Below are 57,671 nucleotides of genomic sequence, written 5' to 3' on the forward strand. Positions count from 1 at the left end.
ATCGGCACCACCACCACCCCGGAAAAAGTCGACGCACTGAAACCGTTTGCCGATGAAGTCGTGGTACTGAAAGGCCACGAATCCGAGAAGGTCGCGGAGGCTGCACAAGGGGCCGACCTGATCGTGGTCACCGTCGCACCCAACGTAAGAAATACCCGCACCCCGGAAGAGCGCCACCAGCACTACCGCCAGGCTTTAGTCGAAACCTGCGCAAGCGCGGCCGCCAGCTGTGAGCGATTGATCTTCCTGTCGTCTTTCTCTGTGTACGGCGACGGTGGTGAAGGCGAAGCCCCCATCTCTGAAGAAACCCCCACCAGCAACCACGAGGAACCCTCCTCCCTGTACTACCAGCAGGCGGAAAAGGAAATTCTTTCCCGCAGCGGGGGCTGTGTATTGCGCTTCCCCGATATGTACGGCGCACCGGGTGACCTGAGCTTCCCCGAGCGGGTAAAGCTGGCGCACTCCTATTTCGGCGGCAAGGCGCTGTTCGGTGCCGATGCCCTGCTCTACGCAATTCACTTCGAAGACGTGGTCAGCGCTGTGGCCCACGCCATTGAGCACGACCTCAGCGGCACCTTCAATGTATGTGACAACGAACGTATCCCCGCCACCAATGCGCGCGTGTTCGATGCCATCTGCGACGCAGAGGGCTTGACCCGGCTGGAATTTCTCAACCAGATCAAGGCACCCAACCGCAGGATCTCGGCAGACAAGATCTACAACACCGGTTACCGCGTTGCCCACGGCGATCCCAATGCCGCTTACCTGCAACAGGGCGAACCCGCCTGACGCACGAACGACAACTCCAACAACAATAACCAACAGTCACCTGAGTGATTAACGAGGCGAGCTATGCATTCTGATACGAAAACCATCGACCAGTTTCTGTCTGAAAACCCCAACGTGGACGTCAGCAAAGCGTGGGAGCGCTGCTGGGGTATTCTCACCGATGTTAAGCAGACCATTGCCAGCCGCTTTACCGGACTGGAACTGGAACCCTCCTGCCACGACCGCGAGTACTACACCTCTCCCAACGGCGAATTTGAAGGCTCCTTCCAGGCCTGGAGCGGCGGTGACTGCGAGTGGCTGGTGAACTCCTGGCTGGGCAATCGCAAGGCCAGCATCCTCGATATGAACGCCACCGCGTACCTGGGCCAGAAGACCGATGTACCGCACTTCGTAATGGTCTTCGGCACCATCCCCAAGCTGTTTTTCTATTTCGACTTTATGCCGCGCCGCAACCTGCTGGTGGACAGTAACTACCTCGACAAGTATTACGCGCCCATCAATGACGAATACCTGGCCCTGCGCGGTCACAAGAACTTCCAGTGGTCCGTGAGCCACGGTCCGTACATGCGCGCACTGATCAACCCGTCCACCCAGAGCCTGATGGGCGACCTGAACGACGAGAATATCGACATCCTCGAAAACTATGCCCGCAGCATGCTCAATCACTGGCTGCGCTGGTACGACGAAGCCGAACCGCTGGCAGAAAGCGAGCGCGCTACCCTGCAGCGCGACGATCACCAACTGCGCCGCCTGTGTTACGAGCGCGACCCGATGAACAAACTGGCAACCAAGGTATTCGGGGAAGAAGGTGTGCAGCAGATGCTGACCCTGCGTATGGGTGAGGGTCAGATGCGCCGCGCGTTAGAAGTGTGAGTTGAAGTATCTGGTGAGAAGTAACTTCAGGCCTGGCTCCCAGGCCTGAGGACCTATCCCGGCTTACTCCTGTAGCGATGGCGCTTGCGCCTCTCCCTGCAGGAGTTTGGCCAGATATTCCGGTGCAATCATGGTGCAGTAGTGGGTACCCATAAAACTGCCCGGTACCGGCATAAAACGGCGGTACTCCACGTGCAGTGACTTGGTGCGCAGCTTCAGGGTTTCATCCTCACTGTAGGCCACCTGATAAAATTCTGGACGCAGCCAGAAAGGCCCGATAAATACGCTTTCCTCCTCGGCCAGGGCAACGCGCTCCCGGGGCAGAGTTGTCGCCCCCTGCTCTTCCAGCGCCCGGTAGACATCATCCAGCATACGCGCCTGCCACTTCTGGCATTCGCGGTCTTCCTCGGCAATGGTAAGTTCACTGGTGGACGCATGGGCGGTGCGGATACGCTCGGCGGTTTTCATTTTGCAGGCCACGGTCACCGGAAATTCGGCACGTTCGCCATCGGCAAACTGGTAGCCAACATACTGGTGCGTGGTCAGCGGTTGCGCCAGCGCCTTGGATTTTTTAAACGTGTTCCAGTAGGTACCTTCCTCGTACAACACATTGTCTACGGCCAGATCGGTACCGGCGATAAACTGCTGAACACGCCCGCAGAAAGCGTCGTCCGTGGACAGCGGATAGGCATCGGTTGCAGCCGATTGCACGGTGGCGGCCATCCCGAACAGTAGCGGGACAAACGCAAGGGTAGGAAATGCTCTCACTCTTTATACTCCCAGGCAGGGGGTTAAATTTATCATGCTTACACGGTACGCATGGTCAGAAGTTCCAGATCATGGATACCCCAACTGCTGATCGCATGAATTGACAATTATCAATCCGCGGCCCCGAGTGGCTCGCTAACCTCAAATCAGAAAGCCATCCCGCATTTTCAGATAACGATACCAGGCAAATCTCCATGTACATGACCCGCTGTCTTTTCGATGCCTTCAAAGTAGATGCCCTGCAGCCTCCTTACGATACAGGCATCGCCAGGATCTACTACCCCGCCCAGTACGGGGACTCCTTTGAAGAGCGCAATACCGGTGCCGTACCCGTGGATGAATCGCTGGCACCCTGCCCGGTACTGATCCTGTTTCACGGTATCAATATCGACCCCGCCGGCTACCGGTGGCTGGCGGAATCCCTGGCGGCCTCCGGCATTGTCACGGTCACCTACCAGCTGGTCGCCGAAGAAATGCCCGGCTACGTAGCCGCTACGCCCGGGATCGAACTGCAATCACTGACCCCAGACCAGTTTGGCAAGCAGCCCTCGGCACTCGCCATGCCCGCCATCCTGACCATGCTGGAACGCCTCAACGGCAGCGGGTTACTGGCCGGCAAGCTCGACTTGGATCGCCTGGCATTTGGCGGCCACAGTGCCGGTGGCACCCTCGCCCTGTTGAATGCCAACCCAAGCTGGTTCCCGGGGTTGCGTGCGGTCTTTTCCTATGGCGCCCACACCGGTGCCTCAACCCTCCTCGGCTGGCCGGAAGAAACCCTGCTGCCTGTGAGCGAAGACATCCCGGTATTGTTGATTGGCGGCGAGCAGGACGGCTGTATCGCCCACAGTGCCCACCGCTATGGATCCAGCAATGCCAGCGCCACCGCCCGCATCGAACAGACTTTTGGCCAGGCGGTTCCCGAAAACGGCGGCAACAATACCCTGCTGCTGCTGAATGATGCCAATCACTTTTCGATCTGTTTCCCCGCAGACGATACCTGCGGGCGCAGCTACATCGACCTTCCCGCGGGATCCGGGCAAGGGCGCGATACTGCCGGCCAGGCCATTGGCAGTTTTCTCAAGGGGTTTCTCTGTGATGATCAGGAGGCCAGAACGGCCTTTCAGGAGCTGAGTGGCGCAAACCACGAGCAGATCAGCAAATTGCTGCGCAAGTAATCGAGGGAATAAGAAAGAATTTCAGAAACTACAGCCGCGGGAGCTGTCCCACTCCCGCGCTGCCTTTCTGGTTTGTTGTTTGCTGTCAAAGCGGTCGGCGGACTTTGCCCGCACATGGGCGCCGCCTTTGCGCAACAGCGGATTTTGCGCGACCGGGTTGCCCGGCGCGCGCCGTTCTTTTGCGGAAATTTTGATAGAAATTTTCCGCTCAGATTTTCTCTTCAATAAACTCTCCTTAAATCCATCTTCAGCCCTTGATACAGATCACCTGTTTCAGAGTGTGTACCACATCCACCAAGTCGCGCTGGTTCTCCATGACCTGATCGATATCTTTATAGGCCGCAGGAATCTCGTCGATCACGCCCTTGTCCTTGCGGCACTGCACACCGCGGGTCTGGGCCTCCAGATCGTCGCGGGTAAAGCGCTTGCGCGCCGCAGTACGGCTCATGCGTCGCCCTGCCCCGTGGGCACAGGAGCAGAAAGATTCCGCATTGCCGAGGCCACGCACGATATAGGAGCGCGCGCCCATGGACCCGGGAATAATACCCAGCTGGTCTTTCTGCGCGCTGATCGCCCCTTTCCGGGTAACGAATACATCGCGACCAAAGTGCTGCTCCCGCACCACATAGTTGTGGTGACAGTTGATCGCCTCGGACTCCAGCGTAAACGGCGGCAGCTCTTGCTGCAGCACACCGACAACCAGCTTCATCATCTCCTGCCGGTTCACCCGCGCGTATTCCTGGGCCCAGTGCACGGCTTCGATATAGTCATCGAAGTGTCCATTGCCTTCACTGAAGTACGCCAGGTCGCGGTCCGGAAGATTATGCATATGCCCTTCCATATCCCGCTTGGCCAACTGGATAAAGTGTTGCCCGATGGCATTGCCGATACCCCGGCTACCGGAGTGCAACATGATCCATACCCGGTTGTTCTCATCGAGACAGATCTCGATAAAGTGGTTGCCCCCGCCCAGGGTACCCAGCTGGGTGACCCAGGTTTCCTGCGGACTGCGCAGCTTTTTCAGCAGCTGCGGGTGCTTCGCGAACAACAGATCCGCCCCGGATGCCAGCTTCCTGGCCGCCGCCTCCCGGGCACTCACCCGCTTGTGACGACCAAACCCCACCGGCACGCGACGCTCGATGGCATCCCGCAGTGGCTTTAGGTTATCCGGCAGCTGATTGGCATGCAGGGAGGTGCGCACCGCATTCATACCACAGCCGATATCGACTCCCACCGCCGCCGGAATAATCGCGCCCACCGTCGGGATAACAGACCCCACGGTGGCACCAATTCCCATATGCACATCCGGCATCGCCGCCACATGGGAGTGAATGATGGGCAGTTGGGCAATGTTTTTAAGTTGTTGCAATGCGGCGTTTTCCACGTCCTGCGTGTAAATCTTTACCGGCACCGTGCCGGCGCTCGCATTGCTGTTGAGTAACATTTTTACAGGCATAACTCGTCCCTGGATTTCTCCACGTAGTTTTTCAATTACCTTTCAGAATAGCCGGGAAGAAAAATAAAAAGCCCCGGCAATAGCCAGGGCTTCAGAGAGATCTGGCTTGAAAGGCGGTATCACCTTTCAAGCGCGAGCACATGAAAGGCCGTTCAGTAAGAACTTGGTTTGTAACTCCGATTTAGCATTTCATGGCTCCTGTTCTGTGTGTGAATGAATTGCTGCAAAGGATATTGTCTTAATTTTCTGTGTCAACTGTTTCTGACTTATTTAAGCAGGGCTTTACCTTGTCCGCCCATTGCGCTACCGGCGCTTTACATTTTCATAAATGTCACACGATCGGCCGTGCGATACCCACGGGCGAGCAGGTAATGCATCGCCAGCTGTCGCTCCATGGGCGCCACCTGATTGATGACCACCTGCATCGGCAAGCGGTGACGGCCATTGCACCACGCCAGAAACCCAATCAGGTTCTCGCGGCTGGGCGCCGGCTGTATCACCTGCAGGATGGAAATCGGGTATTCGCGCATAAAGCGCTTTGCGTTCACATAATTCGTTACAGAAAGGCCCGCACCGTGGTCACGTGCACCGATAATCAAGCGCATAAAGGCACCTCGCTATGTGGTGATCCCGGCCGGGTCTGAACCGGTAACCACAAGCCTCAAACGCCTGCACCCTGGTCCTGTCGAGCTACGGAATCCTATTAAATAAAAAGGCGATTACAGCGTGGAACCGTCGGGGCACTCACTCCGCACCCAGATCGGGACCTGCCTGGCACGCTGCCACCACTAGAGCAGGCAATCCTAATCGCCAGATCCGCGTTGAAGAGACGCGGCCCTCTATCTGGTTGGTGACATAGACATGGCTACCGCCATAAAAAAACCCGGATGGCGGAATTCGCCAACCGGGTTTTCTCACACGCAGTGTTCAAAAGTCCGATTGGCACGCAGCCGACCGGACAGGCCGAACTACGTTTTCATGTACTCACCAAAATTTTCATCTGCATGTATCTGCAGATCCAACGACGGCCAACGCAAGGCGCTCCTCAGCAAGGCACAGGCACCCCGCTCGCACCCAATGCTCTTGGGTGTGCCGATCGCGGCCTTATGGCGGTTGAGGTTTAACATTTCAGTTACCTATCGTTGGTGCCGTAGTGCGGCACAAGTGCTCTCAAAAAATTCAGCGAACTTACTCATCAAATTCTTATTTAAAACTATCACGAAAAACTCTATTTGCAAGATTAAAATTTATATTTTTCCTATATTTTTCAATGACTTACACATATTCCAGGCGATCGATTACCTACCGTGAATTCGGCATAAAAAGCTGGGTATGGAAACCGGTCGCAGCGCAAATTCATACGCTTAGTGCTTTCTCGTATTCAATCTTTTGCTCATCGTCCTTCCTTGTGATCTATCAGAAATGGCCTCGAAATGAAGTCCCACAAACAGTTCCTGGGCACACTCATCAGCCACAATCCGGAGAGACCGGAAATAAAAAACCCCCGGAGGCGAACCTGCGGGGGCTGTTGAAGGCCGTTTCCGAAAGGCTCGCGCCTCCCGGGTCTCAGGAGGCAGTCAGGACAGATTTTTCTCCACATGAACAAACCACGCCCGCGTCCCCTGTGGGGCGGCGCAATCGGTGTGGTTTGAAACACTTGGTAATCTAGTCACGTAGGTCTCCTGAACTATTGATGAATTTTAGACCGCAAAGTGCAGCTTGCAATATTCAATGTTACCACTCAAGGGGCAATTGTGTTGTCCTTGTTACAACTGCCATCCGCACAGGGTGGCGGCTCACAGCGCAGCGTTTCTACGCCGCCACCGATCGGCGAGTAACCTCCGCCGTAGCCACCACCACTGCCGACGCCTCCGCCGTAGTAGTAACTGCTACCACCGCCAGTACTACAGGAACCATACGAAGCCGTCGCCCAGCGCGTCGAGGTACCACCCGGTACAACCTGCCCATTCGCACACTGGCTCTGGTAACTCACCTGGTACTGGAAGCTGTAACTGCCACAGCCAGCACCGGTGGCATCACCCTCTTCACTCGGGTTGAAGTCTCTAAGCGCGGTGATCCGGTACGGGATGTACACCACATCCCCTGCTTCCAGGGTGTCCGGTACTTCGGCGAGGAACTCGAACGCGACGACGTCGTTGCCCGTGGGCAGTTTGTTGCTGACGTTGTCGGCGCGGATCAGGCCGTAGTTGGTGAGGCTCAGTTCTCCGGTAAACACGTCGCCCTTTTGCATGTCGGGCAGGGTGATGCTGAGCGGATCGAGCATCACCACGGCGACCGGAACCTGGGTTTCGAAGGTGGCTTCGAGTTTGATCTCGTAGCGGTCTTGCAGGTTGATCTCGTTCACTTGCCATTCGACGTTGATGATCTGGTTCATCAGGAACACGTCTTCGGCGACGGTGATGCCGGGTTTGACCCACAGGCGGCCGGAGACGCTTTCATGATCGAAGGCGGTAACCCGGTAGCTGTAGCGGCCGGCGGGCAGGTTCGAGCAGGGCTTCGCCGTTGGCGTCGCTGTTGATGGTGCGGGTTTCCGACAGGACCTGTTCGTTCTGCAGTTCGATCTTGGCACCTTGCAGGCCGGGGATGAGCTGGTTGTTTTCTCCCAGGGTGGCGGTGTAGATGTCGCTGATATGGAAGAAGGCGTCGCCCATTTCGGAGGTGACGACGGCGATGTAGACGGGCACGCTGAAGCGGTGGCCGCCGTCGCCGCTGATCTGCAGTTTGAAGCTGTAGTTGCCCTGGGCAACACCGGTGCCCGGGGCGACGCTCAGGCTGAGGTCGCGGCTGTCGCCGATGCCGAGGTCGCCGAGGCTGGTGGTGCCGTTGAGGCTGAGCCAGCCGGGGGCGGGATTGCCTTCGTCGTCGACCAGTTCGAGGCTGGCATTGCGCAGGACGTCGAAGCCGGTGTTGCTGAGGGTGAAGGTCTCTGTGGCGCTGTCACCCAGCAGTACACCGGTGTCGATGAACGACGGCTTGGCGGTGATCACCGGGCGGCTTTCCGAGAGGGTGTACTCGACAGCGATGTTTTCCAGCACCTGTTCGCTACCGTTGACGTCGGCGAGGACCTGGAAGTACAGGAAGCCGTTTTCCGGGGCGAGGTTGTCGCCACTCACGGTGAGGTTGATGACGCCTTTGACCTGGGGAGCCAGGTTGATGACGGCACCGAGATCCAGGTGGATGCCTCCGGGGATCTGTACTTGCTCGTCACCGGGGGCGGCGACGGAGACCAGGCGCACGTTGGCGAGGTCACTGCCATAACCGGCTTTGACGGTGACGGGGACGACCTGGTTGTAGTTGCGCGGTACGCGGATGTTGACCTGGGTCGGGGTCACTGCGGAGGTAAGTACGCTGAACGCGCCCTGGTTGGGTCGCGCGAGGCTGTCCGGGTGGATGACGGAGACGCGCCAGGTACCGCTCTGCCCTTGCGGGTCGAAGGTGTAGCTGAAGCGGCCGTCGCTGCCGGCGATGACGGAGGCCTGGCGTTCGAAGCCGCGCAGTTCCATGACCAGGGTCAGCGGGACATTGCCGGTGGCGGTGTCGCTGTCCCGGTCGATGGCCTGGCCGGTGAAGGTGACGGTGTCTTCGGCGGTGTAGATCTCCGCAGGGGCGACGCTATCCAGGGTGCCGTAGTAGGCGGTCTCCTGCAGGGAGGCCTGGGTGCGGGTGCCGTTGCCGTCGATGATCACTTCGGTGGTTTTGCCGGTGTGATAACGGAAGTGGTCTACCTCCAGGGCGACGGTGACGAGATCCGGGGCCGCTGCCGGTACCGGGACTTCGATCCAGTCGGAGACGAAGCTTTCTCCCGGTTGCAGCCGGGCGACGGTTGCTCCGCTGGCGACGGTGATGACGTCGCCGGTGTACTGCTGCACGTCTTGCAGGGTGAGCAGGTTGCCGTCGGCGTCTTCGAGGCGGATGCGGATCTCATCAGACGCGGTCTTGCCGTTGTTGCGGGCCATCAGTAGTTCAGTCTCAACCAAGGAGGTGTTCTCCAGGGTGAAGCGGAACTTGCCAAGGCCACCGCGATAGACGGTGTCGGACTCCAGCGACAGGCGCAGGGCGGCGTCGCCGACCATGACCTGATCCTGGGCGTGGATGAACACGGTCTCACCGGGCAGCGGCGACTGCTCGAGGCGCAGCTGGATATCGCTGAGGGTATCCAGTTTGGCGTAGCCGCCGATAACGATGGGCACTTCGACGATGCCGCCGGCGGCGACACTGAAGCTGGCGGACTGGTGTTCGCGATTGGTGCCGTTGTCGCTGACGGTGGCGAACAGCTTGAGACCGGCAACATCGGCGCTGCCACGGTTCTGTACGCGGAAGCGCACTTCATTCATAACGCCGCGTTCCAGTACGGACTGGCCGTCGGCCGGTTCGATCACGGCGACGGAGAGTGCGGGCAGCAGCAGGCTGTGGCCGATGCTGGTGGCACCCTGGTCGTCTTCGGCGATGACGGTGTAACGGCGTTCGGCGGTGACGCCCTGGGCACCGGCAGTGAAGCCTTCATCCACGAAGGTGGTGGGGTTGCTGCTGTGGGGGATCAGTGCGCTGGTGATCTCCTGCAGGTTCTCTGCCCCCTCACCCACTTCTCCGGTGCCGCCTACATAGACCCGGTAGCCGGCAATGGCGGCACCGCTGTGCTGCCACTGCAGTTGCGGGCTGCCGTCGGCATTGATGGTGATGCTGAGGTCGCTCACCGGCAGCAGGCCGAAGTTGAGGTAGGCGGTGTCGCTGGGCGCGGACTCGTTGCCGGCTTCGTCCAGTGCGGTAATCGCATAGGCGTGCTGGCTCTCACTGGGGTTGGCATCCAGGGCGATGGGCTCGGGGATACCAGTCTGCAGCGGGATAACGTTCTGCAGTTCTTCCGCGGTGACGTTCACCCCTTCCCCAACACCGAGGCGGTAGAGGTTGTAGGTGAGTGCGGCGCCCTCTTCTGTATTGCCTTCGGCGTCTACGCTGGGTGCACTCCAGGTGGCAACGATGCCGGCACCGTTCAGCTCCAGGGCCAGGTCAGCCGGCGCGGCCGGGGCGATGCTGTCGGCGCTGACCGCGACCGGTGCACTCAGGGCACTGACGGCGATCTGGTCGTTACTGCGGCGCTCACTGGCGATGGCGTAGTAGTACTGGCCATCGCTGGGAAGCTGGTCTGTGGTCTGGGTCTCGGACAGGCGCGCCAGTTCGGTGAACTCGGTGTCACTCTCGGCGCGGCGGTACAGGACGTAACGTGCCTCTTCGACCGGATCCCACTCGAGGGCAACGCCGGCGTTGGGCTGGGCCACCGCCTTGAGGTTCTGCGGGATGTCCAGCGGTGGCAGGTCGCCCTGGTACACCTGGAAGGCATTGCGCACGCGCACTTTGTTGCCGAGGTTATCCAGATCGTCGGCGGCCTGATAGCTGAAGCTGAGGCTTTCCACACTGGGGTTACCCGCGTCGTCCTGGCCGGCGCTGGTGGGTAGCGTGAAGCTGCCCACCCACAGGGGCTCGCCTTCGAGGGACTGGGCATCGCGGGTCAGGCTGATGCCGGTGCTGTACTCGGCGATGGCGATGTTGTCGAGCTGCGGGATCAGCGTGGGCTGGGCGCCGGGCTTCACTTCATCGTTCAGTTTGGCGACCACTTCCACCAGCAACCCATTCTGTTCATCCACCTGCAGGGGTTCACCGGGGTTGAGGGTCAGTGCGATCACTTCCGGTCCCTTGGCGTCGATCAACAGGGTGCCGCCCTGTTCGATGGTGGTGCCGCGGTTGCCGACGTCGTCGTGGGCGGACATCACGGCATACGCGGTGCCCGAGAGCATGCCGGGCTCGATGACGAAGCTGCCGGTATACAGGGTGTCGTCACTGTAGTCTTTGCTCAGCTCTACCGTGAGCGGGACTCCGCCTTCCGGTACCAGGGCAAAGTAGGGTTGGTTGCGCAGGGCTCATCGAACTGCACTTCGAGTTCAACGGTGCCCGGAGCGTGGCGGCCGGTGGCCGTATCCACTATGCCATTGGACTGATAAGTGATGTTCAGGGCGTGGGGGCCTTCGCTGTCAGCAATGGCTTCAACCACGCTGGACAGGGCACTTTCCGTGGCGGCTTCGTTGACGGCGGTAACGGCATAGAAGTAATGCCCGTCTTCCGCCGGCAGGTCGCTGAACCTGGGTTCGCTCAGCAGCTGGCTGTTGAGCTTCTGCGCCTGCTGCGGGTTGCCGAAGGTGGCTACTGCACGATACACGTTGTAGCCAGTAATGGTGTTGTTGGCATCGCTGCTTTCCACCAGATCCCAGGACAGGGAGATCTGTCCCAGCTCCCGCTCGATGGCGGCCAGGTTGGCCGGCGCATCCGGGATCGAGGTGTTGAGCTCGATGGTGCGCGCGGCACTGTGCGGGCCGAAGCCACCACTGCGGTTGGGATACTCCGCCGCGGCGGTGATGCTGTTCGCACCCTCTTCCAGGGTTACCTCGATCTGGAACTTGCCATAGCTGTTCACCAACTGCAGGTCCGCGGCGGGAGTGCCATCGCGATACAGCTGCACCTGGGTGCCCTTCTCCGCATTACCCTGGATCAGAACCAGCGGCTGGTTGCTGATGCTGCCGTCCACCGGGGCGGTGATCTGCGGGGCGGCCGGTGGCGCCAGCAGTACCTCGAAGGTGTACTGGCCGATGGTGCTGTTTTCCCACACATCGAAGACTTTAACCGTGAGGGCGTGATCGCCATCGGTCAGCGTCTGCAATGTGAGGTTGCGACCGAAGGCACCATTGCTGGCGGCGTACTCGGTGCCGAGCAAGGTACCGTCCACGAAGAACTCGACGCGGGCAATGTCCGAGTCATCGCTGGCGGTGATCTCGAAGCGACCGTCCTGGGACAGCTGCGGTGCGGCGGCCAGGTCGAACTGGTCACTACCCTGCTGGTAGTGCGCGGCCTCGATCACCGGACCTTCGGTATCGGCTACCGGGGTAACAGCCACCGGGGTGACCTGCGGATCGCTGCCACCGGAGAGGTTGATCGCCGTTACTGCCACGTAATAGGTGGTGCCGTTCTTCAGGCCGGCCAGGGACCAGGTGTGCTCGCTGTCCGCAGCGCTGCCTTTGCTCTGGACCTTCTTCGCCTGCAGGCCCTCCACCGAACTGAAGTTGGCCTCCTGCACATACACGGCGTAGTTCTTCAGCAGGTTGTAAGGAGCAACGCTGGACCAGGTAATGGCGGCCTGGCTGCTCTTCGGTTCTGCGGTAACGGTGGCCGGGTTCGGCAACAGGGTGGTGCCGGCATCGGTCACACCGTTAGAGGTATTACCGGCGGCATCGTAAGCGTACACGCGGATCGGATACGAGGTGGCCGGGTTGAGACCGGAGACCTGGTACTGTACCACGGCCGCGGGATCGGACAGGGATGCCAGCGGGATATCATCGATACGCCCGTCAGCGTCATCCACGAACGCCACTTTATAACCGGCCAGATCACCATCGCTGTTGGCAGATGGGTTCCAGCGCAGGGACAGGCTATCTGCGCCCGGCTCTACAATCAGGTTGGCGATCTCATCCGGCGCCTGCACATCTACCGGCACCGCAGAGGCAGACACAACCGCGGGGTTAAACAACGCCTGGGTGTCGTAGGCGACCACGGCAAAGTGCGCTTCGGTGGCGCGCGGCAAACCCTCCACACGGAACTGCTTGGTGCCCTGCCCCACTACGGCTACCGGGGTTTTACCCGCGATATCGGTAAAAGCGGACGCACTCTGATAGATACGGTACTCGTCGATATCGTTGCCGTTGGTGAACTCGTCGTAACTACTCCAATCCAGCAACAGGTCCGTACCGCGGCCATTGGGATCGATCGACAGCGCGACCTGCCCCGGCGGGTTGTTATCGTAGCGGATCGAGGCGGAAGTGGGCGCACTCTCGTTACCCGCCGCATCGCGCACCACAAACTCGATGGTGTTATCGCCCTGCAACAGCGCCACCTGTTTACTCCAGGTGGTCGCCGCCGACTCAATCACTTCGAGACTGCCATTAACCAGTACCGCACTGCCGGCTTCTTTAGAACCGCTGAAGGCCTGGGCATTAACAGTAGTAATAGACGGATACTCGCCCAGCACCGTGGGTGCCGGTGGGGTGTAATCCAGTACGAAGTTATAGGTCTTCTGGGTGGACAGGTTGCCGAGCTTGTCCGCGATGCGGGCAACGATCTGGTACTCGCCGTCTAGGAATGGGGCATCCGGGGTGAATTGCACCTGGCCTTCGTAGAGGGCGACGGAGCCGGACAGGGCTACGCCGTTGCGTTTTACGGTCAGGGTGCTGGCTTCGAGGTCTATGCCGCTGCCAGTTTCGGTAACTACCAAGGCGACAACCACCGGCGCTACATTGTATAGGCCGTTCGGATACGCGCTCACAATTTCTGGGGCTGTACTATCAATATCAAAAAGTACGGTAACCGACTCAGATACATTACCACTTAAATCTACAGCGGTAACTGAAATCGAGGAACTCCCCTCTGCCACCCGATAAGTCCCCGACCAACTACCACTGCCAATAGAAATAAATTCAAAACCATCAATCCAAATAGCCGAATTTTCCTCACGCTCACCAGACAATACGACGTCGCGCGAATTAAAAATGTTTACTTCAGGCGACACCAACTGATCAATAACAGGCTCAGCGGGAACCGTTGTATCGACCGTAAAGGTAAAAGTGTATTTATCGTCTATTGGCTCAAGTTCAATACCGTCTTGGTCTTGATCCATACCCAAGCCATTGCTCCCAAAAATATTGGGCCCAATGGTAAATGTATAGGCACCTTCCAATAAAGGCTCTCCCAGAAGGACCTTGAACTGTGAGATGCTGATAGGGTCAATGCCGATAATAGGCACCGAAAAACCTGAACTATCCAGGACCTCAAAATCATCGACGCCTACTGAACTAAAATCGATTCCCGATCCAAACCTGACGCCAAAAGAATCCAGATTACGATTTACATTGGTGCCAATATCCAGCGACCGAACAACTGGCGCCGAAGACAAAATATACACACTGCCATCTTGTCCACCTTTAGCGGAGCTATTAGCGGAACCACCACTAGCGGAAATCAAACCAAGATCAAAGTCCTCATTTACACCGTAATACAGTGCAATGCAACCGCCGCCACCACCATAATAACTAGAACTATTACCGCCATCACCGCCATTCGCAGCGATATATCCTGCTCCAGACAAAGTATTCGTAGTAATCCATATAGAACCACCACTTGGGCCACCATATGAAACTGGAGTTTGCCCGCTAGCAACTATCGCACCATCGATAGCCGCCTCGCCTACAACCAATTTAACAGAGCCACCACCACGTACCGACGCCGAGCGGGAACTGCCAAAATTAGTAGGTTCTTCGATATTTTCATAAATTGGTGGGTTATCCCAACCTCCACCGGCACCACAGTTACTCGCGCCATAGTAGTCGCTAAATGAAGATCCAAAACCGCGACCAGTCACATCAATTTTTGAATCCGCATCTATATTTAACTGGTTAACGATCCAATTAAGCCCTATGAACGGTTCTTCCACATCTTGCTCAACTGGTTCGTGCTGCAACACCCCCCCTTCTACAAGCGATACATTTTCCCAAGCCTCACTAGGCTTAGATTTAGGAGCCGCATAAAAGCTTAATACCCCGCCGACACCATTTCCATCAACAATTAAATTACGCCCAACAGCTTCATCACCGTTATTTAAAGAGGCGACATCCAAAACAGCATCAGCTAGTACAACTTCTAGCGTTGTATTATTTTTAATAGGCCCGCGTAGAAGTGACTTCTCATCATCTTCTGGCGTCCCAAGAATACGAACAATCGACTCCCCTGAAGTGATATCTTTCCAGTAAATAGTACCTGCACCGCCTGTGGGCTTACTTGAACTGTAGGATGCACCGCCTATTGCAGAAACATTATCCAGACTAAACCCGTTATTAGCCGCATAATAGACGGCTATTCGGCCACCGGCGCCACCTTGATAACTGGTGCTTCCACCACTTGCTCCACCCTTTGCCGAAATAACACCAGTACCCGACAAAGTGTTTACAATCAACCAAATGGACCCACCACTGGCACCGCCGTAAGAACTGGGCTTCTGACCATCCGCGATTATTGTCCCATCAATAACAGCCTCTACCGCCTGAATTTTAATCGCGCCGCCACCCCGCACGGTGGCGCGTGACGAACTACCGAGGCTAGTCGGTTCCTCGAAACTACCATAAGTAGAATCACTACTTCTTCCAGCTCCAGCCCCCCCATGGCTAGCACCAAGGTAACTATTAACAGTGGTAGTGAGACCTCGTCCGGTGATATCGATTTTTGAGTTTGCATCTATGCTCAACTGCCCAACAACCCAGTCAAGCCCAATGTAAGGTCCGCTCTCATCTGGGTTTACAACCTCATGCGTCAAGTTTCCACCATTAAATATGGTGACACTTTCCCATGACTCAGCGGGATGTGATAAAGGAGACGGGAAAAGGCTCAAAGTACCAGCATCTATGATGACATTCCGTCCTGTCGCTTCACTGCTATTATCTATAGAAGCCTTATCCAGAGCCACATCGGCCAATACAACCTCTAACGTCGTATTGTTTTTTATGGGGCCGCGCAGAAGCGACTTCTCATCATCTTCTGGCGTCCCGAGAATACGAACAATCGACTCCCCTGAAGTGATATCTTTCCAGTAAATAGTACCTGCACCGCCTGTGGGCTTACTTGAACTGTAGGATGCACCGCCTATTGCAGAAACATTATCCAGACTAAACCCGTTATTAGCCGCATAATAGACGGCTATTCGGCCACCGGCGCCACCTTGATAACTGGTGCTTCCACCACTTGCTCCACCCTTTGCCGAAATAACACCAGTACCTGACAAAGTGTTTACAATCAACCAAATGGACCCGCCACTGGCACCGCCGTATGAACTGGGCTTCTGACCATCCGCGATTATTGTCCCATCAATAACAGCCTCTACCGCCTGAATTTTAATCGCGCCGCCACCCCGCACGGTGGCGCGTGACGAACTACCGAGGCTAGTCGGTTCCTCGAAACTACCATAAGTAGAATCACTACTTCTTCCAGCTCCAGCCCCCCCATGGCTAGCACCAAGGTAACTATTAACAGTGGTAGTGAGACCTCGTCCGGTGATATCGATTTTTGAGTTTGCATCTATGCTCAACTGCCCAACAACCCAGTCAAGCCCAATGTAAGGTCCGCTCTCATCTGGGTTTACAACCTCATGCGTCAAGTTTCCACCATTAAATATGGTGACACTTTCCCATGACTCAGCGGGATGTGATAAAGGAGACGGGAAAAGGCTCAAAGTACCAGCATCTATGATGACATTCCGTCCTGTCGCTTCACTGCTATTATCTATAGAAGCCTTATCCAGAGCCACATCGGCCAATACAACCTCTAACGTCGTATTGTTTTTTATGGGGCCGCGCAGAAGCGACTTCTCATCATCTTCTGGCGTCCCGAGAATACGAACAATCGACTCCCCTGAAGTGATATCTTTCCAGTAAATAGTACCTGCACCGCCTGTGGGCTTACTTGAACTGTAGGATGCACCGCCTATTGCAGCGACATTATCCAGGCTAAACCCGTTATTAGCCGTATAATAGACGGCTATTCGGCCTCCAGCCCCACCGTAATAGCTAGAACTATTACCGCTCGGCCCTCCATTTGCGGACAAAGAGCCAGTGCCCGACAGGGTATTCACCAGTAGCCATATCGAACCACCACTAGCACCACCATATGAAGTCGGCTTCTCACCATTTGCGACAATAGCACCATCGATAACTGCCTCATCCGCTTGCAGCTTAACTACTCCGCCACCTCTCACTGCACTATTAGATGAACGCCCGAAACTGGTCGGCTCTTCGAAACTACCATAGGTAGAGTCAGCCTTTCTCCCACCGCCAGCACCACCGTGACTAGCGCCATAAGAAGTACTACTTGAAGTAGCCAGCCCTCTGCCAGACACATCGATCACCGAGCCGGAAGATAGTCTGAAAAACTCTTCAACATGAAGATCTAACCCGACCTCGGCAGAGTGAGTTACCTTACCTCCATTCACTATCTCCAGTCGCTTGAATTTATGAGTCCCATCCATGGTTACTACAGCACCATCAACGACGATCTCTGCTCCTTCGTACTCCATATCCGATGAAGAAATATGAAAGTCCTCGGAAAAAACTACCGGCTCAGGGGAAGGCCCGGATGCACCTGTAGCGTATTGCGCAGAAAGTTCCTCCGCTGAAAGCACGCGATCATAAATTACGGCATCTGCAAATTGTCCGTTTAGACGACTAACTTCCCAACCTTCAGCGCCCACATTGAAGTTCGTCTCTGACGAGGCAATAAAATGATTGGAATCCTGGTCGATAAGCACCCCGTTCCTATACAGCTTTGCTTCGTTTGCATCTGCGGTAACAGCCAGATAGTTCCAGACACCAGGCACAACGGGTTGATTATCGGAAAGTAGTACGGCACCACTATCACTTAGAAACGTAAAATGATTGGCTTTCTGCTGGGCACCCGATTCAAAACCCTTATCAACACCTGCCACATAAAGACTAAAAGGGGTATCCTCGAGAGCTTCCGCGCCCTGGTGAAAGATAACTTGCCTCCCCCCCAAGGACTCGACTTTCACCCAAATACCAAATGAGAAAACACTTTCAAACGGGTGTACGTCAGAATCAAAATAGAATGAATCATATAGATCATTCGTGGAGGCGGCGTATTTTATATTTAACCCGGTATCAACCCGAACAGTCAGATCATTTTCATATAGGCGCGGAAGGTTACCCATAACCTCCTGATAGCTAGAGGTTTCAGTTGGCCAATACGCAATTGGACCAGAAGAAACTATCAAATCCCGATATGGATCCGACCCTTGAGCAAGAGCAAAGCAACTGACAAACAAACCCAGAGCTGCAAGAACTTCCGATAAACGCCTCGAAAAACTACCCACCACAATCCCTTTTTTAATACAGGCACACTCGAAACTGTACAATCAGCGTCGATCGTGCTCACTTTAAATTCGTAATTTTTCCGATATAAACTTTGCAATGCGAATCACAGCAAGGTCAGGAGCGCCCCACCAGAAGCACTCCTACTGAACAATACCCTACTGCCATGCAAGCTGAATTGCCTCAGCGACCTGAGCCTGCTGCTCTGCATCAAGATTGATCACACCCGCCACTGGAATGCCGATAGACATCAGGGTATTGGCAAGAGCATCTATCTTATCGAATGGCAGAAGCGCACCAGATTCGGTTGAAATCGCTTCAATTCGATTATCGAGCGATTGCCAGTTAACGATTTTTATTGTCTCTGGCCCGGCGAGAAGATAGATATCAAGGTGAGAACCATTTCTAACGATCCAGACATCCTCAGGCGTGATGGCGCCCTCGAGGTATAGGGTGTCGCCCTCACTTGATCCGGAGTCGCGGATAGAATCGGCACCGTCTCCACGGGCAAAGATATAGATATCCGCACCGGCATTTCCGTACAACGTATCAGTGCCTTCACCACCGCGAATGGTGTCGTCGCCAGGAGACCCTAATACCGTATCATTGCCTTTAGCCGCATCAATTTCGGCGATACCCAGGAGCTCTGTGGTAGAGAAGTCCAAGGTGTTGTTCCCCGTCGTGCCTTGAATAATGTCCTGACCACCATTGCCATTGATTCTCTCGACGGTACTGGCACCTGCGTAGGCGGCCAACCGAATGAGATCACTACCAGTGGTGCCAAGCACTTCATCTATACCGTCACCACCTGCATAGCGATCGTACCCGGTATCTCCCGCTGTAATCAGGAATATATCGTCGCCTCCCTCACCATAGAGATTGTCGCTCCCCAGACCGCCCTCGATTGTGTCGCTTACCCCAGTTCCGTAAACGGTATCGTTACCAGACTGGGTAGCAATCAGGGAGATATTTACCAACGAGGTGTTACGGAAATCGAAGGTATTGTTTGCGCTGCTGCCCACAATACGGTTGCTTCCGTCTTTACCATCAATGACTTCAACGGTCGCATTACCGGAGAAAGCACTGAGCCGGAAATCATCGTCTCCATCAGTACCCTGCAGGGTGTCATTACCCTCTCCACCTTCATAGCGGTCGTAACTCGTGTCTCCGGCGGTGTGAATAAAGATATCGTCGCCAGCATTGCCATACAGTTGATCGCTACCTGTACCGCCAACAATCACATCATTACCCGATGTACCTTTTACGGTGTCATTCCCTGCGCCGGCATCTATCTCGGATATATTCAGAATTTCGGCACTGGAGAAGTCCAGTGTGTTATTGGCACTGTTGGACAGGATTCGGTTTACACCCAACTTCCCGTCGATGCGTTCAACGGTCGCTGCGCCGCTAAATGCACTGAACAGCATGTCATCATCACCGTCTGTACCCAGCAGTTGGTCAAAACCTTCACCTCCGCTATAGCGATCACTTCCGGTATCGCCCTCTGTAAACAGGAACGTATCGTCCCCGCTACCGCCGTCTAGATAGTCACTACCTAGCCCGCCAATAATGGTGTCAGCTGCACTGCTACCGTAAACGGTGTCATTGCCCGCACCAGCATCGATAGAGCTGATACCGATCAACTGAGTGCTGGAGAAATCCAGCGTGTTATTGGCCGAGGTCGCGAGAATGATGTCGGTTCCACCATTACCATCCACGATCTCAACGGATGCCTCTCCGGCAAATGCGCTGAAGCGGAATATGTCGTCGCCGGGTGTTCCCCGCAAGGAATCGATGCCAGTGCCGCCACGGTAGCTATCGAAACCGGTATCGCCTTCGGTAAGAAGGAACAGATCATCCCCTGCTTCGCCGTATACGTTGTCACTACCTACTCCGCCCTCGATGACATCCGCCAGGTCAGTGCCGTAGATGGTGTCATTGCCAGCAGCAGCATCAATCAGCGCAATACTTACCAGCTCTGTGCCGCGGAAATCCAGGGTGTTATTGGCACTGTTTGCCCGGAGGGTATTACTCCCCGCACCGCCATCAATTCTCTCAACTCGCGCATTGCCGCTGAACGCAGAGAGCCTCAGTACATCGTCATCTGCCGTAGCCAGTAAGGTGTCAAACCCATCGCCACCTTCGTAGCGGTCATATCCGGAATCACCAGCAGTGGCTACGAACACATCGTCCCCATCATTGCCGTAGAGCTTGTCGGACCCAATACCACCAATAATTCTGTCAGCGCCATCTGTACCGTAAACCGTATCGTTACCAGCCCCCATATCAATCTCAGCGATATTGAGCAGTTGAGTCTCACTGAAATCAAAGGTGTTATTAGCTGTCGACGCAACTATTCGATTGGTGCCAGAACCGCCATCAATAATTTCTACGCGACCATTGCCGCTAAAGACACTGAGACGAATTTCATCATCGCCATCGGTACCGAGCAGGCGATCGATGCCCTCGCCGCCTTGATAATGGTCGAAGCCAGTATCGCCCTCTGTTACGTGGAAGGTATCTGCCCCGCCATTACCATAAATCAGGTCCGAACCCTCTCCACCAATAATGATGTCAGCGGATTCAGAGCCTTTAACGGTATCATTCCCTTTACCGGCATCAATGGAGTCGATGGACACAAGCTGGGTTTCTGAGAAATCCAGGGTGTTGTTAGCACTGTTCGCCAGGATTCGGTTCATGCCGCCGCCACCATCGATCACTTCCACGCGTGCATTACCACTGAACACACTCAACCGGATAGTGTCGTCGGCAGTCGTACCCAAAATCCAGTCGTCACCTGCACCGCCATCGTACCGCTCAAATCCTGTGTCTCCCGGAGTGAGCAGGAATCGATCATCCCCACCCTCACCATAGAGCTTGTCGCTACCCATACCGCCGATAATGGTGTCCGCAGTACTGGAGCCGTAGATCGTATCGTTGCCTGCCGCACCATCAATACGTGAAATATTGATCAGGCTGATGTCACGAAAATCCAGCGTGTTATTGGCGCTATTGGCGAGGATCTGGTTAACACCGGCGCCGCCATCAATCGCCTCGACGCGGGCGTTACCGCTGAAAACACTGAAGCGGAACCAGTCATCTCCGTCACTACCGATCACCTGGTCAAAACCAGTGCCCCCCTCAACCCGGTCGTATCCCGAATCATTCCCCTCAATAATAAAGATATCGTCACCCGCATTGCCGTAAAGCTTGTCACTTCCGGTATTGCCGATGATCTTGTCATTAGAAGAGCTACCGTAAATGGTGTCGTTACCAGCGAGGCCGTCGATAAAATCAATATTGACCAGTTCGGTATTGGAGAAGTCCAGCGTGTTGTGTGCACTGGTGCCGTAGATGGCATTGAAACCCGTACTGCCGTCGATACGCTCCACTGTGGCGGCACCACTGAATACACTCAGGCGAATGGCGTCGTCACCGCCGCCACCAACAATCTGGTCAAAGCCATCACCACCCTCGATACGATCGGCATGCCCATCATTACCTTCGATAACAAAGGTATCGTTACCGGCCTCACCGTACAGCTTATCGGTACCGGCGCCGCCAATAATGACGTCGTCGCCATCGCCGCCGAAGATCGTATCGTTGCCGGACTTACCGTCGATGGTATCGGCACCTTCTGTGCCCTGCAGGGTATTGTGACCGCTATCGCCCTCGACATTGGTAAGGGAATCACCCGACTGAATGCTCCAGGCGAATTTTGCAAAATCCACCGTCTGAGAAGCCGGATGGCGGATTACCAGAGCCTCATTACCCTGCGCGCTCGCACCGGCAGCAATGTTCGCGAAGGCCTGCGTACCACCGCTGATAACACTCGCCGAATAGTTCAGGTCCGGTGAAGGCAGCAGTGTGAGTGTCGCACTGGCATCTACCAGGCCCACTCCGGTGTTATTCAAGGTCACCAGATAATGTGAATCCACGTCTGTTCCCCCGGCTACAGGCACATCCTGTTCCAGGGCGTATTGACAGATAAACAGCGTCTGTCCGGCCACTTCACTATCCGCATTGACCAACTCAATGCTATCCAGCAGGTATCCGCTATAAGCAGAGTCATCACTCTGAGCCGGCTGAAAAACCAGGTTAAACGGGCGGTTGCCATCCACTTCACAATCATCGACACCTTGCAACTGAACGGTCTGCGGAGTGTTCCAGTTGTCCGCGGTAAACTGCAGATAGTTCTCACCTAAAAGGCGGGCTTCACTGGTGTCAGATACCGACACATTCAGAGTCAGGCTGGTGCCAGCCTGCAGCGGCTGGTCCAGCACCACGTCTACCGCTGCGATTACCGTGCCCGCCTCATCGGTCAGGAGGTCGGTTGTCGGCGTCGCAGTAATGCGTTTGGTCTGTGACGGCACCACGATATTGCAGCAGCCGTCGGCCACCACCGTGCTTTCGCCATCGGTAATTTCCAGCTGCAGGCTGTAATTGCCGGGCAACAGGCCGGATGCATCCCAGAGATACTGGTCTCCGGCACCATCTGCGTCTTCGGCGATATCCTCTGCGATCAGGGTGCGTCCGCTACCTTCGTAGAGGTAGTAAATAGATACACTCGCGCTACTATCCGGGTCTGCGTCCTGCCACTGAATGAGGATTTCCGGCTCAGCCAATGTGATTTCACTGTCTGGCAGGACCAGGGAAATGGTCGGCGCATCATTAATGCCGTTTTCGTTGACCGCGAACGTATTGACGTCAGTCCAGTCGCTAACGCCACCATTGCCGTCTTCCGCACTCGCGCGCCAGTAATAATGGGTGTTGTCATCGAAGTCGAAACCCGGCGTCCACTGGGTGCCCGCCTGCAACTGGCTGGCCACCAGCAAAGTTAGTGCGGCATCGGAGTAAACCTCAAACCGGTACTGCACCGTATCGCCGTCCGGGTCAATCACGGGGTTAACTTCAAACAGTGGACGCAGCGTCTCGACCACGGCACTGTCGCCGGGGTTTTGCAGGCTGGGGGTCGGCGGCGCGGCGTTGCCAGCATTCACGCTGAAACTGGCGGTTACCCAATCGCTATCCACAGCACCGTCACTCACCTTGGCGCGCCAGTAATAGGTGGTGTCTTCCTGCAGCCCTTCCACCGTCCAAGCAGTTTCCTGCGCGGTTTCCGCAACCGGACCGGATGACAGCTTGCCAGCACTGTCGAAACTCGACAGGGTGTCCACTTCAAAGTGATAAGTGAGTGGTTGTTGCTCGGGGTCAATGCCATTGCGTACCCGCAAGGCCACACCGTTGTTCGGCAACCACCCCTGCAGGGCACCGCTTGGAGCGACGACAGTTGGCGCTACCGGTTTGTTATTCTGGGTACTGACCAGGAAGGTACCAATAGCGCTATCGGTTCGCGCGCCGTGCGCATCCTGCACCCAGGCGTTCCACACATAGGCATTGTCTTCTTGTAGCGGATTGGGGACCTGCCATTTGGTCTGGAAGTTACCACCGGGCAACAGGCCGGATACCTGGGCGATGGGGTTTTCCAGATCCGACTCGTGGAACAGGTCAAAACCATAGGAGAGCGTATCGCGGTCCAGATCCACTGCGTGGGCGACCACCAGTGTGGGGCGCAGGTCCGCGACGATGGCGTTGACCGCCGGCGCTACAATGGCCGCGGCACCGGGTGCATCGTTGGCAGTGTTGACAAAGAAGCGACTCGCCTGCCATTCCGAGGCAACCGGCACGTCTCCGCTGCCCTCTACCACCTGGGTGATGGCCCGAGCACGCCAGTAATAGAGAGTGTTATCGGCAAAGGCCTTGCCCGATAGCAGGTCTGTATTGGCCACCGTCCAGCTGGTCGTCGCCGAGCCCTCGGCCTGAGTTGATTCGGCCACCTTGTCGAGCATCGCCTCGTCCGCGTAAACCTCGAACTGGTAGGCAACGATCATTTCCGGTGCGTGTTCGCCGTTAGTAATGGTGAGGGTCGGCAGCAAACTGCTGGCGCCGTTAAGCACTTCACCGTCGTATACCGGGCTGGCAATTTGCGGTGCACCCGGAGCCACCTCCGGCACCGTGGGATCACTGCCGACTTCTTCTTCCTGGGCATCGGTACGGCCATCCTCGTCGTAGTCGCCGGTACCGTCCCGGTCCAGGTTGCCGAAGTGTTCCATCTCCCAGGCGTCACTCAGACCATCGCCATCGGTATCATCCGCCGGGTTGACCGCGATATTGACGGCACGCTGGCTCGAGAGTTCGCCGTCCGTTGCGGTAAAGCTGACAACATAATTGCCCGCCTGACCGATGGCTGGCTGCCAGCGGAAGATGCCGGTGCCATCTCCGCCGTCGTTAAAAGTGGCACCCGCAGGAAGACTGGTTGCACTGAGTTGCGGCACGGTGCCGTTGGGATCTGATGACTGCACCAGAAAGCCGACCTGGCTGCCCTCGTGGGTGCTGCGGTCCAGAATCGCCTGGATCACCGGGGCCTGGGGCACCGCGCTGGCATCCACGAAATACAGGGTGTAACTGCCGGTACTACCGAAGTCGAACACATTGAGATAGTGATTGAAGTCGACCTTGTTTTCCGCACGCTCTTTCGAGGTCCAATAATTGGCAGCATCCAGCTGTTTACCATCATCACGCACGACTTTGTGCAGCACCTTGGCTCCGCCATAAGGATCCGCCACTTTCACAAAACCGAAGCCCGCCTCCGCTGCGCCGAACAACACTCGAGTACCGCCACTCTCGCTACCCAGGCTGTAGCTGAGCGCCAAAACCTCGGCGCAGCTTTTGCACAGCGCCAGATCGGCACCGGTATTCTGGCTTTCGTACACGTAATAATTACCGTCAGTGCCGTAGGCCAGGAAGTCTGGTACGGCGTCACGCCCGGCGAGGTCTACTTTTACATCCCGCACCAGCAGGTGGGCATTGGTGGCTTCAATCAGGGAGGTCAATTCACCGCCGAGTTCATCGGCGTGAGTAAAGCTGGCATTAAACGAGGTAAATTTACCGGAGAGCGTGGACTCCATGATCCAGCGGCCGGCTTTCATGCCATTGGGATCGATTTCACCAAAGTCGATCAGCAGGCTGGGCTGTGCGGCCTGGTTTTCGACGAAGCTTTTGGTAATGGTAAAGTCGATTGCCAGGCCCTGCTCGTTATCGACAATTCTGGGCTGGGCCGACTCGATTTTGACCTTGTTGGCGGCGCCGTAGCCGCTGTTATCGATACGGACACCCAGGGTATAGGGTTCCGGGGGTTCAATTTCAGTCGTAAACGCATCGTCACCGACGACCTCTTCGGTGAGGAAGTAATCCAGAGTCAGCAGTGGCTGGGGTTTTACCACAATGGAATCCGGGGCTACTTCCACTACCTCCTCCTTACCACCGTAGCTGTAGGAGAGTGTGGCGCCTACGAAGTACAGCTCGCCGTTATCTGTCTCACCGGCGGCGTTGGCGGTGGGGACAATCAACCAGCGGAACTCGCCCACGTTGCCGGCATTGATCACCGCATCGGTCACCTCGCCGTTATCTCCGGTCACCAGGGAATTAACGCTCTGGGTATCGTCGATACGGATAAAGAAGGCCGCATCACTGGCGGAGGTGTCCGAGGTAGCGGTCACGCTATTGCCATCGGCATCTGCGAAATTCACCGAGATGGCGATATCCTCAATGGAATAGGTATCCAGGCTATTGGTAATGCGCATGATCGCCTCAAAGCCCTGACGCTCCAGCGTCAGTTCCTGAAGAATCTCGATACGCACCTCAGCGCAGAGCGCCTCTTCCTGAGCTGTGGCGACAGCCGGCACACCCAGTGTGCAGATCCAAAACGCCGCCAGAATCCCCCAACGCTGCAACATGATTCCTATTCCTAATGGTCGTAATGCTTTCATTTAATTATTTATTCGCCCGGCTGCCGTAGCCGTCCGACGTCAATCTATTTCCATTCGCGGCCGTCCGGGCCGGCGATGCTCAACTCGGAGCCCTATCCTGCGCTCGATCTCATCGACAAACCGGCTATTACCAGTCAGTTGGTTGCGAGACCAGGCCTCACTCAAGAAAGCCAGCTCGTCCGACGACACGCAGGCTTTTACAAATTCTTTATACGCTGCCACCCGCTCTGCACCACTGCGCCCGAGTCGCTGCAGCTCTGTGTGGCTGTCGAGTACAAAATTCAAATCAGCCCCAACCCGCTCGCGATAGCTGGACCACTTGTATTGTCGTGGCCCGCGCACCATACCGGCGCGCACCGGGTTCAGCTCGATATACCGGCAACAAGCCAGAAAATACGACTCGGCCTGAACCACGCTCGCCTTGAAGCGCCCTTCCCACAGGGAACCTCGGCGACCTTCCAGCTTGTTTACATAAGCCGCCTGCCGACCGGCAACCCGCTTCATCAACAATGAAATCGATTCCGCCCGATCCCCCGGCTCCACCAGCAGGTGGACATGGTTGGTCATCAAACACCAGGCATACAACTTGATCCCCAACTTATCCTTCCACTCGAACAAGTTGTCCCGGTAATACTGATAATCTTCATCCGCAAGAAACACCGCCTCGCGATTGTGCCCACGCTGCACAACATGATGTGGCATATTCGCCACCAATATTCGCGCCTTCCTTGGCATAGCTCTTCACAATCCTTCCAGACGTCACTCCCTGCCTTGTTTATTTGGGCGTCTTAAATAGATCTGTCCCCTTTATGTTGCCACTCATCTGCAAGAAACACCGCCTCGCGATTGTGCCCACGCTGCACAACATGATGTGGCATATTCGCCACCAATATTCGCGCCTTCCTTGGCATAGCTTTTCTCAATCTTTCCAGGCGTCACTCCCTGCCTTGTTTATTTGGGCGTCTTAAATAGATCTGTCCCCTTTACCCTCTTGTCCCCTTTACCCTCTTTTAATTTGCCCCCTTTATTCCCAAGCACCACTCCCTGCCTTGCTTATTTGGGCGTATTAAACAGATCTGTCACCTTTATGAAGTACATCTAAAAATTTCTCAAAGCTTTTAGTGTCAGAATCCTCAGCAGGGGAAACTTCAGCTCGAGCCACTTCTAACCAATGAACTAACACTGATATCACTTTCGGATCAAAATCACTTATATCCAAGTCAGCAGCAGCACTTGCAATCCAATCCATACTTGACGTAGCCGAACCGACGACCCTCTCAGAATATGCGTATAAGGACATCAAAAGCAGATTTTCGTAAGAATTCATTTTGCAGCCTGCAGACTCACAATATGTAAAAAAACTCTCCAACAAAAAAGTCAGCTCTTCCTCAAGACCTTCTATATCTATCCGCCCAAAAACTAAACCATTAAACATATCAAGGCTAAACCCTTCATTCATACCAATATCAGTATGTGAATCCAAAGTATTTAACAAGCTCGATATATCTATAACGCGCCTAAAAGCGCTCATTAATTGACTTAACCCCACAGCCACCCGACTACTGAGCATCGCAATCATCCTTATTCCGACATTTCTTTGAAACTATCTTCTTACAATTTTCCAAAGGCTTTAGCGATTTTTTGTACTCTTCCTCGTGTCGTCTGCGATCCTGGTCTGCCAAGTTGTCCGGTGTCTTCTTACCTTTTGCACCATACCCCCTTCCAACGGAGTCACAGCCCGCATTGATATAGACCTTCCTTCCCTGAGAACATGCAGACCTTCCTTTAAGTTTTTTCTTCGCAGACTCACAACTGTCAGATTCACTACATCCTTTAGTACCCATACAAGCAGCTTTATATGCTTTATGAATTAAAGAACAGGTCTTTGCTAGCTTCTTCCTTGCTTTTTTTACGTTCCGATAAACTTTGTAACCAGTCACAATCACTCTTGCTGCAATAACTACAATTGGAACCCATACAATTTCACCAGTTGGATCCGCAAACTGAGCAGGAGCTGCAGAGGCATACCAATATTCGTTAAAACCTCCAGCTTGCCCCATTGGATCTCGCTCAATGTATCGCCCAATATTTGGATCATAATCCCTGAAGTAGTTCTGGTTAAAACCACTCTCCGCATCAAAATACTGACCCGGTAACCGCAAGGCGTTACCTACAGCCTCGATTAAAATCGTAATTTCACCAAAAGCCTCATACCGAGCCTCCCAAACCACAGCTCCGGACTTATCCACCATCCGCTGCGGCGTACCCAAATGATCATTCTGGTAGTAATAAACCTCCCCAGAAGCCACCCGCTGGAACAACGGCTCGGTCATCCACGGCATACCCGGCTTGAAGTGGTACTCCTTAATCAGATTCCCGCCCACATCGTATTCCGCAGCCATACCCTCTTCGTTATAAAGAAAGTAAGTTGCGCTATCGGTCTGCTTGCGAATCCGCTGGCCGTAAGGGTTGTACTGATACTGCCCCACCGTCTGGGTATTTTTATCGACGGCGATCAGGCGTTCTTCGTGGTTGTAGCGGTAATCCCAGGTAACACCACCCTGCACTTTTTGGGTCGTGTGGCCGTTGTCGTTATAAGCGAGGGACAGAACTTGTTCTGTCCCTCCATCAACTTCCTCGGTCGAGCCGGTTAGCTGGTTGTGGTTGTTGTAGGCGCTTTGGGTGGGGGACAGATTAAAATCTGTCCCCGCGGCTTCGCCGCCCATCCCCTCATCCGCGCGTCGAGCATGATCCGTGCGGTTGCCCACACCGTCATACCCAAACTGCTCATCATTCGCCGCATTCTCTAGCGGGTAATCAGCCTCGGTGAGCCGATAAAGGTCGTCATAACCAAACGCATAAGCCCCATGCTCGGTGTCGATCTTGCGGATGTTGCTTTCCAGGTCGTATTCGTACACGGCCTGGGCTTTGTCGTTGCCGGCAGAGTCTTCCAGAATCCGCTGTTTCACCCGCAGGAAGTCGTCGTAGCTGAGGGTGATCTTGTTGCCGCCGGGCAGTAACAGGGTCTGCGGGGCGAGCCAGTGGAAGTCGGTCCACGCCAGCTGCCCTTCCCCGGGCACATGCACCGCCGCCAGCTGGTTGTTCTTGTTGTAGTAGTAGGTGTAGGTAATGCCTTCCGGGTTGGTATAGGTTTTCTTCAGGCCGTTGCCGTAATAGCTGTAGCTGTAGCTCTTGGAGAAGGCGATTTCCGCGGCTTGCGCCCCTTCACCGTAATAATCCACGCGCACGGATTCGAGGCGGTTCAGCGCATCGTAGGTGTAGGTTTCCCCATGATGGACAATATCCGCAGTGGCATTGGCAGTATCCGCACCCGGCTGCTGGGTATAACCGGTGTATTGGGCCTTGGCGTTGTAGTGGTAATCCACTACTTTCACCGGCTGCGCATTGTCCTTGTGCGCAAACACTTGCAGTTGGTTCAGGCGGTTGGCGTCGTCGTAGCTGTAGCGGCGCTTTTCCTGCTGGGGGTTGATCACCTCAACCAGATTGCCATTGGCATCGTAGTTGTAGACGCGCTGTTTGTTGGTACCGATAAAGTCGTGCTTGGTCTCGGTTTTCAGGCGGTCAGCCTTGTCGTAGGTGTAGACCGTGAGGCGCCCTTCCGGGTCTTGCACCTGCAACAGGTTGTCGCGGGCGTCGTAGGTAAATTTGGTCTTCTTGGCTTCGCCATTTTCGGGGTCGACAATAGCCACCAGACGGCTGAGGTTGTCGTACTCGTACTTCTCGGTATTCTCCAGCGCATCGGTATCGCTATCGAGATTGCTGCCCAGGTCGTAGCCGTATTTGCGCAGGTACTCCAGGTTGTTGGCCTTTTGCTTGCTTTGCTCGATACGGTCGCGCTTGTCGTAACCCAGCTCTTCCGCATAGGTCGGGTACTCGATTTTTGACAGCAGGTTTTGCTGATAGGTGTACTTGGTGCGGTTCTGCTCGCCATCGACGATGGCACTCAGGCGGTTCTGGCTGTCGTATTCGAGGCCAATTGTGGAACCCTCGGCATCGGTGATAGTAGCCAGGCGATCGCCATTGTCGTAATCCAGTTTGAGCAGATTATCGGCATCGTCGGTCACCGTCAGCGGCAGGCCGGAGGCATTGTTGGTGATATGTAGGCTGCTGCCACTGGCGTCGGTGACTTTGACCAGATCGCCGGCGGCATCGTACTCATATTTGAACCCCTGGCCGTAGGGATTGAGGTCTGACAACAGATTGCCGACCGCATCGAAATCCCGCGTCCAGGTCTTCAGGCGCGCATCCAGTACGGTGTGGGCGTAGCCGTTTACGTCGTAGTCCTTGTATTCGGTCACTTCCTGCTCGGGGCTGGTGACCTTGGTAACGTTGCCGTAAGCGTCGTATTCCCAGCTGGTGGTGGACAATGCGGTGTTGCCCGCAGTGGATTCACCGGTGGTCTGGCTTTCCAGTTGGCCGTAAGCATCGTACGTGTAGCGTGTAATACGCTGGTCGGCGGTGCCGGCGGCCTCGGTCAGGTTAATCAGGTTGCCTTTTGCATCGTATTCGTACTGGGTGATGACACCGCGCTCGTCACGCTGCTTCAGCGGCAGGGTGAGTTCTGTATTCCACTCGGTGGTGGTATAGGTCCCGTCAGGGTTCTCGGTGCGGGTGATATTGCGGAAGGTGTCGTAATAGTGCTTGGTTTCCAGTCCGCGGGCATCGGTGGTAATACTGCTGATCAGGCGGATGGGCGCATCATTGGCGTTTGCGCCCAGCTGCGTGGTGCCGGTGTAACTGTACTGCTGCGCAACTTCGCGGGCGGTTTTGTTGTCGGAGTACTGGTAGTCAATGGTGTACTGCAGCTCTCCGCCAACGGTCTGCTTCACCGGCATATTCAGGATGTTGTACCAGGTTTCGGTAATAACACCGGAGCTGTCGGTACGGGTGGTTTTATAGGTTTTGGTGTCGCCGTCCACCGTGTGGCTGTAGGTCATACCTACACCGTCGGCATTGGTGTGCCCGTTGACATTGCCATCTGCATTGGTGGAATAAGTGGTTATGCGACCGTTAGGGTCGGTAACGCTGGCCAGTGTGCGCTGCTGATTGCTGCGAAACTTGTATTGATAGGTCCACGCTTCTCCTCGGACGTCAGTGACGGAAACGAGCTGGCGGTAGTTCAGTGTATCGCCGCTGTCCTCACCATATTGATAGCTCACCTGGCGGCCAGAGTAATCTTCAAGGCGTGCTAACCGGTACTGATCACTCTCGCCCGGCACCAACTCCCAGTGGTAGGTGATCACGGTATTGCCGTGGTGGTCTTCAACCGACTTTATGCGATCCTGCACGTACGTGAAACTTACCCGTACACCATTCTTATCGCTGTATTCCGATATATCTCCATCAATGTAGCGAATCACGTTACCGCTACGGTCGCGCCAGGTGTAATGCGGAGTCGCCCCTTCACCGCCAACCAGTACTTGCTTGGTTATCGTCTGGACCAGCATTGCCTGATAGGTATCGCCAAACGGTTTGAGGCAATTGTCGCTATCTACTTTGAAATGTTCTGGGCGGTAAGACATCCCATTGCGGAACAGATAGTGCTCGTAGGGAGATTTGCAGTTGCCGGTGGTTGGCGCTGCTTCGCCCTGAGATTCCCGCAGCTCGGCATAGGTCTGTATCGGGTTCCAGCGGCTGTTCCACTCCCAGCCGCTTTGCGTCCAACGACGAGTCATTCGCACCGAACCGCCGAGTACCTTGACCTGCATATCTTCCAGGTCTTCGCGGTTCTCTGAAGAGGTACCTCTGGGCGCGGCGCCGTCGCTGCTGATACCGGGTTTGGCAATGGCTAACGGTGCCATTAATAGCGCGAGTATGGATGCGGCAACTGCCCAGTGGCTGGCTACTCGCTGCGGCTTGGCCTTGCCCACGGTAGCGATCGAGGCCAGCTTGGCCATCCCGGTACAAAACTTCATTGTTGTTTTCCTGGTCTTGTTAATTCAGCGGTAGCTGTACAGCCACCGCCTGTCACAATTTTTTCTTTTCAGCAGCCCTTATTCGGGGCTGCTGTTGTCCTTGTTACAACTGCCATCCGCACACGGCGGCGGCTCACAGCGCAGCGTCTCTACCCCGCCACCGATCGGCGAGTAACCTCCGCCGTAACCACCACCACTGCCAACGCCTCCGCCGTAGTAGTAACTGCTACCACCGCCAGTACTACAGGAACCATACGAAGCCGTCGCCCAGCGCGTCGAGGTACCACCCGGTACAACCTGCCCATTCGCACACTGGCTCTGGTAACTCACCTGGTACTGGAAGCTGTAACTGCCACAGCCAGCACCGGTGGCATCACCCTCTTCACTCGGGTTGAAGTCTCTAAGCGCGGTGATCCGGTACGGGATGTACACCACATCCCCTGCTTCCAGGGTGTCCGGTACTTCGGCGAGGAACTCGAACGCGACGACGTCGTTGCCCGTGGGCAGTTTGTTGCTGACGTTGTCGGCGCGGATCAGGCCGTAGTTGGTGAGGCTCAGTTCTCCGGTAAACACGTCGCCCTTTTGCATGTCGGGCAGGGTGATGCTGAGCGGATCGAGCATCACCACGGCGACCGGAACCTGGGTTTCGAAGGTGGCTTCGAGTTTGATCTCGTAGCGGTCTTGCAGGTTGATCTCGTTCACTTGCCATTCGACGTTGATGATCTGGTTCATCAGGAACACGTCTTCGGCGACGGTGATGCCGGGTTTGACCCACAGGCGGCCGGAGACGCTTTCATGATCGAAGGCGGTAACCCGGTAGCTGTAGCGGCCGGCGGGCAGGTCTTCGAGCAGGGCTTCGCCGTTGGCGTCGCTGTTGATGGTGCGGGTTTCCGACAGGACCTGTTCGTTCTGCAGTTCGATCTTGGCACCTTGCAGGCCGGGGATGAGCTGGTTGTTTTCTCCCAGGGTGGCGGTGTAGATGTCGCTGATATGGAAGAAGGCGTCGCCCATTTCGGAGGTGACGACGGCGATGTAGACGGGCACGCTGAAGCGGTGGCCGCCGTCGCCGCTGATCTGCAGTTTGAAGCTGTAGTTGCCCTGGGCAACACCGGTGCCCGGGGCGACGCTCAGGCTGAGGTCGCGGCTGTCGCCGATGCCGAGGTCGCCGAGGCTGGTGGTGCCGTTGAGGCTGAGCCAGCCGGGGGCGGGATTGCCTTCGTCGTCGACCAGTTCGAGGCTGGCATTGCGCAGGACGTCGAAGCCGGTGTTGCTGAGGGTGAAGGTCTCTGTGGCGCTGTCACCCAGCAGTACACCGGTGTCGATGAACGACGGCTTGGCGGTGATCACCGGGCGGCTTTCCGAGAGGGTGTACTCGACAGCGATGTTTTCCAGCACCTGTTCGCTACCGTTGACGTCGGCGAGGACCTGGAAGTACAGGAAGCCGTTTTCCGGGGCGAGGTTGTCGCCACTCACGGTGAGGTTGATGACGCCTTTGACCTGGGGAGCCAGGTTGATGACGGCACCGAGATCCAGGTGGATGCCTCCGGGGATCTGTACTTGCTCGTCACCGGGGGCGGCGACGGAGACCAGGCGCACGTTGGCGAGGTCACTGCCATAACCGGCTTTGACGGTGACGGGGACGACCTGGTTGTAGTTGCGCGGTACGCGGATGTTGACCTGGGTCGGGGTCACTGCGGAGGTAAGTACGCTGAACGCGCCCTGGTTGGGTCGCGCGAGGCTGTCCGGGTGGATGACGGAGACGCGCCAGGTACCGCCTGCCCTTGCGGGTCGAAGGTGTAGCTGAAGCGGCCGTCGCTGCCGGCGATGACGGAGGCCTGGCGTTCGAAGCCGCGCAGTTCCATGACCAGGGTCAGCGGGACATTGCCGGTGGCGGTGTCGCTGTCCCGGTCGATGGCCTGGCCGGTGAAGGTGACGGTGTCTTCGGCGGTGTAGATCTCCGCAGGGGCGACGCTATCCAGGGTGCCGTAGTAGGCGGTCTCCTGCAGGAGGCCTGGGTGCGGGTGCCGTTGCCGTCGATGATCACTTCGGTGGTTTTGCCGGTGTGATAACGGAAGTGGTCTACCTCCAGGGCGACGGTGACGAGATCCGGGGCCGCTGCCGGTACCGGGACTTCGATCCAGTCGGAGACGAAGCTTTCTCCCGGTTGCAGCCGGGCGACGGTTGCTCCGCTGGCGACGGTGATGACGTCGCCGGTGTACTGCTGCACGTCTTGCAGGGTGAGCAGGTTGCCGTCGGCGTCTTCGAGGCGGATGCGGATCTCATCAGACGCGGTCTTGCCGTTGTTGCGGGCCATCAGTAGTTCAGTCTCAACCAAGGAGGTGTTCTCCAGGGTGAAGCGGAACTTGCCAAGGCCACCGCGATAGACGGTGTCGGACTCCAGCGACAGGCGCAGGGCGGCGTCGCCGACCATGACCTGATCCTGGGCGTGGATGAACACGGTCTCACCGGGCAGCGGCGACTGCTCGAGGCGCAGCTGGATATCGCTGAGGGTATCCAGTTTGGCGTAGCCGCCGATAACGATGGGCACTTCGACGATGCCGCCGGCGGCGACACTGAAGCTGGCGGACTGGTGTTCGCGATTGGTGCCGTTGTCGCTGACGGTGGCGAACAGCTTGAGACCGGCAACATCGGCGCTGCCACGGTTCTGTACGCGGAAGCGCACTTCATTCATAACGCCGCGTTCCAGTACGGACTGGCCGTCGGCCGGTTCGATCACGGCGACGGAGAGTGCGGGCAGCAGCAGGCTGTGGCCGATGCTGGTGGCACCCTGGTCGTCTTCGGCGATGACGGTGTAACGGCGTTCGGCGGTGACGCCCTGGGCACCGGCAGTGAAGCCTTCATCCACGAAGGTGGTGGGGTTGCTGCTGTGGGGGATCAGTGCGCTGGTGATCTCCTGCAGGTTCTCTGCCCCCTCACCCACTTCTCCGGTGCCGCCTACATAGACCCGGTAGCCGGCAATGGCGGCACCGCTGTGCTGCCACTGCAGTTGCGGGCTGCCGTCGGCATTGATGGTGATGCTGAGGTCGCTCACCGGCAGCAGGCCGAAGTTGAGGTAGGCGGTGTCGCTGGGCGCGGACTCGTTGCCGGCTTCGTCCAGTGCGGTAATCGCATAGGCGTGCTGGCTCTCACTGGGGTTGGCATCCAGGGCGATGGGCTCGGGGATACCAGTCTGCAGCGGGATAACGTTCTGCAGTTCTTCCGCGGTGACGTTCACCCCTTCCCCAACACCGAGGCGGTAGAGGTTGTAGGTGAGTGCGGCGCCCTCTTCTGTATTGCCTTCGGCGTCTACGCTGGGTGCACTCCAGGTGGCAACGATGCCGGCACCGTTCAGCTCCAGGGCCAGGTCAGCCGGCGCGGCCGGGGCGATGCTGTCGGCGCTGACCGCGACCGGTGCACTCAGGGCACTGACGGCGATCTGGTCGTTACTGCGGCGCTCACTGGCGATGGCGTAGTAGTACTGGCCATCGCTGGGAAGCTGGTCTGTGGTCTGGGTCTCGGACAGGCGCGCCAGTTCGGTGAACTCGGTGTCGCTCTCGGCGCGGCGGTACAGGACGTAACGTGCCTCTTCGACCGGATCCCACTCGAGGGCAACGCCGGCGTTGGGCTGGGCCACCGCCTTGAGGTTCTGCGGGATGTCCAGCGGTGGCAGGTCGCCCTGGTACACCTGGAAGGCATTGCGCACGCGCACTTTGTTGCCGAGGTTATCCAGATCGTCGGCGGCCTGATAGCTGAAGCTGAGGCTTTCCACACTGGGGTTACCCGCGTCGTCCTGGCCGGCGCTGGTGGGTAGCGTGAAGCTGCCCACCCACAGGCTCGCCTTCGAGGGACTGGGCATCGCGGGTCAGGCTGATGCCGGTGCTGTACTCGGCGATGGCGATGTTGTCGAGCTGCGGGATCAGCGTGGGCTGGGCGCCGGGCTTCACTTCATCGTTCAGTTTGGCGACCACTTCCACCAGCAACCCATTCTGTTCATCCACCTGCAGGGGTTCACCGGGGTTGAGGGTCAGTGCGATCACTTCCGGTCCCTTGGCGTCGATCAACAGGGTGCCGCCCTGTTCGATGGTGGTGCCGCGGTTGCCGACGTCGTCGTGGGCGGACATCACGGCATACGCGGTGCCCGAGAGCATGCCGGGCTCGATGACGAAGCTGCCGGTATACAGGGTGTCGTCACTGTAGTCTTTGCTCAGCTCTACCGTGAGCGGGACTCCGCCTTCCGGTACCAGGGCAAAGTAGGGTTGGTTGCGCAGGGGCTCATCGAACTGCACTTCGAGTTCAACGGTGCCCGGAGCGTGGCGGCCGGTGGCCGTATCCACTATGCCATTGGACTGATAAGTGATGTTCAGGGCGTGGGGGCCTTCGCTGTCAGCAATGGCTTCAACCACGCTGGACAGGGCACTTTCCGTGGCGGCTTCGTTGACGGCGGTAACGGCATAGAAGTAATGCCCGTCTTCCGCCGGCAGGTCGCTGAACCTGGGTTCGCTCAGCAGCTGGCTGTTGAGCTTCTGCGCCTGCTGCGGGTTGCCGAAGGTGGCTACTGCACGATACACGTTGTAGCCAGTAATGGTGTTGTTGGCATCGCTGCTTTCCACCAGATCCCAGGACAGGAGATCTGTCCCAGCTCCCGCTCGATGGCGGCCAGGTTGGCCGGCGCATCCGGGATCGAGGTGTTGAGCTCGATGGTGCGCGCGGCACTGTGCGGGCCGAAGCCACCACTGCGGTTGGGATACTCCGCCGCGGCGGTGATGCTGTTCGCACCCTCTTCCAGGGTTACCTCGATCTGGAACTTGCCATAGCTGTTCACCAACTGCAGGTCCGCGGCGGGAGTGCCATCGCGATACAGCTGCACCTGGGTGCCCTTCTCCGCATTACCCTGGATCAGAACCAGCGGCTGGTTGCTGATGCTGCCGTCCACCGGGGCGGTGATCTGCGGGGCGGCCGGTGGCGCCAGCAGTACCTCGAAGGTGTACTGGCCGATGGTGCTGTTTTCCCACACATCGAAGACTTTAACCGTGAGGGCGTGATCGCCATCGGTCAGCGTCTGCAATGTGAGGTTGCGACCGAAGGCACCATTGCTGGCGGCGTACTCGGTGCCGAGCAAGGTACCGTCCACGAAGAACTCGACGCGGGCAATGTCCGAGTCATCGCTGGCGGTGATCTCGAAGCGACCGTCCTGGGACAGCTGCGGTGCGGCGGCCAGGTCGAACTGGTCACTACCCTGCTGGTAGTGCGCGGCCTCGATCACCGGACCTTCGGTATCGGCTACCGGGGTAACAGCCACCGGGGTGACCTGCGGATCGCTGCCACCGGAGAGGTTGATCGCCGTTACTGCCACGTAATAGGTGGTGCCGTTCTTCAGGCCGGCCAGGGACCAGGTGTGCTCGCTGTCCGCAGCGCTGCCTTTGCTCTGGACCTTCTTCGCCTGCAGGCCCTCCACCGAACTGAAGTTGGCCTCCTGCACATACACGGCGTAGTTCTTCAGCAGGTTGTAAGGAGCAACGCTGGACCAGGTAATGGCGACCTGGCTGCTCTTCGGTTCTGCGGTAACGGTGGCCGGGTTCGGCAACAGGGTGGTGCCGGCATCGGTCACACCGTTAGAGGTATTACCGGCGGCATCGTAAGCGTACACGCGGATCGGATACGAGGTGGCCGGGTTGAGACCGGAGACCTGGTACTGTACCACGGCCGCGGGATCGGACAGGGATGCCAGCGGGATATCATCGATACGCCCGTCAGCGTCATCCACGAACGCCACTTTATAACCGGCCAGATCACCATCGCTGTTGGCAGATGGGTTCCAGCGCAGGGACAGGCTATCTGCGCCCGGCTCTACAATCAGGTTGGCGATCTCATCCGGCGCCTGCACATCTACCGGCACCGCAGAGGCAGACACAACCGCGGGGTTAAACAACGCCTGGGTGTCGTAGGCGACCACGGCAAAGTGCGCTTCGGTGGCGCGGGGCAAACCCTCCACACGGAACTGCTTGGTGCCCTGCCCCACTACGGCTACCGGGGTTTTACCCGCGATATCGGTAAAAGCGGACGCACTCTGATAGATACGGTACTCGTCGATATCGTTGCCGTTGGTGAACTCGTCGTAACTACTCCAATCCAGCAACAGGTCCGTACCGCGGCCATTGGGATCGATCGACAGCGCGACCTGCCCCGGCGGGTTGTTATCGTAGCGGATCGAGGCGGAAGTGGGCGCACTCTCGTTACCCGCCGCATCGCGCACCACAAACTCGATGGTGTTATCGCCCTGCAACAAAGCCACCTGTTTACTCCAGGTGGTCGCCGCCGACTCAATCACTTCGAGACTGCCATTAACCAGTACCGCACTGCCGGCTTCTTTAGAACCGCTGAAGGTCTGGGCATTAACAGTAGTAATAGACGGATACTCGCCCAGCACCGTGGGTGCCGGTGGGGTGTAATCCAGTACGAAGTTATAGGTCTTCTGGGTGGACAGGTTGCCGAGCTTGTCCGCGATGCGGGCAACGATCTGGTACTCGCCGTCTAGGAATGGGGCATCCGGGGTGAATTGCACCTGGCCTTCGTAGAGGGCGACGGAGCCGGACAGGGCTACGCCGTTGCGTTTTACGGTCAGGGTGCTGGCTTCAAGGTCTATGCCGCTGCCTTCTTCGGTAACCACCACAGTGATAAATGGCGGTGCTACGTTCTGAGAGCCTGACGGATTCGCACCAGTAACAGAGGGGGCTTTGCTGTCGACATTAAAGCTCAGCATTACAGGTTCAGACTGGTTACCACTGAGATCTTGCGCAACCACGGAGATAGTGGATTCGCCCTCCGACAGGTAATAGCTACCGGACCAGTTTCCGGAGCCATTGGGCACAATCTCATTACCGTCAACCAGGATTGCAGTGTTGTCATCGCGACTACCGGAGATAGTAACCCAGCGCTTGCTGGAGGCGATTACAGCGGGAGCGACTGGCTGATCCAGAGACAAAGCCTCCGGCTGAGTGAGATCGATGATGACCTGGGTAGAGAACTTATCGTCTTCCGGCTCCAGCTCTATACCGTCTTGGTCTTGATCCATACCAAGCCCATTGGTACCGAAAATATCTGGTCCGATGTTGAGGGTATAGGAACCTTCCGATAGGGTCTCAGAGAAATCAACTTGATAACGAATATCGTCCAATGAAGTTACAGAGAGCACGTCGATCGAGCCACCTGTAGCATCAACGAGCTCGAAATCACTGGCATCCAAAGTTGCGCTATCGATACCGATGTTGAATTGAACAACAGTATTATTTATAGATGCATCGTGATAACCACTTGGCTCCACGCCTCGAACTCTCGGGGGCACGGTTATTTCAGCGATATGAACCGTGCCAGCCTCACCGTAAGCACCCACATAGTGAGAACCACTGTTGCTAGTGATCCGTCCGGTGTTCAATCCGGTTACTGATTCATAGTAAATAGCGATTCGACCACCGCTACCAGCGCCGGCGCGGCTACCGTATCCTCCATTTGCCTGAATGTAGCCATTGCTTCCCACAACTAATTCGCCAATATCAAGCCAGATAGAGCCGCCACTACCTCCACCCTTATAGTTCGTGCCGCCCGCACCATTCGCATAGATGAACCCGAAGTGCTGCAAGCGATCTGCTACTAACTTTATGGCGCCACCACCTCTGTGGCCAATTTGGCTATCGTCCTGGTAACGGCCACCCATACCGAACTCTATAGGTGCTACAGCACTACCAAATATGGCATTGGTGGTACCCTCAGGCATTACGCCACCCAAGCCACCATAGCTTCCTCCGGATTTGTAGCCGACATCTTCCGCAGGAAGGTGCCCTTTACCACTGACGTCGATGTAAGAATTGGAACTGATATATATGTCTGACGCGGCCAGCGTGATGGCGGAAATGAAAGAATCAGACGCGGCAGGCGTAGTTATTTTACCGTTGTTTTGAACACGAATTGACTCGAAGGAGTAATCCTGAGGCAGTTCAAGCGTAAACCCATCAACCACCATCGCATTATCGGCAACAGTAAACGCCCCGTCGGCCTCCACGTATGCATTACTGTAGGACGAGCCCGTTATCCGCGCATTTAGATGGGCCCCATCGTCAATAATGGCTCGAACATTATAGAAGTGTATTGGAGTATCGATTTCGCCACTAATACGGAAAGGCGTATAAGCGCTGCTATTACTTCTATTTACGATTTGCAAGCGACCGTTATTAGCTGGCAACGACCGATCATAGAGATATACCGTGCCAGGACCACCGTAAGCAGTAACACCAGAAGTTCCGGGCCCAGAGAGAGCCACAACATAGTTAAGTGGGTTAAAACCACTAATGGAATCATAATAAAGCGCTATTCGACCGCCCCCACCGGAAGCGGCATAGTAACCATAGCCACCTGAAGCCTCGATCCTGGTAGCACCGCTCCCAATGATTTCCGACGCTTCAATCCAGATAGATCCACCACTACCGCCGCCGACATTTTGCGAGTAATTACCGTTAGCCAGAATGTCGCCATACACTTCAAAACGATTGGCGGCTACCAATTTGATGGCACCACCGCCACGGCTGCCTTGAACCGTTTCGTCTGCACCAAAACCACCGACACCAAACTCTGAGGGTGCCTTAAAAGATCCAAATAAAGCAGCGACCGATCCTGAAGAAGGATCAATCCCGCCCAAGCCACCATAACTGCCACCAGACTTCCAGTGGTTCCCTGACTCGGGACGACGCCCTCTGTTACTTATATCTATATAAGAATTGGAGCTGATGTAAAAGTCATTTGCGCTTAAGGTAATACCAGAGGCAAATGAATCAGAAGCATATGGAGTAGTTATCTTGCCGCTGTTCTGAATATTAATGGATTCGAAAGTGTAGTCCTGAGGCAATTCAAGAGTAAAACCGTCGACCACCAATTGGTCGTTGGCAACGGAAAATTCACCAACGGCCTTCACATATACATTACTGTAAGATGAGCCAGTTATGTGCGCATTTAGGTGAGCACCCTCGTCTATAACGGCTCGAGCATTATAAAAATGTATCGGGGTATCAATCTCACCGCTAATGCGGAAAGGCGTGTAAATGCTACTGTTACTTCTATTTACGATTTGCAATCGACCGTTATTAGAAGCTAACGACTTATCATAGAGATATACCGTGCCTGCACCGCCGTAACCAGTGACACCAGTAGTACCAGGCCCGGCAAGAGCGACCACATAGTTAAGCGGGTCAAACCCGCTAATAGAATCGTAGTAAAGCGCTATTCGACCGCCACCGCCAGAAGCTGCGTAGTAACCATAGCCACCTGAGGCCTCGATCTTGGTGGCGCCATTTCCAATGATTTCCGAAGCTTCAATCCAGATGGATCCGCCACTACCGCCTCCAACATTTTGGGCATAGTTACCATTGGCCAGAATATCGCCATACACCTCAAACCGATTGCTGGCTACCAGCTTGATAGCGCCACCGCCACGGCTACCCTGAACAGAAGCGTCCGCGCCCAAACCACCAACACCAAAGTCTGTGGGCGATTTAAAAGAACCGAACATTGGAGCGACAGTACCCGACGATGGATCTATTCCGCCCAACCCGCCATAACTGCCACCGGACTCCCAGTGGTCACCCGCGCTCGCGCGAAGTCCTTTATTATTCAAATCGATATAAGAGTTCGAACTAATATAAAAATCGATCGCACTCAGCGTGATCCCTGCAGTGAAAGTCTCGGAAGCATATGGTGTGGTTAATTTTCCACTGTTTTTAATGGTAATGGAGGCAAAGCTATAGTCCTGAGCCAGTTCCAGTGTGTAGCCATCAATCAATAATGCATTGTTGGCAACTGTAAAATCTCCCAAAGCGGTGACGTAAACCGAACTGTGACCGCTACCGGAAATACTACTTGCAAGATGCGCCCCATCGTCTATTGATACACGAGCATCCTTAAATGTTAAAGGAGCTGAAAAATTTACATCCTTATCAACCCGAACCCTCAAATCTTCGAAGTAAATAGGGATATCAATAGTTCCGGTCAAAACATAGGCATCATAACTCTGACTAGTTCCACGATTTACAATCTGAAGTCGAGAATTTCCAGACGGTAGCGATCGATCAAAGAGATAAACTGTACCGGGACCGCCATATCCTGTCGCACTTGAGTAATTTGTTCCCGCCCTCGCGAACACGTCTCTAATGGTATCGATTCCACTGATAGAGTCGTAATAAATGGCCACTCGGCCACCACCACCAGTACCAGCCAAATAGCCTCTACCACCAGACGCTTCGACAAGCGTTGAACTGCCCCCGATTAGTTCTTTCGCTTCGATCCAGATCGAGCCACCACTACCGGCGCCAACGTTTTGAAGACCACTCTGGCCATTGGCTAAAACATCTCCGTAGAGCTCAAATTTGTTATTAGCCACCAGCTTGATGGCACCGCCTCCCCGACTTCCCTGCACATTTGCATCCGCACCATTTCCGCCGACGCCAAAATCAATGGGAGATTCAACAGATCCGAATGTTGTTGCCACGGTTCCAGATGTAGGATCCACTCCACCCGGGCCTCCATAGCTTCCGCCTGACTTCCAGTGATCACCGCTTTCAGGGCGAAGGCCTTTATTGCTAACGTCGATGTAGGAGTTACTGCTAACGTAGAAGTCCACAGAACTCAGAGTAATTCCCGAAGTGAAGGTATCAGAAGCTGCGGGTGTCGTGATCTTTGCACTATTCTTTAAAGTAATCTTTTCAAAGCTGTAATCTTGCGGTAATTCCAGCGTATAACCATCTACAACTAGTTCATCATTTTCTGCGGAAAAATCGCCTTCGGCAGTTACATACACAGCGCTATAGCCTGAACCAATAATTGGCAACCCCAGATGCACCCCTTCTTCCAGATAAACCTTTGCGTCTTTAAAGCTTACTGGCGCAGAAAACACTGCGTCTTTTGTGATACGCACCTGAATATCTTCAAAATAGATCGGAACATCAATGCTCCCCGTCAAACTATACGGGCTATAACTACCACTCGTATCCCTATTGATGATTTGCAAACGCGCATTATCGGATAGCACGGATCGATCATAGAGATACACTGTCCCCGGACCGCCATATCCTGTCGCACTTGAGTAATTTGTGCCGGCCCTGGCGAATACGTCTCTGATGGTGTCGATCCCACTGATAGAGTCGTAATAAATAGCCACTCGGCCACCACCACCGGTACCAGCCAAATAGCCTCTACCACCAGAAGCTTCGACAAGCGTTGCACTGCTCCCGATTAGTTCTTTCGTTTCGATCCAGATCGAGCCACCACTACCGGCGCCAACGTTTTGAAGACCACTCTGACCATTGGCTAAAACATCTCCATAGAGCTCAAATTTGTTATTGGCCACCAGTTTGATGGCACCGCCTCCCCGACTTCCCTGCACAGTTGCATCCGCGCCATTTCCGCCGACGCCAAAATCAACGGGAGATTCAACAGATCCGAATGTTGTTGCCACGGTTCCAGATGTAGGATCCACTCCACCCGGGCCTCCATAGCTTCCGCCTGACTTCCAGTGATCCCCGCCTACAGGTCGACGGCCTTTGCTGCTAACGTCGATGTAGGAGTTACTGCTAACGTAGAAGTCCACAGAACTCAGAGTAATTCCCGAAGTGAAGGTATCAGAAGCTGCGGGTGTCGTGATCTTTGCACTATTCCTTAAAGTAATAGTTTCGAAGCTGTAATCTTGAGATAGTTCGAGCGTAAACCCATCTACAACTAGCGCATCATTATTTACAGAGAAATCGCCCTCAGCGGATACATATACCGTAGAGTAGGATTGCCCTGTCACCAATTCACTTAGTGTTGCCCCTTGCGCGATTACCGCTCGCGTATCTTTTAGATACACTGGCACATCTAGTTCACCAGAAATAATATATGGCTCGTACGCTGCACTAACACCTCTATTGATTATCTGAATTTGTGCATTATTATCCGCAAGGGATTTATCATATAAATAGACGGTTCCCGCACCACCGTACGCTGTAGCGCCTGAATAATTCCCTCCCGACCTAGCCAGAATTTTTTGTTGCGGATCAAACCCAGTTAAAGAGTCGAAATAGGCCGCGACTCGGCCACCACCGCCGGCGCCTCCCTGATAGGCGTTTCCACCACTAGCTTCTATCAGCATGTAGGCGCCGCCTATCAACTCAGAAGCATCAATCCAAATAGATCCACCGCTACCAGCGCCCGCCTGTGGAACCCCGGATTGCCCATTGGCCAATACTTGACCATAAACTTCTAACTTCCCAAGCGCGGTTAACTTAAGCGCTCCCCCCCCAAAGCTACCTTCGCTATCCGAGTCTTTTGGATAGCCACCAACACCAAAATCCAGCGGTGCCGAAATTGATCCAAATGTTGAATTAGTCTCAAAAACACCAGGATCTCTACCGCCCAAGCCACCATAACTTCCTCCCGATTTCCAGAATCCACCAGCAGGGTATCCCCGGCCATCGCCAGAGAGGTCAATTGACGAATATCTTCCGATAAAAATATTGCTAGCCGTCACGTCTAAAAGGCTTGGACCTTCTAAACGACGCGCGGTACTTAGCGTTGACGAATTGACTAAAGCCAACTCGCCTTCTAACGTAAATGCTCCATGCCCAATTACGTCAAAACCATCTAATACAAAATCTCCAGACCCAAAGTCAGCTGCACCAGAAAATTCTATGATCGAATTTCCATCACCACTAATCTTCACGTTCGCCAAATTAACCCCATCTGGCAGAATCACTTTGGAGCCCATTAGTAAATAATTGAAATCAGCCGCAGCAGCTGCGTAATAGGCTTCACTGGATGGAGAACTATTTCTATTATGGATAATCGCCAATCCGGCTGAACTTTCTTCTGCAACAGCCGGCTCACCATCAACTGCCGCTGTCAACTCTATATTGTCAAAATGTCCGTTCGCCGCTGCCCCAGCAATTCGGAATGCATGGACGACTACATTTAACGATCTTGTTCCAGACGGGACATCAGCCGTAAAAAAACGATTCTCCCAAGCGCCATCAATAGTGGAATTCAGCCCACTGGACGATGTAGAAATAATCCCGCCGTCAGCATCCAGGAACTCAAAAATCATCTGACCTTCGTCAGACCCATCATAGGATGACTGTTTCCAACTGATGGAAACACTGACTTTGCCATTATCGAGCGTGGATTCAGATAAGCCAGGACGCACCAGGCTGACATTTTGTGAAATCTTGGATTCCGCGGTATCGCTTCCACCATAAAAATAATAACGACCACCAAGTGGTGCAGGATAAGGGGTTGCAGTGCGGATCTGAGGATTTCCAGTAATGACATCCCAATATCGAAGACTTCCGTATTCCGCGTTAGCATTTTTTAGTGGTAACTTGACGCTGCCACCATCATGAAGATAAATAGTGCCCGGACCACCGTAGGCCTTTCCCGCTCCGCCCGTTGCGGACAGTTTTTCAATTGCCGAGTAGATAAAACCAGGCTGCGCATATACCGCTATCCTACCTCCACTACCTCCATTTCCATAAGAGCCGTTACCTGAACCACCATTAGCACTTATAGAGCCGTCAATACCTAGGCTGTCGGCCTCAATATAAATGGATCCGCCTGCACCTCCCCCAAAATAACCACCAGAGACATACCCAGTTTGTGACTCACCATTAGCAACAATCTTACCTGCAAGATTCAGCGAGCCCGCACGCAGATACAACCGCCCTCCACCACGCGTATAGGCGTCAGTGGTAACCGTGTGTCGGCCACCGCTACCCAGCGAATTCGGAGTCTTCAAAGTCCCATATGGGGTTTCACCTTGCCCTCCTCCGAAACTGGCAAAGGCGCCGCCACATCCATCACAATTATTTGGCGAAGGGAGACTACCTAGTCCGGTCAAATCGATTTTCGATGAGCTATCAACATCAACAGTACCAACGACGACTAACTGAAGCGCTTTTGTCGCATCAATAGAGTGCTTTAATACAGCCCCATTTTTTAATATCAAATTAGCGAAGCTATGAGAACCATCTATCGTTAAAATAGCTCCGTCTATAACGATATCCAGATTATCGTAGGTGTCATCTGTGATCCCGATGCTTATATTGTCGGAGATCACGATTGAATTTTCTTGTGCCTCCAACCCCAATGACATAAATAAAGCCAAAAGAGACAAAGCCACAGCAGAAATACTTCCCTTCATTAACTGACCCCTAACCCTAAAGCATCTGTACACTCAATCGCGGGTCATAGCTCAAAAAGCGATGGCTATTACTCATGCGAGAGTGTTTATTGAAGTTATAAAAAGCGATATAAGACCCGTAACCTGAGTCAATCTTATTATTTTGCGGGTCAGCCAGATGCCATGCATCATCGAGCCTAAATTCACCCCAATTGTGGTAGTTTTCGGCCTGAACCCTCCCAGACTGCTCCAGTATGAAACCGCCAATCATACGCGACGGAATAGAGCTAGCACGAGCCAGAGCAACGAACGCTGAAGAAAACTCAGTACAATCACCTTGTTTAGTGGTTATCGCGTAATGAGCACCACGATCTTCGGCAACATAACCAACATCAGAGATATTCTGATTAATCCATGTTGCAATATTCTGTATTTTGACACCCTGAGAACTTAGCTTTTCGGCTAACTTATTTATCTCAGGAGAATCAACCTCTATATTCTCCTCAGCCACTAAATAAGGCGCCTCAGCATCTAGCAATACACGCTGAGGCTCACTGGCAAGTTGAAGTGAAACAGTAACTTTAACTATTTGACTAGCTCGAGGAGCGAGCTTGCTGAGCTTAAACACTAAAGTTTGATTACCAAAGCGATCAAGCTCAATGTCAAATGGTAAGCTCGCAGTAATATCTACTGTTTGCTGGTAGGAATTTTTCTTAACAGGTGCAAAAACACGGAAAGAAGCCTCTTCGATATACTCAGCTGTACTATTTTCAACCAAAAAACCGTAGCGAATATTCTTCGACACTTCGTAGCTAGGCTTGACACCTACTGAACTCACCCAAATAAAGCTCGCGACCGCTATCAAAGCTAACAGGCATAATCCTAGCGACCACTTACCTAACACAGCTGGAAACCTTTTGATTATTATTTCTCTTTATGGCACTCAGAGCGCGAACATTGAGCGATCTTTCGATTGATTCAATACCACCAGATACCAGAAATATCGAATTAACCAGTTTTTCTCCAGCAACTAGTTCTACCTTGCCTCCCGCAACAGACTCCCCCACCACAAAAACAGGAAGGTATCCATCCAGGGAATACTCGCTAATGGCGCGATATACAAACTGGGACTTAAGGCCCTTTTCCGGCAGCCAGGCAGGCAATCCAAGAGAATCCAACTGGTCAGCCACTTCTTGATCCGAAGCAATAACAACGGCCCCGAAGTTACTCACTTCTACCAGAAAATCTTCTGGAGAAACCGAGCCAATAGACTTAGCGCCAGGCGTAACGGGTATGTCATTTAAAAGAATTTTTGGGGTCAGAAAGCCGCTTTCGATAAGCTCATGACAAAGCTTTGCCATTGAATATCGCTTATACGGCTCAGAAACGATAAGTAGGGGCTTGCCTCTCAAAGAGGGGGTTGACTTAATCTGCCTACTTCGCAAGTGAATAGCTTGGGGAAATAAACTGCGAAGCGATGGAGAAGAAGAGACATCAACAAGAAAATACTCATTAATGCTATCGCCAACTTCACTCGCTCGAATAAAGCAAGCTTCCGATGTGTCTAGAGTATTTATATCAGACACAGGGAAATACGGAGCAACTGGCACTGCAGCGCAACGCTGAATATCAAAATCCTCTGTACCACTCCCGAGCACATACCCAGATAATGTACAAAGCACCCCAACAAGCAAAACTGTAGATGTGGAACGTCCTGTCACACCTAACCACTCGAACTTTTTAGTATTTTTTGCAGCCTGAACAACTGCTGCCCCCCCTCGAAGGGGCTAATCCTAATGAAAACGACGTCACAACGTCAAGACGAAAATCATCGCCAGTTAAGTTTTATTGGCACCCAATGCGTACTTTCGTACCAAATTTAGTAATTTTTCCGCTCTAGCAACTATTTTAGGCACGGCTTAACTTAAGTTCGGATTACTATCGTGCAAACCTCCCCATCCCAGTTATAACTCGCGCACTTACAAAATATTTTACTTCCGCGCACAGGAAAGATTATGGCTGTAACTGACCTCATTAAGCGGGCCGGACCGTTTTAAATGCAGCCCATTGGCTGCCCCCTCCCAACCCCCAACTTATTACAAATAATGTGTATCGAATCCGACTTATGGGTGAGGCAAGCTAATTTTATTCAATGCTTCTACCACTAGAAGATATTCATCGCCCAAATATAGGCTAGCAATCACAACAATTAATCGACCTTCGGCAGTGCAAAAAAATGCACCCCGGAGATGAAGCCGCCCATTTTAACAATTCCGCCCTGCCCCATGTTAGTCCCACTCCAGGACATCAATACCAGCCAGCGGGCCACAGTTGACTGCTCAGGCTACCACCCAGGACCAAGCCGATATCATCATCTGCCACGCCACCATCGTGGACGTCGAACATAGGCAGCTGCTACCCGACCAGGCTGTCGCCACCCGGCGCAACCGTATCGATGCGGTGGGGCATGATGCGGATGTAGCCAAGCGCTGGCACGCCGAGCAGACGGTAAACGGCCGCAACCGCTACCTGATCCCCGGCCTGTGGGACATGCACGTACACTTCGGCGGCGGCGAGGCCCTGACCGAAGAAAACCTGGCGCTACTGCCGCTGTGCGTGGCCAACGGCGTCACGACGATCCGCGACGCCTCCGGTGGCCTCCCCCCTGGACGTGCTGCACTGGCGCCGTGAAATCGCCGAGGGGCCCCTGTTTGGCCCCCGCCTGCTGAGTTCGGGGCCGAAGATCGAAGGCATCAAGCCGGTGTGGAAAGGCACTATCAAGACCGGCTCGGAGGCCGACGCCGACAAGGCAGTCGCGCAGTTACAGCCCCTCAACGTCGACTTTGTGAAGATCACGGACAGCACCCTCACCCGGATCTCTTTCTATACGCGGCAAAGCAGGCACGGGCCGCCGCAACCCGCGCGGGACCTGTGTGGTTTGGCCAGCTGGACCAATACGGCTCTATTGATGAAGGTAAAGTCGCGGACCTGATGCTGCTGGAGCGCAACCCGCTGGAGGATATTGAGGCCACACGCGCAATCCACACCGTGCTCTTGCGCGGCGAAGTTCAGGACCGCACGGCACTGGACCGCCTGCTCGCCAACACACGCACCAAAGTCGCCGTCTGGGATGCGAAAGCTGCAGAGCGGAAGTGAGAGCAATAGGAGAGATGCAAGACACACCGACAGCGGAATAATAAGCGATACGGACAAGCCTATCGGGCAGTTTGATACTTAATCTGCGCGTAACAGAGGTGCAAAAATGAGGGTCTTACTGATGCGGCCAGGCACGAGATAGCAAATGACATACGCACCCTCCAAAAGTCCGATCCTGAAACTCTGGAAAACCCTCGGCGGCAGCGGCTTTGGCCGCTGGCTGGTGAGCAAGATTGTCTGTTTCAATGCACCCTACTTCAGCTCGATCAAACCGCGCTTCACCCAGATAAAGCCGGGCCTGGTTGAGGTAAAACTGAAAAAACGGCGCGCGGTGCAAAACCACATCAAAACCGTGCACGCCATCGCCATGTGTAACGCCGCGGAACTGGCGGGCGGCGTGTGCCTGGATGTATCCCTAGACGCCAACTTCCGCTGGATTCCGGTTGGTATGACCGTGCAATACCTGAAGATGGCCAAGACCGACTTGCGCGCCGTGTGCAAGGTGGACGATTTCCACTGGGATTCTGCTCAGGATGTGGTGATGCCCGTTAGTGTGTTTGATACCAATGGCGAGGAGGTCTTCCATGCGGACATCACCATGCGGATTTCCCCCAAGAAGAAATAGCACTATGCCAAAACCCAACTCCAGCACACCACTTTGAATCGCTTTTTTCGACCAGGTATCCGTAGATCAACTCTACGAAATCCTGCGCGCACGCCAGGAAGTTTTCGCCGTAGAGCAGGAAAGTATCTATCAGGATGTAGACGGCAAGGACCAGCATTCCAAGCATCTGTTGTGCTGGAATAGTGAATCCGCCACCCCCGCCCGGCTCGCCTACCTGCGTATTGTGGCGCCGGGAAAGAAATATCCGAAACCTTCGATTGGACGTGTTATCACCTGCAAAAGTACGCGCGGGACTGGTATCGGAAAAGAGCTAGTGCGACTCGGCGTTGAATACACGCTACGGGAATACCCGCAGGCTTCTATTCGGATATCCGCGCAGTTATACCTAAAGCGGTTTTACGAAGAGTTCGGGTTTTTGCAGGTTTCGGATACCTACGATGAGGATGGGACTCCGCATGTAGAGATGCTGCGTATGGCGGTCAGTAGAGAATAAGGGGAAGAGCCACAAGCATTAATAACCTTCCATGAACGGGAATGCCTAACATTCGGCTGCAGCGGGCAGTGACCTTCCCCCCTGCTGCGTAAACGGTCAACTATCGCACTAAAGATAGTCTAAGCTTTCCGGACAAGTAGCTGACCAAATATGTCGCCCTCACCCGCAAGCTATTGATTTTTCTAACTCCTCTTGGGCGGACCGGTAAATCGTTGTTTCCCGATGGCGGACACTTTCTTCAAGCACTCAGCAGCGTCACTGCTTTACTCAGCTCAGGGAGGAGCATCTTCATGGCACTAGTTACGCCGCGAGTTTTGGCAGTATCAATCGGGATTCTGGTCGCGAGTATTGGAATTCCTTCAGTAGCATTCGCAACTGAATACGATCTTGTCATTAATGGCGGCCGGGTAATGGACCCAGAAACGATGTTTGACGACATCGCCAATGTCGGCATCAGCGATGGCAGGATCGCCACGATCACCAAAGACAAGATTACCGGTAAAGAAACCATTAATGCCAAGGGCCTGGTCGTCGCTCCAGGCTTCATCGACACGCACTTCCACTCGATCGACCCATTTGCGACCAAGATGGTCGTGGCAGACGGAGTGACAACGGGTATGGACCTGGAGGCGGGCTCGACGCGCGTCGGAGTGGTACGCCATCAAGGAGAAGGCAGGCTGGCAGGTCAACTTCGGCACTACGACTAGCCTAAACCAGACCCGGCTACTTGTGCACGATCCCGAGGTGAGGGTGGATGAACCGATCGACGCGACGAACGCCGGAGGCTATATCGACAAGGCTGCCAAGAACGGCGTGCCCGGTTGGTCCGTTACCCGCAGCAGCATCGAGCAGATGAACCAGATCATGCGATTGCTCGATGAAGACCTGCGCCAGGGGGCTTTGGGGCTCGGCGCCGCGCCGGCCTATTCTGCCCGTGGGGTGACCAGCTACGAGCTGTTCGAGGCGCAGCGTACCGCTGCACGATACGGGCGCCTGACGTCCGTCCACACGCGCTATCACCTCAACACCCAGACACCTACCGAGGCGCCAATCGCGCTAGATGAGGTCTTGGCAAACGCCATGGTGCTACGTGCGCCCCTCCTTCTGGCGCACGACAACGACTACGGCTGGTGGGAGAACGAGGAGAAACTTAAACTCGCGCGCGCCCAGGGCTATAACGTCTGGGCCGAGTACTATCCCTTCGCCGCAGGCTCGACCATCGTCAGCGCCGACTTCCTGCGACCCGATATTTGGGAGGAGGTAAACGGCTACAAGTACGAGGAAACAATTTATGACCCGGGTGCGGACAAGTTCATGACCAAGGACGAGTACCTGAAAGCCGTAGAGGAGCGGCCCGGCTACTTCGTTGTCGTGCACCTTCCACCGCGTAAGAAGTGGATGAAGTACTGGCTGACTGTCCCGGAAATGGTCGTGGCATCGGACGCGATGCAGGGTGTGGACAAGGACGGAAAGCTCCTGCCCTGGGATGCGAACGTCAACCGCTACGCAGGCCACCCGCGCACGGCGTCATCCTACTCGACGACGCTGCAACTCGGTCGAGAGAATGACGTGCCACTGATGTTCACGCTGGCACAGCTAAGCTACTGGAACGCGAAGCACCTGGGCGACACAGGGCTGGAAGCGATGAAAGAACGGGGGCGTGTGCAGGTGGGCAAGATCGCGGATCTGACACTGTTCGATCCCAAGACGGTCAAAGCAAACGCGACCTACAAGGCGGGCGAAAACGGGTTGCCGCCTAAAGGCATTCCGTACGTGATTGTCCACGGCACCATCGTCGTTAACAAAGGCAATGTCCTGCCGGTTCGGCCAGGTCAACCCATTCGCTTCCCGGTCGAAGAAAATGGCCGATTCAAGCCGGTGTCCATCACTAAGTGGCTCGGTGAGTTTTCCATCAATGTGCCCGACATGCACCAGCTAGACGACACAGGCGCGAAGACAAAGTGAAGGGTGCGGAGGGCTGCTTCAAGAGGTGCAGCCTTTCCGAGTCACGCTGCCATGGTAGTGGCCTTCCGATTTTGGCCGGAAGCATACATCAGAGAACGTAGATGACGCCTTACCAGGCGATGAAACGGACGCTTGACCTTGGCGTTAGTAAGCGCGTGCTGCTTAACCCGGCTTTCAATACTGAGCAATTAAGACTTTACTGTCTAGTCAGTAACCTGACTGCCCAAAAAATCTTACGTTCTTCAGCTCCTGCAACTTTAGATCTGCACAATGCCGTTGCGCTTTAGCCTGATAAAGTCCGAAAGTTCCCCTTACTGGCACCAGATGGTACCGGCACGTCAGCCCCCCTTCCTTTACGAGCGAAAGCTTTTCCCGCTAACCGCGGAGCCTAACTCTTCATATGGACTTAAATTCCAGATGCAAAAAAGCCCACTCAGAGGCGGGCTTTTAAGTCGTTGGCTAGGCAACGTAAATAATGGTCGGAGTGGCCACGTGAAGCCTGTGCAATAAAACCATTGATAGTACTCTCTTCAGAGAAGTCGACATCGTGAGATACCGCCACATATACCGAGACTGTTGCTGGCAAGCTCGCCAAATACAGTCTCACTTGTAAAAAGTAGACCACTATTTAGACGTTTTCACGTGCGAAAATCTCTATCAGTCCGGCCTACGCACAAAAATTAGATAACCCATTATAAATGATTAAAAAGTAGGCGTAGCAAGAGGTTCTTCTAGGTAGCGTAAACTCATATTTACGTTATCTAGAGACGCAGCTCGTTCACTAGTAGGTTTGCCTGCTCAATCAAAGATGGATTGATCTAAAAGCAGATCTAGCGGCTTACCCAAGTATTTGAAGGGCTGGTCTGAGCAGGTCAACTGACCGCAGAGCATCGCTAACTTTGGCCACTCTTTGTTGGATATCGCCTCGCGCGATAAGAAAGGGAACTCGAAACTCCTCCAACCAAGCTACTTGAGCTGATTGAAACTCGGCTCTGTTGGCTTCACCGGATCTATCCCATGTATTGTCATATGGGATATCGTCTGCGCAAAGCACAAATAGGCTATAGCGTTTTACTGCTTGGTGAGCAAGTACTTTTAGTCCTTCATCAGCATCGCCATGGTAATACTCGGAAAAAAGCAACGTAGTAATAGCGCAGGTATCTGTGAATAGGTAGCGGTTGGCGCGAAGTAACGCTTGCTCCTCTAGAATCAAGTGTTGCTGTGCTAGTTCCAGCAGCTGCTCTTTCGACAGCCTCCTGTTTACCTGGTTCTTCTCCCAATAGTCTCTGCCATGCTCATGCATTATGGCTGTATGATATTTATCCCCCAAAGCCTTTGTCAGCGTAGATTTCCCGGTAGATGGCGCTCCCAAAAGACAGATATTGGCAACCAAATCACGGTATACCAATGGATGAACGTACTCCTTGTTCGAGAGTAAATTCTGTCGAATTTTCGTGGCCGATATTGGAAACTTTCGTCTGCATGAGTCGATGCGGCGATCGACCGCTCCAAGAGCGCGACTCATATGCTCGCCATAGAATTCACTCGAATAGAAAGCATTGACCTTTTGCCCCTTCAACGCTCGAAAGACCACATCTTCGTGCTTGCGAGTAAGCTCCGGACTTGATCCGACCTCACTGGGCGCTCCGACTACTTCAATGACCTCGACCTTTGGATATAGCCGCTCGATCCAAGCCGTTCTGGTTCTCAAAGGGACTGCAATTACCTCTGGGCTATCGTAAATAAGGACGATAGTTTTCTCATTTTCTGACAGCGAAGTCTCTATCAGATACTGGTGCCCTTTATGTAGGGGTGCAAATTTTCCCAAGACCAGGCCAGTATTCATGCGACCTGCATTTCCCGCGTTACAGCGCGCTCATTTCGCCAGGCAACGAGTCCCGCGATTGCCATACAAAGAAATAGCCCGTAGAGAGCGCTAGTCATGTAGAGCGCTTTGGAGGCATAAACGAAAATTGCAACCACGTCTACGGCAATCCAAAAATACCAATTTTGCAGATATTTTCGAGTGAGCAGCCACTGTGCTGTAAGGCTGGCGACAGTAGTAAATGCATCAGCGAATGGAAGAGATGCGTCAGTATAGCGTGTCATAATGATTCCCAGTGAGGTGCTACCCACCAGGCTTATCGCCACACATGCGATTAGGCCTCTCGTCGATAACTTTTTGACCGGTAGCTGATTCTTCCCTGGCCCACCGTACAGCCAGTGCCACCAACCATATAACTGCAACCCGATATAGATGATATGCAGGCCCACGTCCGAATAGAGTTTGGCGTGGTAGAAGATCCAAACATAAACTGAAACTTGAATAAGCCCTACTGGCCAACACCAGATTGATCGGATAATAATCAAATAAACACAAAAAAGTCCGGCAATTACTGCAACCAATTCCAGCCAGTTCATAACTCGTAGTTCACGTAAGTTCAAAGGCGTGATTTATAGCCGGATTCAGAAGTTATTTAAAGGAATCGGGGGAATTGACCTTCTCTTAAGGAGCCGGCTTGCATTTAGTGTCTTATGGACACATAATGCTTGCGAGATCACCCTAAAAGCCTCGGAAAGACCGAGGCCTTCTCTACAGCAAGGAGCTTGCTGCCATGACTCGAGATTACGACTTCGCAGTGTTTATTGGCCGTTTTCAGCCGTTCCACTCTGGACATTTAAAGGTTGTTGAGGAGGGGCTTGCCCGCGCGGACCGCCTCGTCATTCTTATTGGCTCGGCCTACCAGCCACGCAACCCACGCAATCCTTGGACTCACCTGGAACGGGAATCACATATCAGAGCGTGCCTTGCTGATGACGAGAATAATCGGCTCACGTGCCTACCACTTATGGACGTGCCCTATAACGACGAGTTGTGGGTCCGCAATGTCCAGAACTCGGTCTCAGGCATAGTTACTGCCCATCACACAGTGCCTCACCGGCCCCCGAAGGTCGCGCTAATTGGGCATCATAAAGACCAAACAGGCTTCTATCTGAACCTCTTCCCACAGTGGGACTCCATCGCGGTAGACAATCATCAAGAACTCAGCGCGACTCCCATTCGGGAGGGCCTGTTTACTGACGATGCTGAGGCATTTTTGCACGTAGCCACTGAAAACAGGTTCCTGCCTCCAGCCGTGGCGGAACAACTGGCAAAATTCGTCGCCTCAGATTCAGCATATGACGCTATGCGTGAGGAAATGGCCTTTATTAACCGCTACAAGGCGTCATGGGCGGCTGCGCCATACTCACCGACCCATGTAACAGTAGACGCGGTTGTGGTTCAGTCCGGGCACATTCTGCTGGTTGAGCGTCGGGCATTTCCGGGGCGAGGCCTGTGGGCCCTACCCGGCGGCTTCGTGGATCCAAATGAAAAGTTAGTAGACGCCTGTTTGCGTGAATTGCGCGAGGAAACTCGCCTTAAGGTACCGACGCCAGTGCTCAGGGGCTCTATAAAGCGACGGGATGTTTTTGATGAGCCCCACCGCTCTGCACGCGGAAGAACCATCACCCACGCTTATTACCTGGAACTGGAGCCGAGCAAGCAGCTCCCAAAAGTAAAGGGGGGTGATGACGCGAGGCACGCACGGTGGGTCCCCCTGGCCAGCCTAGATCCCCAGAAGATGTTCGAAGATCACTACTACATCATTCAGTCGCTAATTGGAGGCGCCTGATGCCACCCCAAGCTGGAGGCAGCCGTAGAAGGTTGCCTCCAGTGCGCATTCAGCAGTATCGATCCAACATCATCCGCTTTGTACGCCCATACGCCCATCTACTGGACTTCCAAGTTCGAGCCCCCATTTCCCGGCGCAACGGCCACCCGAACACTTTAAGCTCCGCCTAGGGTCGCCAATTCTAACCTTGTACCCCTCTTCCCTGGTCGTTTTTTAACCAGAAAGTCAGCACCCCAAAAAAATCCTTAAAAAGCTCGCAGTTCCACTTGACCTTTTAGTGACTTTTAGCCACTATTGCCTCATTGGTGTCGTAAAGACTCTAACTGAATAACAACAGGCCAAGCGCGCTGGATAGACCGGCGCTAAATATCACTCACGGAGGATTTCCGCGATGCAAAACTACAACCCGATCTTGAACGTCGACAGCTACAAAACCAGCCACTACCTCCAGTACCCAGAGGGGACTCAGTACGTCAGCAGCTATATCGAAAGCCGCGGTGGGCAGTACAAGGAGGCGGTCTTCTTTGGGCTGCAAGCCTTCATCAAGCAGTACCTCACTACCCCGATTTCTGCTGTTGACATTGATGAGGCCGAGGAGCTCTGCCTGGCACATGGCGTGCCATTCAATCGCGAAGGTTGGGAGCATATCTTGACCCAACACAAGGGGTTTCTCCCGATAGAAATCCAGGCCGTGCCAGAAGGCACCATAGTCCCGGTACAGAATGTTCTGGCCCAGGTCATCAACACTGATCCCGCCTGCTACTGGCTAACCAGCTATGTGGAGACTGCCCTGTTGCGCGCGGTTTGGTACCCCACTACCGTGGCCACCCAAAGCCGTGAAGCCAAGAAGATCATCCAACGTTACCTTGAAGAAACTGCCGACAACCTCGATGGCCTTCCCTTCAAGCTCCATGACTTCGGCGCCCGCGGAGCAAGCAGCGAGGAAACCGCGGCTATTGGTGGTCTAGCGCATCTGGTGAATTTCCAGGGAACGGACACCATTGCGGCCCTGCTAGCCGGAAGACGTTACTACAACGCACCAATGGCCGGTTTTTCTATCCCCGCCGCAGAACACAGCACCATGACCAGCTGGGGTCGAGAGCACGAAACCGAGGCCTATGCCAACATGCTGACTCAATTCAGCGGCGACGGACGCCTGGTGGCCGTGGTCAGCGACAGCTACGACCTGTGGAACGCTATCGAGAACATATGGGGTGGCGAACTGAAAGAGCGGGTGGAGAACAACGGCGGCACCCTGGTGATACGTCCGGACAGCGGCGACCCCGTCGATGTGGTGACACAAACCATCGAGCGGTTAATGCGCATCTTCGGAGCGCGGATCAATGACAAAGGTTACCGCGTACTGCCGGATTTCGTGCGAGTGATTCAGGGGGATGGTGTCTCTCTCCATACGATAGAGGGGATACTTGCCGCGATGAAGGCGCGCAAACAGAGCGCCGACAATATTGCGTTCGGGATGGGCGCCGAGTTACTGCAAAAGGTGAATCGCGATACCATGAAGTTTGCGATGAAAGCCAGTGCAGTCCGTGTTAACGGTCTCTGGCGGGATGTATACAAGGATCCGATTACAGACACCGGTAAGCGCTCTAAGAAAGGTCGCCTCGCACTGGTTCACCGTGGCAACGGCACTATCCATACCATCAGAGAGCAAGAACTCGGTAATCGGACGAACCTTATGCGCCCGATATTCCGCAATGGCAAAGTGCTGGCAGAACAGGATCTTGACGAGAT

Annotated in this window: 29 protein-coding genes, 1 tRNA gene and 1 pseudogene (2 of these 31 only partly in view); 11 read left to right on the plus strand and 20 right to left on the minus strand. The window is 54.8% G+C overall.

The features are described from left to right. Positions 1 to 789 carry the 3' portion of an NAD(P)-dependent oxidoreductase gene (locus HUW35_RS17150; protein WP_181253441.1) on the plus strand. Its footprint begins 78 nt before the window's first position, so 789 of the gene's 867 nt are visible here — the last part of the coding sequence; its start codon lies off the left edge, out of view; its stop codon occupies positions 787 to 789. 63 nt (positions 790 to 852) lie between these two features. Further along, on the plus strand, positions 853 to 1,662 hold the full coding sequence (locus HUW35_RS17155) for a hypothetical protein (protein ID WP_181253442.1): 810 nt from the start codon (positions 853 to 855) through the stop codon (positions 1,660 to 1,662). A 63-nt stretch (positions 1,663 to 1,725) separates the two neighbouring features. Here HUW35_RS17155 and HUW35_RS17160 read toward each other — a convergent pair whose 3' ends face one another. Beyond that, entirely contained in the window at positions 1,726 to 2,430 is a 705-nt protein-coding gene (locus tag HUW35_RS17160) for a hypothetical protein (protein ID WP_181253443.1), read from the minus strand. Positions 2,431 to 2,630: 200 nt separating this feature from the next. Here HUW35_RS17160 and HUW35_RS17165 point away from each other — a divergent pair, with 200 nt between their 5' ends. Continuing rightward, on the plus strand, positions 2,631 to 3,605 hold the full coding sequence (locus HUW35_RS17165; RefSeq protein WP_181253444.1) for a dienelactone hydrolase: 975 nt from the start codon (positions 2,631 to 2,633) through the stop codon (positions 3,603 to 3,605). A 247-nt stretch (positions 3,606 to 3,852) separates the two neighbouring features. On the opposite strand, the gene HUW35_RS17170 is transcribed toward HUW35_RS17165, so the two are convergent. The 17 genes and pseudogenes from HUW35_RS17170 to HUW35_RS17245 form a co-directional block, all read right to left on the minus strand. Then, the gene (locus HUW35_RS17170; protein WP_181253445.1) at positions 3,853 to 5,061 is read right to left on the minus strand and encodes an RtcB family protein; all 1,209 of its coding nucleotides are present in this window, start codon (positions 5,059 to 5,061) and stop codon (positions 3,853 to 3,855) included. 314 nt (positions 5,062 to 5,375) lie between these two features. Continuing rightward, the gene (locus HUW35_RS17175) at positions 5,376 to 5,666 is read right to left on the minus strand and encodes a hypothetical protein (protein ID WP_181253446.1); all 291 of its coding nucleotides are present in this window, start codon (positions 5,664 to 5,666) and stop codon (positions 5,376 to 5,378) included. A gap of 17 nt (positions 5,667 to 5,683) precedes the next feature. Beyond that, positions 5,684 to 5,761, minus strand: a tRNA-Gln gene (locus HUW35_RS17180). Between the two features lie 1,041 nt (positions 5,762 to 6,802). Next, positions 6,803 to 7,456 carry a hypothetical protein gene (locus HUW35_RS17185; protein ID WP_181253447.1) on the minus strand — a complete coding sequence of 218 codons (654 nt, stop codon included), beginning with the start codon at positions 7,454 to 7,456 and terminating at the stop codon, positions 6,803 to 6,805. Positions 7,457 to 7,517: 61 nt separating this feature from the next. After that, positions 7,518 to 10,874, minus strand: a complete 3,357-nt coding sequence (locus HUW35_RS17190; RefSeq protein ID WP_181253448.1) for a hypothetical protein — start codon at positions 10,872 to 10,874, stop codon at positions 7,518 to 7,520. Between the two features lie 62 nt (positions 10,875 to 10,936). After that, positions 10,937 to 13,447, minus strand: a complete 2,511-nt coding sequence (locus HUW35_RS18925) for a fibronectin type III domain-containing protein (protein ID WP_255463362.1) — start codon at positions 13,445 to 13,447, stop codon at positions 10,937 to 10,939. A gap of 3,888 nt (positions 13,448 to 17,335) precedes the next feature. Then, positions 17,336 to 17,890 (minus strand): annotated as a pseudogene (locus HUW35_RS19020) (LamG domain-containing protein); the annotation flags it as partial. Between the two features lie 318 nt (positions 17,891 to 18,208). Next, complete coding sequence (locus tag HUW35_RS17200) at positions 18,209 to 25,846, minus strand: putative Ig domain-containing protein (RefSeq protein WP_181253450.1); 7,638 nt, start codon at positions 25,844 to 25,846, stop codon at positions 18,209 to 18,211. Positions 25,847 to 25,918: 72 nt separating this feature from the next. Next, the gene (locus tag HUW35_RS17205) at positions 25,919 to 26,581 is read right to left on the minus strand and encodes a transposase (RefSeq protein ID WP_219932614.1); all 663 of its coding nucleotides are present in this window, start codon (positions 26,579 to 26,581) and stop codon (positions 25,919 to 25,921) included. A 364-nt stretch (positions 26,582 to 26,945) separates the two neighbouring features. After that, positions 26,946 to 27,458 (minus strand): hypothetical protein, encoded by a 513-nt coding sequence (locus tag HUW35_RS17210; RefSeq protein ID WP_181253452.1) that lies wholly within the window; start codon positions 27,456 to 27,458, stop codon positions 26,946 to 26,948. Beyond that, positions 27,439 to 31,815 carry an RHS repeat-associated core domain-containing protein gene (locus tag HUW35_RS17215; protein ID WP_181253453.1) on the minus strand — a complete coding sequence of 1,459 codons (4,377 nt, stop codon included), beginning with the start codon at positions 31,813 to 31,815 and terminating at the stop codon, positions 27,439 to 27,441. The genes HUW35_RS17210 and HUW35_RS17215 overlap by 20 nt, the downstream gene beginning before the upstream one ends. A gap of 78 nt (positions 31,816 to 31,893) precedes the next feature. After that, positions 31,894 to 33,507 (minus strand): putative Ig domain-containing protein, encoded by a 1,614-nt coding sequence (locus HUW35_RS17220; RefSeq protein ID WP_181253454.1) that lies wholly within the window; start codon positions 33,505 to 33,507, stop codon positions 31,894 to 31,896. A gap of 178 nt (positions 33,508 to 33,685) precedes the next feature. Further along, positions 33,686 to 35,671 (minus strand): fibronectin type III domain-containing protein, encoded by a 1,986-nt coding sequence (locus HUW35_RS17225; protein WP_181253455.1) that lies wholly within the window; start codon positions 35,669 to 35,671, stop codon positions 33,686 to 33,688. Then, positions 35,592 to 36,425 carry a hypothetical protein gene (locus tag HUW35_RS17230; RefSeq protein ID WP_181253456.1) on the minus strand — a complete coding sequence of 278 codons (834 nt, stop codon included), beginning with the start codon at positions 36,423 to 36,425 and terminating at the stop codon, positions 35,592 to 35,594. Before HUW35_RS17230 ends, HUW35_RS17225 begins: the two co-directional genes overlap by 80 nt. Continuing rightward, positions 36,368 to 46,027, minus strand: coding sequence for an Ig-like domain-containing protein (locus tag HUW35_RS17235; RefSeq protein WP_181253457.1), 9,660 nt, complete (start codon positions 46,025 to 46,027; stop codon positions 36,368 to 36,370). Before HUW35_RS17235 ends, HUW35_RS17230 begins: the two co-directional genes overlap by 58 nt. Positions 46,028 to 46,043: 16 nt before the next feature. Beyond that, positions 46,044 to 46,910: a transglutaminase family protein gene (locus HUW35_RS17240; protein ID WP_181253458.1), complete on the minus strand. Its 867-nt coding sequence runs from the start codon at positions 46,908 to 46,910 to the stop codon at positions 46,044 to 46,046. Continuing rightward, complete coding sequence (locus tag HUW35_RS17245) at positions 46,900 to 47,727, minus strand: hypothetical protein (protein ID WP_181253459.1); 828 nt, start codon at positions 47,725 to 47,727, stop codon at positions 46,900 to 46,902. The genes HUW35_RS17240 and HUW35_RS17245 overlap by 11 nt, the downstream gene beginning before the upstream one ends. A 610-nt stretch (positions 47,728 to 48,337) precedes the next feature. On the opposite strand from HUW35_RS17245, the gene HUW35_RS18790 reads away from it, so the two are divergent. From HUW35_RS18790 to HUW35_RS17265, 6 genes are all read left to right on the plus strand, one after another. Further along, positions 48,338 to 48,697, plus strand: a complete 360-nt coding sequence (locus tag HUW35_RS18790; protein ID WP_219932615.1) for a hypothetical protein — start codon at positions 48,338 to 48,340, stop codon at positions 48,695 to 48,697. A 240-nt stretch (positions 48,698 to 48,937) separates the two neighbouring features. Beyond that, a complete protein-coding gene (locus HUW35_RS18795; protein ID WP_219932616.1) occupies positions 48,938 to 49,162 on the plus strand; it encodes a hypothetical protein in 225 nt (74 codons plus the stop codon). A gap of 145 nt (positions 49,163 to 49,307) precedes the next feature. Beyond that, complete coding sequence (locus tag HUW35_RS17255) at positions 49,308 to 49,787, plus strand: hotdog fold domain-containing protein (protein WP_181253460.1); 480 nt, start codon at positions 49,308 to 49,310, stop codon at positions 49,785 to 49,787. A 124-nt stretch (positions 49,788 to 49,911) separates the two neighbouring features. Beyond that, entirely contained in the window at positions 49,912 to 50,280 is a 369-nt protein-coding gene (locus tag HUW35_RS17260) for a GNAT family N-acetyltransferase (RefSeq protein ID WP_255463625.1), read from the plus strand. 290 nt (positions 50,281 to 50,570) lie between these two features. After that, the gene (locus HUW35_RS18800; RefSeq protein ID WP_219932617.1) at positions 50,571 to 50,987 is read left to right on the plus strand and encodes a hypothetical protein; all 417 of its coding nucleotides are present in this window, start codon (positions 50,571 to 50,573) and stop codon (positions 50,985 to 50,987) included. Positions 50,988 to 51,030: 43 nt separating this feature from the next. Continuing rightward, on the plus strand, positions 51,031 to 52,245 hold the full coding sequence (locus HUW35_RS17265) for a hypothetical protein (RefSeq protein ID WP_219932618.1): 1,215 nt from the start codon (positions 51,031 to 51,033) through the stop codon (positions 52,243 to 52,245). An 838-nt stretch (positions 52,246 to 53,083) separates the two neighbouring features. Here the strand turns inward: HUW35_RS17265 and HUW35_RS17270 are convergent. After that, positions 53,084 to 54,091, minus strand: a complete 1,008-nt coding sequence (locus tag HUW35_RS17270; RefSeq protein WP_181253461.1) for an AAA family ATPase — start codon at positions 54,089 to 54,091, stop codon at positions 53,084 to 53,086. Beyond that, positions 54,088 to 54,666: a nicotinamide riboside transporter PnuC gene (gene pnuC, locus HUW35_RS17275; protein WP_181253462.1), complete on the minus strand. Its 579-nt coding sequence runs from the start codon at positions 54,664 to 54,666 to the stop codon at positions 54,088 to 54,090. Before pnuC ends, HUW35_RS17270 begins: the two co-directional genes overlap by 4 nt. A gap of 194 nt (positions 54,667 to 54,860) precedes the next feature. On the opposite strand from pnuC, the gene HUW35_RS17280 reads away from it, so the two are divergent. Both HUW35_RS17280 and HUW35_RS17285 read left to right on the plus strand, forming a co-directional pair. Beyond that, positions 54,861 to 55,919, plus strand: a complete 1,059-nt coding sequence (locus tag HUW35_RS17280) for a bifunctional nicotinamide-nucleotide adenylyltransferase/Nudix hydroxylase (RefSeq protein WP_181253463.1) — start codon at positions 54,861 to 54,863, stop codon at positions 55,917 to 55,919. Positions 55,920 to 56,310: 391 nt separating this feature from the next. Further along, positions 56,311 to 57,671: the 5' portion of a nicotinate phosphoribosyltransferase gene (locus tag HUW35_RS17285; RefSeq protein WP_181253464.1), read on the plus strand. Its footprint extends 55 nt past the window's final position; 1,361 of the gene's 1,416 nt are visible here — the first part of the coding sequence; it begins with the start codon at positions 56,311 to 56,313; the stop codon falls past the right edge of the window.

The organism is Microbulbifer sp. YPW1, assembly GCF_013367775.1.
Lineage (GTDB): Bacteria > Pseudomonadota > Gammaproteobacteria > Pseudomonadales > Cellvibrionaceae > Microbulbifer.

Bases quoted from the DNA above. Each gene is read 5' to 3' on its own strand.
- HUW35_RS17155 (WP_181253442.1), top strand. From the start codon at position 853: ATGCATTCTGATACGAAAACCATCGACCAGTTTCTGTCTGAAAACCCC.
- HUW35_RS17165 (WP_181253444.1), top strand. From the start codon at position 2,631: ATGACCCGCTGTCTTTTCGATGCCTTCAAAGTAGATGCCCTGCAGCCT.
- HUW35_RS17170 (WP_181253445.1), bottom strand. From the start codon at position 5,061: ATGCCTGTAAAAATGTTACTCAACAGCAATGCGAGCGCCGGCACGGTG.
- HUW35_RS17175 (WP_181253446.1), bottom strand. From the start codon at position 5,666: ATGCGCTTGATTATCGGTGCACGTGACCACGGTGCGGGCCTTTCTGTA.
- HUW35_RS17185 (WP_181253447.1), bottom strand. From the start codon at position 7,456: ATGAACCAGATCATCAACGTCGAATGGCAAGTGAACGAGATCAACCTG.
- HUW35_RS17190 (WP_181253448.1), bottom strand. From the start codon at position 10,874: ATGCTCTCGGGCACCGCGTATGCCGTGATGTCCGCCCACGACGACGTC.
- HUW35_RS17200 (WP_181253450.1), bottom strand. From the start codon at position 25,846: ATGTTGCAGCGTTGGGGGATTCTGGCGGCGTTTTGGATCTGCACACTG.
- HUW35_RS17205 (WP_219932614.1), bottom strand. From the start codon at position 26,581: ATGCCACATCATGTTGTGCAGCGTGGGCACAATCGCGAGGCGGTGTTT.
- HUW35_RS17210 (WP_181253452.1), bottom strand. From the start codon at position 27,458: ATGATTGCGATGCTCAGTAGTCGGGTGGCTGTGGGGTTAAGTCAATTA.
- HUW35_RS17215 (WP_181253453.1), bottom strand. From the start codon at position 31,815: ATGAAGTTTTGTACCGGGATGGCCAAGCTGGCCTCGATCGCTACCGTG.
- HUW35_RS17225 (WP_181253455.1), bottom strand. From the start codon at position 35,671: ATGCCCAGTCCCTCGAAGGCGAGCCTGTGGGTGGGCAGCTTCACGCTA.
- HUW35_RS17235 (WP_181253457.1), bottom strand. From the start codon at position 46,027: ATGAAGGGAAGTATTTCTGCTGTGGCTTTGTCTCTTTTGGCTTTATTT.
- HUW35_RS17255 (WP_181253460.1), top strand. From the start codon at position 49,308: ATGACATACGCACCCTCCAAAAGTCCGATCCTGAAACTCTGGAAAACC.
- HUW35_RS18800 (WP_219932617.1), top strand. From the start codon at position 50,571: ATGGCACTAGTTACGCCGCGAGTTTTGGCAGTATCAATCGGGATTCTG.
- HUW35_RS17270 (WP_181253461.1), bottom strand. From the start codon at position 54,091: ATGAATACTGGCCTGGTCTTGGGAAAATTTGCACCCCTACATAAAGGG.
- pnuC (WP_181253462.1), bottom strand. From the start codon at position 54,666: ATGAACTGGCTGGAATTGGTTGCAGTAATTGCCGGACTTTTTTGTGTT.
- HUW35_RS17280 (WP_181253463.1), top strand. From the start codon at position 54,861: ATGACTCGAGATTACGACTTCGCAGTGTTTATTGGCCGTTTTCAGCCG.